The 57,671-nt window shown below is 67.2% G+C and carries 47 protein-coding genes and 2 riboswitches (2 of these 49 cut by a window edge); of the genes, 11 read left to right on the top strand and 36 right to left on the bottom strand.

Going from position 1 to position 57,671, the window contains the following annotated elements:
* Both AC1DKV_RS22715 and AC1DKV_RS22710 read right to left on the bottom strand, forming a co-directional pair.
* On the bottom strand, positions 1-374 hold the beginning of the coding sequence (locus tag AC1DKV_RS22715; RefSeq protein ID WP_441612912.1) for an ATP-binding protein. It extends 805 nt beyond the left edge of the window; the window shows 374 of its 1,179 coding nt (coding positions 1-374); the start codon lies at positions 372-374; its stop codon lies off the left edge, out of view.
* A complete protein-coding gene (locus tag AC1DKV_RS22710; RefSeq protein WP_441612911.1) occupies positions 346-1,086 on the bottom strand; it encodes a response regulator in 741 nt (246 codons plus the stop codon). Before AC1DKV_RS22710 ends, AC1DKV_RS22715 begins: the two co-directional genes overlap by 29 nt.
* A gap of 390 nt (positions 1,087-1,476) precedes the next feature.
* Here AC1DKV_RS22710 and AC1DKV_RS22705 point away from each other — a divergent pair, with 390 nt between their 5' ends.
* Both AC1DKV_RS22705 and AC1DKV_RS22700 read left to right on the top strand, forming a co-directional pair.
* Positions 1,477-2,130 (top strand): hypothetical protein, encoded by a 654-nt coding sequence (locus tag AC1DKV_RS22705; protein WP_441612910.1) that lies wholly within the window; start codon positions 1,477-1,479, stop codon positions 2,128-2,130.
* A complete protein-coding gene (locus tag AC1DKV_RS22700) occupies positions 2,120-2,896 on the top strand; it encodes a peptidase associated/transthyretin-like domain-containing protein (RefSeq protein ID WP_441612909.1) in 777 nt (258 codons plus the stop codon). Before AC1DKV_RS22705 ends, AC1DKV_RS22700 begins: the two co-directional genes overlap by 11 nt.
* A 242-nt stretch (positions 2,897-3,138) precedes the next feature.
* Here the strand turns inward: AC1DKV_RS22700 and AC1DKV_RS22695 are convergent, their stop codons facing one another.
* Positions 3,139-5,235 (bottom strand): UvrD-helicase domain-containing protein, encoded by a 2,097-nt coding sequence (locus AC1DKV_RS22695; RefSeq protein ID WP_441612908.1) that lies wholly within the window; start codon positions 5,233-5,235, stop codon positions 3,139-3,141.
* 209 nt (positions 5,236-5,444) lie between these two features.
* A riboswitch (glycine riboswitch) is annotated at positions 5,445-5,532 on the top strand.
* A 21-nt stretch (positions 5,533-5,553) separates the two neighbouring features.
* Positions 5,554-5,686: riboswitch (glycine riboswitch) on the top strand.
* Positions 5,687-5,787: 101 nt separating this feature from the next.
* On the opposite strand from AC1DKV_RS22695, the gene gcvT reads away from it, so the two are divergent.
* The 7 genes from gcvT to AC1DKV_RS22660 all read left to right on the top strand — a co-directional run bounded on the left by gcvT (position 5,788) and on the right by AC1DKV_RS22660 (position 13,754).
* Positions 5,788-6,915 carry a glycine cleavage system aminomethyltransferase GcvT gene (gcvT, locus tag AC1DKV_RS22690; RefSeq protein WP_441612907.1) on the top strand — a complete coding sequence of 376 codons (1,128 nt, stop codon included), beginning with the start codon at positions 5,788-5,790 and terminating at the stop codon, positions 6,913-6,915.
* Between the two features lie 89 nt (positions 6,916-7,004).
* Entirely contained in the window at positions 7,005-7,385 is a 381-nt protein-coding gene (gene gcvH, locus AC1DKV_RS22685; protein ID WP_441612906.1) for a glycine cleavage system protein GcvH, read from the top strand.
* A 114-nt stretch (positions 7,386-7,499) separates the two neighbouring features.
* Positions 7,500-10,421 carry an aminomethyl-transferring glycine dehydrogenase gene (gene gcvP / locus AC1DKV_RS22680; protein WP_441612905.1) on the top strand — a complete coding sequence of 974 codons (2,922 nt, stop codon included), beginning with the start codon at positions 7,500-7,502 and terminating at the stop codon, positions 10,419-10,421.
* 115 nt (positions 10,422-10,536) lie between these two features.
* The gene (locus AC1DKV_RS22675; RefSeq protein ID WP_441612904.1) at positions 10,537-11,079 is read left to right on the top strand and encodes a DUF421 domain-containing protein; all 543 of its coding nucleotides are present in this window, start codon (positions 10,537-10,539) and stop codon (positions 11,077-11,079) included.
* Between the two features lie 43 nt (positions 11,080-11,122).
* Positions 11,123-12,499 (top strand): L-serine ammonia-lyase, encoded by a 1,377-nt coding sequence (locus AC1DKV_RS22670; RefSeq protein ID WP_441612903.1) that lies wholly within the window; start codon positions 11,123-11,125, stop codon positions 12,497-12,499.
* A gap of 115 nt (positions 12,500-12,614) precedes the next feature.
* Positions 12,615-12,938, top strand: coding sequence for an EthD family reductase (locus AC1DKV_RS22665; protein WP_441612902.1), 324 nt, complete (start codon positions 12,615-12,617; stop codon positions 12,936-12,938).
* 78 nt (positions 12,939-13,016) lie between these two features.
* The gene (locus tag AC1DKV_RS22660) at positions 13,017-13,754 is read left to right on the top strand and encodes an MBL fold metallo-hydrolase (protein ID WP_441613051.1); all 738 of its coding nucleotides are present in this window, start codon (positions 13,017-13,019) and stop codon (positions 13,752-13,754) included.
* Positions 13,755-13,814: 60 nt separating this feature from the next.
* Here AC1DKV_RS22660 and AC1DKV_RS22655 read toward each other — a convergent pair whose 3' ends face one another.
* From AC1DKV_RS22655 to AC1DKV_RS22600, 12 genes are all read right to left on the bottom strand, one after another.
* A complete protein-coding gene (locus AC1DKV_RS22655) occupies positions 13,815-14,930 on the bottom strand; it encodes a YbdK family carboxylate-amine ligase (RefSeq protein WP_441612901.1) in 1,116 nt (371 codons plus the stop codon).
* Positions 14,930-16,144: a cation:proton antiporter gene (locus tag AC1DKV_RS22650; protein ID WP_441612900.1), complete on the bottom strand. Its 1,215-nt coding sequence runs from the start codon at positions 16,142-16,144 to the stop codon at positions 14,930-14,932. The genes AC1DKV_RS22655 and AC1DKV_RS22650 overlap by 1 nt, the downstream gene beginning before the upstream one ends.
* Before the next feature lie 149 nt (positions 16,145-16,293).
* A complete protein-coding gene (locus AC1DKV_RS22645) occupies positions 16,294-18,207 on the bottom strand; it encodes a hypothetical protein (protein WP_441612899.1) in 1,914 nt (637 codons plus the stop codon).
* A 180-nt stretch (positions 18,208-18,387) separates the two neighbouring features.
* The gene (locus tag AC1DKV_RS22640) at positions 18,388-20,256 is read right to left on the bottom strand and encodes a hypothetical protein (protein WP_441612898.1); all 1,869 of its coding nucleotides are present in this window, start codon (positions 20,254-20,256) and stop codon (positions 18,388-18,390) included.
* 48 nt (positions 20,257-20,304) lie between these two features.
* Positions 20,305-22,059, bottom strand: a complete 1,755-nt coding sequence (locus tag AC1DKV_RS22635) for an Hsp70 family protein (protein ID WP_441612897.1) — start codon at positions 22,057-22,059, stop codon at positions 20,305-20,307.
* 185 nt (positions 22,060-22,244) lie between these two features.
* Positions 22,245-23,396 carry a branched-chain amino acid ABC transporter substrate-binding protein gene (locus AC1DKV_RS22630; RefSeq protein ID WP_441612896.1) on the bottom strand — a complete coding sequence of 384 codons (1,152 nt, stop codon included), beginning with the start codon at positions 23,394-23,396 and terminating at the stop codon, positions 22,245-22,247.
* Positions 23,397-23,541: 145 nt separating this feature from the next.
* Positions 23,542-27,540 carry a trifunctional transcriptional regulator/proline dehydrogenase/L-glutamate gamma-semialdehyde dehydrogenase gene (gene putA, locus AC1DKV_RS22625; RefSeq protein ID WP_441612895.1) on the bottom strand — a complete coding sequence of 1,333 codons (3,999 nt, stop codon included), beginning with the start codon at positions 27,538-27,540 and terminating at the stop codon, positions 23,542-23,544.
* A gap of 174 nt (positions 27,541-27,714) precedes the next feature.
* Positions 27,715-30,021 (bottom strand): primosomal protein N', encoded by a 2,307-nt coding sequence (locus tag AC1DKV_RS22620; protein WP_441612894.1) that lies wholly within the window; start codon positions 30,019-30,021, stop codon positions 27,715-27,717.
* 571 nt (positions 30,022-30,592) lie between these two features.
* Positions 30,593-31,690 (bottom strand): uroporphyrinogen decarboxylase, encoded by a 1,098-nt coding sequence (gene hemE, locus AC1DKV_RS22615; protein WP_441612893.1) that lies wholly within the window; start codon positions 31,688-31,690, stop codon positions 30,593-30,595.
* 76 nt (positions 31,691-31,766) lie between these two features.
* Positions 31,767-32,723 carry an alpha/beta hydrolase gene (locus AC1DKV_RS22610; protein WP_441612892.1) on the bottom strand — a complete coding sequence of 319 codons (957 nt, stop codon included), beginning with the start codon at positions 32,721-32,723 and terminating at the stop codon, positions 31,767-31,769.
* 74 nt (positions 32,724-32,797) lie between these two features.
* Positions 32,798-33,220 (bottom strand): CoA-binding protein, encoded by a 423-nt coding sequence (locus AC1DKV_RS22605; RefSeq protein WP_441613050.1) that lies wholly within the window; start codon positions 33,218-33,220, stop codon positions 32,798-32,800.
* Positions 33,221-33,225: 5 nt separating this feature from the next.
* Positions 33,226-34,194, bottom strand: a complete 969-nt coding sequence (locus tag AC1DKV_RS22600; RefSeq protein ID WP_477116283.1) for an RsiV family protein — start codon at positions 34,192-34,194, stop codon at positions 33,226-33,228.
* A gap of 121 nt (positions 34,195-34,315) precedes the next feature.
* Between AC1DKV_RS22600 and AC1DKV_RS22595 the strand changes: the two genes are divergently transcribed.
* Positions 34,316-34,594, top strand: a complete 279-nt coding sequence (locus AC1DKV_RS22595; protein ID WP_441612890.1) for a hypothetical protein — start codon at positions 34,316-34,318, stop codon at positions 34,592-34,594.
* A gap of 385 nt (positions 34,595-34,979) precedes the next feature.
* Here the strand turns inward: AC1DKV_RS22595 and AC1DKV_RS22590 are convergent, their stop codons facing one another.
* The 15 genes from AC1DKV_RS22590 to AC1DKV_RS22520 all read right to left on the bottom strand — a co-directional run bounded on the left by AC1DKV_RS22590 (position 34,980) and on the right by AC1DKV_RS22520 (position 49,381).
* Positions 34,980-35,396 (bottom strand): F0F1 ATP synthase subunit epsilon, encoded by a 417-nt coding sequence (locus tag AC1DKV_RS22590; protein WP_441612889.1) that lies wholly within the window; start codon positions 35,394-35,396, stop codon positions 34,980-34,982.
* Positions 35,397-35,540: 144 nt separating this feature from the next.
* On the bottom strand, positions 35,541-36,944 hold the full coding sequence (gene atpD / locus AC1DKV_RS22585) for a F0F1 ATP synthase subunit beta (protein ID WP_441612888.1): 1,404 nt from the start codon (positions 36,942-36,944) through the stop codon (positions 35,541-35,543).
* 33 nt (positions 36,945-36,977) lie between these two features.
* Positions 36,978-37,853 (bottom strand): F0F1 ATP synthase subunit gamma, encoded by an 876-nt coding sequence (gene atpG / locus AC1DKV_RS22580; RefSeq protein ID WP_441612887.1) that lies wholly within the window; start codon positions 37,851-37,853, stop codon positions 36,978-36,980.
* Positions 37,854-37,927: 74 nt separating this feature from the next.
* Positions 37,928-39,469 (bottom strand): F0F1 ATP synthase subunit alpha, encoded by a 1,542-nt coding sequence (atpA, locus tag AC1DKV_RS22575; RefSeq protein ID WP_441612886.1) that lies wholly within the window; start codon positions 39,467-39,469, stop codon positions 37,928-37,930.
* Positions 39,470-39,519: 50 nt separating this feature from the next.
* The gene (locus tag AC1DKV_RS22570) at positions 39,520-40,059 is read right to left on the bottom strand and encodes a F0F1 ATP synthase subunit delta (protein ID WP_441612885.1); all 540 of its coding nucleotides are present in this window, start codon (positions 40,057-40,059) and stop codon (positions 39,520-39,522) included.
* Between the two features lie 2 nt (positions 40,060-40,061).
* The gene (locus AC1DKV_RS22565; protein WP_441612884.1) at positions 40,062-40,532 is read right to left on the bottom strand and encodes a F0F1 ATP synthase subunit B; all 471 of its coding nucleotides are present in this window, start codon (positions 40,530-40,532) and stop codon (positions 40,062-40,064) included.
* Positions 40,533-40,631: 99 nt separating this feature from the next.
* Complete coding sequence (gene atpE / locus AC1DKV_RS22560) at positions 40,632-40,898, bottom strand: F0F1 ATP synthase subunit C (RefSeq protein WP_006157246.1); 267 nt, start codon at positions 40,896-40,898, stop codon at positions 40,632-40,634.
* A gap of 70 nt (positions 40,899-40,968) precedes the next feature.
* Positions 40,969-41,832, bottom strand: coding sequence for a F0F1 ATP synthase subunit A (gene atpB, locus AC1DKV_RS22555; RefSeq protein ID WP_441612883.1), 864 nt, complete (start codon positions 41,830-41,832; stop codon positions 40,969-40,971).
* 253 nt (positions 41,833-42,085) lie between these two features.
* On the bottom strand, positions 42,086-42,619 hold the full coding sequence (locus AC1DKV_RS22550) for an ATP synthase subunit I (protein ID WP_441613049.1): 534 nt from the start codon (positions 42,617-42,619) through the stop codon (positions 42,086-42,088).
* 332 nt (positions 42,620-42,951) lie between these two features.
* Positions 42,952-43,854, bottom strand: a complete 903-nt coding sequence (locus AC1DKV_RS22545) for a ParB/RepB/Spo0J family partition protein (protein ID WP_441612882.1) — start codon at positions 43,852-43,854, stop codon at positions 42,952-42,954.
* Positions 43,855-43,892: 38 nt separating this feature from the next.
* The gene (locus tag AC1DKV_RS22540) at positions 43,893-44,666 is read right to left on the bottom strand and encodes a ParA family protein (RefSeq protein WP_441612881.1); all 774 of its coding nucleotides are present in this window, start codon (positions 44,664-44,666) and stop codon (positions 43,893-43,895) included.
* Positions 44,667-44,734: 68 nt separating this feature from the next.
* Positions 44,735-45,442, bottom strand: a complete 708-nt coding sequence (gene rsmG / locus AC1DKV_RS22535; RefSeq protein ID WP_441612880.1) for a 16S rRNA (guanine(527)-N(7))-methyltransferase RsmG — start codon at positions 45,440-45,442, stop codon at positions 44,735-44,737.
* Complete coding sequence (mnmG, locus tag AC1DKV_RS22530) at positions 45,443-47,296, bottom strand: tRNA uridine-5-carboxymethylaminomethyl(34) synthesis enzyme MnmG (protein WP_477138043.1); 1,854 nt, start codon at positions 47,294-47,296, stop codon at positions 45,443-45,445.
* Positions 47,297-47,490: 194 nt separating this feature from the next.
* Positions 47,491-48,381, bottom strand: coding sequence for an N-formylglutamate amidohydrolase (locus tag AC1DKV_RS22525; RefSeq protein ID WP_441612878.1), 891 nt, complete (start codon positions 48,379-48,381; stop codon positions 47,491-47,493).
* 4 nt (positions 48,382-48,385) lie between these two features.
* Entirely contained in the window at positions 48,386-49,381 is a 996-nt protein-coding gene (locus tag AC1DKV_RS22520; protein WP_441612877.1) for a tripartite tricarboxylate transporter substrate binding protein BugE, read from the bottom strand.
* 160 nt (positions 49,382-49,541) lie between these two features.
* Here AC1DKV_RS22520 and AC1DKV_RS22515 point away from each other — a divergent pair, with 160 nt between their 5' ends.
* Entirely contained in the window at positions 49,542-50,486 is a 945-nt protein-coding gene (locus AC1DKV_RS22515) for a LysR substrate-binding domain-containing protein (protein WP_441612876.1), read from the top strand.
* Between the two features lie 276 nt (positions 50,487-50,762).
* Here AC1DKV_RS22515 and AC1DKV_RS22510 read toward each other — a convergent pair whose 3' ends face one another.
* The 6 genes from AC1DKV_RS22510 to AC1DKV_RS22485 all read right to left on the bottom strand — a co-directional run.
* Positions 50,763-51,506 (bottom strand): ABC transporter ATP-binding protein, encoded by a 744-nt coding sequence (locus AC1DKV_RS22510; protein ID WP_441612875.1) that lies wholly within the window; start codon positions 51,504-51,506, stop codon positions 50,763-50,765.
* 9 nt (positions 51,507-51,515) lie between these two features.
* Positions 51,516-53,402, bottom strand: a complete 1,887-nt coding sequence (locus AC1DKV_RS22505; RefSeq protein ID WP_441612874.1) for a branched-chain amino acid ABC transporter ATP-binding protein/permease — start codon at positions 53,400-53,402, stop codon at positions 51,516-51,518.
* 10 nt (positions 53,403-53,412) lie between these two features.
* The gene (locus tag AC1DKV_RS22500) at positions 53,413-54,465 is read right to left on the bottom strand and encodes a branched-chain amino acid ABC transporter permease (RefSeq protein ID WP_441612873.1); all 1,053 of its coding nucleotides are present in this window, start codon (positions 54,463-54,465) and stop codon (positions 53,413-53,415) included.
* A 415-nt stretch (positions 54,466-54,880) separates the two neighbouring features.
* Entirely contained in the window at positions 54,881-56,032 is a 1,152-nt protein-coding gene (locus AC1DKV_RS22495) for an ABC transporter substrate-binding protein (RefSeq protein ID WP_441612872.1), read from the bottom strand.
* Positions 56,033-56,412: 380 nt separating this feature from the next.
* Complete coding sequence (locus AC1DKV_RS22490; RefSeq protein ID WP_441612871.1) at positions 56,413-57,171, bottom strand: sulfite exporter TauE/SafE family protein; 759 nt, start codon at positions 57,169-57,171, stop codon at positions 56,413-56,415.
* A 101-nt stretch (positions 57,172-57,272) separates the two neighbouring features.
* Positions 57,273-57,671, bottom strand: the 3' portion of a protein-coding gene (locus tag AC1DKV_RS22485) for a hypothetical protein (RefSeq protein WP_441612870.1). 156 nt of this gene lie beyond the right edge of the window; only the last 399 of its 555 coding nucleotides appear in the window; its start codon lies off the right edge, out of view; its stop codon occupies positions 57,273-57,275.

The following is a 57,671-nucleotide window of genomic DNA, read 5'->3' as shown; positions in this document are numbered from 1 at the left end:
ATGATGGCGGCAAGCTGGAACAGCAGCCCGAGGCGGGGCGGGCCAAAGCCGCGCGGCCCGCGCGGGTGGCGGTGCCGGGGCGGCGCGCTGTTGGCTTCGGGACCGGCGCCGAAATTCCCGCCCGGGCCGCCGGCGCGCGGTCCCGCGCCGGGTTGCCCCTCGTCGCCCGGCGGCGGAGGCGGCGGTTCGTCGCCCGGCACCAGCGTGAAGCCGCTCGCGCCGGGGCGCGGGAATACGCTTTCGATCACGGTGACGCCCAGCAGGTGAACGGCCAGCATGATGGCCGCCATCACCAGGAACAGGCGCACGAACATCGAGTCATGGCGGGCCAGCCAGCCCGCGCGCTCAGCCTTCGACGGTGCCGGTGAAGACATAGCCCTCGCCTCGAACGGTGCGGATCAGCGCCGGGTCGCGCGGATCGTCGCGCAGTTTCTGGCGCAGGCGCGAGACCAGCAGGTCGATGCTGCGGTCGAATACGTCCAGGTCGCGGCCGCGCGCCTGGTTGATCAGCAGCTCGCGGTCCAGCACCCGGTTGGGATGCTCGATAAATGCCAGCAGCAGGCGGAATTCCGCGTTGGAAAGCGGCACCACCGTTTCCTCGCCGTCCACCAGCTGGCGCAGCGTGGTGTTCAGCCGCCAGTTGCCGAAGCGCACTTCGTGGCCGCCCACCGCCGCCGGGCGCTTCGGGCCGGCGCCGCCGCCGCCGCGCGTGCGTCGCAGCACGGTGTGGATGCGCGCCACCAGTTCGCGCATCTCGAAGGGCTTGGTGACGTAGTCGTCCGCGCCCACCTCGAGGCCGACCACGCGGTCCGCCAGTTCGGTGCGCGCGGTCAGCATGATGACCGGCAGGTCGCCGCGCTCGCGGATCTCGCGGCACAGCGCCAGCCCGTTCTCGCCGGGCAGGGAAAGGTCGAGCACCACGAGGTCGTAGTCGCGCGCGGCCAGCGCGGCGCGCATGGCGGTGCCGCCCTCGGCGCCATCGGCTTCGATGCCGAAGGTGGCGAGATATTCGGCCAGCATGGCGCGGATCTGCGGGTCGTCGTCGACGACCAGCAGGTGCAGGGGCGAGGCGGGAGAAAGGTCCATCGGGATATCGGTATGGCAGGTGGCAGCCGTTGGCTGCGTGGTTTGCGGCGCGCCGGACGGCGGCCGACGCGGGATGCGCGCCGAGGCAGGCGGCGCATTGCCTGCGCCAGGCGAACACTCTACCAGCACGGCGGGGCGTCCTGATGGACACGGTGTGGCGGCTTTGTATCAGTTCCGATACGAAACGCCGGGCCCGGCGGCCAGCGTGTACGCCAATGCTTCGCCATGCTGACCAAGCGCTCAAGCAGATGCCGGCGCGTCTTTTTAAGATGACATGTCGGCAACCCGCCGCTTGTTTGGGCCTGCGCACGCTATGCTGGATGACAGCGGCATGAGGCCGGGGCCAGCGCGCCGGGTTGCTCCTTTCCCATGACGACTCTGGAAACTGCCATGAATCAGACACAAGGATCGCTGCCCCGCCCGCTGCCCCGCCCGCGCGCCTTTGTCGCGCTGGCCCTGCTTTGCGGCGCCTGCGCCACGGCGCTGCCTGCCTACGCACTGCCGGCCGGCGCACCCGAGCGGCCGGTGCCGCCTTCGCTGCGCGAAGACTTGGCGCTGACGCCGGCCCAGACTACCCTTTGGCATGCCGCGCGCGCCGCGCAACGCGAGGCCCGGGCGCACGCGCTGGAGCTGCGCGCCCGCTTTATCCGCGAAGGCGGCGAGATCGGCCCGATGGACCCCATGGACCTGATGGACCCGACCGACCCGACGGACCCGATGGACGAGCCAGGCACGGAGACGCCGCTGCGCGAGCGGGCGGCGCGCGAAGACCGCTTGCGCGATGCGCTGGAGCACGACCGGCGCATCGCGCGCGACCGGAGGATTGCGTTCGAAGACAGCCTGGACGCGGCCCAGCGCAGTCGCCTGCGTGCCCTGGCCGGCACGCCACGCTGGGCAGGGCCGCCGCCGGGAGCGCCAATGGGGGCCTTCCCAGGCCACGCGCATGGCCCGGCGCCCATGCCCTGCGCCATTGCCGGGCCCGGTCCGGCAGGCGTACCCGGTGCTGCGGCACCCTATCGACAGGAAGCCAAAGATGCACGATGAAGCACTCATGCCTGACGATGGCCGGCGCCGCTTTCTGGGCGGCGTACTAGGCACCGGCCTGCTTGGGCTGGCCGGCGAGACCGGCGCGGCCCCGGCCGCCCCGCCACTGCTTTGCCTGCTGACGCCCGAACTGATGGAAGGCCCCTTCTATATAGACCAGGCCCTGGTGCGCAGCGATATCCGCGACCACCGGCCCGGGATTCCGATGCGGCTGCGCCTGCTCGTGGTGGACAGCACGCGCAACTGCGCGCGGGTACCGGGCGCGGTGGCCAGCATCTGGCATTGCGATGCCGGCGGCGAGTACAGCGGATACGACCAGGCCAGCCTCCAGCCGCCCGGTGGGCCGCATGATGGCAATGGTCCTCCGCACGGTGGCGCCGCGGCGCCGGCGGAGCCGGGCGGCATGCATGTCGTGCCCGACAACAAGCTGCGTTTCCTGCGCGGCGTGCAGACCACCAGGGCCGACGGCAGCGCCCAGTTCCTCACCATCTACCCAGGCTGGTACGCGCCGCGCGCGGTGCATATCCACCTGAAGATCCATCTTGGCGAACAGCACGTCCTGACCACCCAGATGTTCTTCGACGACCGGGTCAGCCGGCTGGTGCACATGGGCCATCCGGCCTACCGCGCGCGCGGCGCCTCGCCGGTGTCGACGCGGCAGGACCCGATCGCCGGCGCGCATCCCGGCATCGTGCAGGTCCACCGGTCGGGCGATGCGACCCTGTTGCTGGAAGGCGAATTCGTGGTGGGGATCGCGCGGGCCTGATGCCGGCGGGGCAGAAAAGAACGCCCCCTGGCGCGCGAGCGCGGGGGCGTCGAAACAGGGAAGAAGTCGGGCATGCCGCCCGGCCACGCTCACTCCGAAGGGACGAAGCGGCGCGGCACCCGGACCAGTAAGGCAGTCCGGGCAATCGTGATGTTAGAAGGCCGGCCCGCTGCGATCTTGTCCCGCTTGTAGGCCAATGTATCGACTTTGTACAAAGCCGGCGCGCGTGCCGTGCGTGCGGCTCAGGACGCGGCGGTCTTGCCCGGCGTGCCGAGCAGTGCCTTGAGGCCGGCCAGGCGGTCCTTGGGGCTCATGGCGGGCGTGGCGTCCGCCGGCGCGGGCGCTTCCTCGAGCTTCATCTCGCCGATAAAGCGCGAAGGTTCGCAGGAGTAGGTGTCGCGCGCGCGCTTGCGCTTCTTGCACCAGCTGATGTGCAGGCTGCGCTGGGCGCGCGTGATGCCGACGTACATCAGGCGGCGCTCTTCCTCGATCTTCTCGTCGCCGAGGTCTTCGTCCTCGCGGCAATGCGGCAGGATGCCCTCTTCCACGCCGACCAGGAACACGTGCGGGTACTCCAGCCCCTTGGAGGCGTGCAGCGTGGACAGGCGCACCGCGTCGGGATCTTCCTCGCGGCCTTCGAGCATGCTCATCAGCGCCACGGTCTGGGTCAGCTCCAGCAGGTTCTTGCCTTCGTCGCCGAAGCCGTCGGCGGTGTCGAAGCCGGTGGCCTCGCCGCCCTCGGCGGCCTCGGGCTTGGTGCCCTTGCGCTTGAGCCAGTCGAGGAATTCGAGCGTGTTGGTCCAGCGCGACTGGGCCTGGCGCTCGTCGAACGTGTCGTACAGGTAGGCCTCGTAGTGGATGCCTTCCATCATGTCGTCGAGCACTTCGGTGGCGGGATCGCTGGCGGCGCGGCCGGCCAGGCGCACCATGGCTTCGCAGAACACGCGCAGCGGCTCGAGCTGGCGCGGCTGCAGCTTGCCTTCGATGCCGCCCATCATGGCCGCTTCGAACAGCGAGACCTTGGCCTGCCCGGCGAAGGTGCCCAGCACTTCCAGCGTGGCGTTGCCGACGCCGCGGCGCGGCGTGGTGATGGCGCGGATGAAGGCGGGATCATCGTCCGGATTGGCGATCAGGCGCAGGTAGGCGCAGATGTCCTTGATCTCGGCCTTGTCGAAGAAGCTCTGGCCGCCCGACAGCACATAGGGAATGCGCTCGCGCCGCAGGATCTGCTCGAACAGGCGCGCCTGGTGGTTGCCGCGGTAGAGGATGGCGTAGTCACGGAACTGCGCGCGCCGCTCGAACTTGTGCGCCGAGAGCCGGAACACCACCGACTCGGCTTCGTGCTCCTCGTCGTTCATCGGGTTGATGGCGATGGGGTCGCCCATGCCGTGCTCGCTCCACAGCTTCTTGTCGAACAGCTTCGGATTGTTGGAGATGACGGCGTTGGCGGCCTCCAGGATGCGCACGGTGGAGCGGTAGTTCTGCTCCAGCTTGACCACCTTGAGATCGGGGAAGTCGGTCTGCAGCAGGCGCAGGTTGTCCAGCGTGGCGCCGCGCCAGCCGTAGATGGCCTGGTCGTCGTCGCCCACCGCGGTGAAGGCCGGCGCGCGCAGGTGCGAGCCGCCGGCCAGCAGCTTGAGCAGCTGGTACTGGCAGGCGTTGGTGTCCTGGTATTCATCGACCAGGAAGTAGCGCAGGCGGTTCTGCCACTTCATGCGCACCGCTTCGTCGCGCGCGAACAGCTCGGCCGGCAGGCGGATCAGGTCGTCGAAATCCACCGCCTGGTAGGCGTTGAGCGTGGCCACGTAGTTGCGGTAGACCAGCGCGGCCTGGTGGTCGTCGGCGCTCTCGGCGGTGGCGATGGCGGTCTCTGGATCGACCATGCCGTTCTTCCACAGCGAGATGGTGCTCTGCACGCTGCGGATCAGCTTCTTGTCGGTGGTGGCGAGCTGCTCCTGCACCAGGCCGAAGCAGTCGTCCGAGTCCATGATGGAAAAGCGCGGCTTCAGCCCCACGTGCTCGGCCTCGGCGCGCAGGATCTGCACGCCGAGCGAGTGGAAGGTGCTGACCGTCATCTGCTTGAGCGGAATGCGGCGGCCCTCGCGCGTGGTCTTGCCTTCCATCAGCTTGGCGATACGCTCCTGCATCTCCTTGGCGGCCTTGTTGGTGAAGGTCACCGCGGCGATATGCTTGGGCTCGAACCCCTTGTCCTCGATCAGGTGCGCGATCTTCTGCGTGATCACCCGCGTCTTGCCCGAACCGGCGCCGGCCAGCACCAGGCAGGGGCCGTCGAGATAGCGGACGGCTTCGGATTGGGCGGGATTGAGTCCGTGGGTCATGCGTTTGGCGTGGTGGCGGAAGCGGATGGCGAAATGGCTGGCGAAGACGACGCGGCCAGGGCTGCCTGTGAAGACTGCGGCACCGGGGTGATGTCCCCGCAAGCGACAGCAGCCGCAGATGTTAACACGCCGGGTTGCCGGCCCCGGGGTGCCGGTGCCGTGCCGCGCGCCACGCGTTGACAAGCCACCGGGGCTGCCTGTAGAGTCGCGCCATCCGGCCGGGAGAGCGCGCAGATCTTGCGCCGCCGAAGGGGTATCACCCGAAAACTCTCAGGCACCATGGACTGGTCGGATCGGCTTGCAATATGCACACGATGCACGCCGTACTCTGGAGAGCGGCACCCGCCACGCGCGCAAGCGACGGCGAGCGTGCCCACCGAAGGGGCGCGCAGGGCACAGGTCCACCGGACCGCCTTGTAATCTCTCAGGTATCGAGGACAGAGGGGTCATCCGCCGCGGCGGATCTGGCAGCGCCATGGCGCGCCGGGTCTGGCGGCGGATGACCCTTTTTTCGTTTTCGAACCGAGATTTCCGCCTTCCCCCGAGGACTACATGACGCTCCAGGCCACGCCCCTCAATGCCATCCACCGCGCACTCGGCGCCCGCATGGTCGACTTCGGCGGCTGGGACATGCCGGTCAACTACGGCTCCCAGATCGAAGAACACAATGCCGTGCGCACCGACGCCGGCATGTTCGACGTCTCCCACATGTGCGTGGTCGACCTGGCCGGCGCCAATGTGCGCGCCTTCCTGCGCGGCCTGCTGGCCAACAATGTGGACAAGCTGCAGACGCCGGGCAAGGCACTTTATTCCTGCATGCTCGACGAGAGCGGCGGCGTCATCGACGACCTGATCGTCTACTTCTTCGCCGAGGACCGCTTCCGCCTGGTAGTCAATGCCAGCACCGCGACCGGCGATATCGAATGGATCACCGCGCGCAACGCCGCCACCGGCAGCGGCGTCACCATCACCCCGCGCCGCGGCGACAACGCCCCCGCGGGCGCCGCGCCGCTGGCCATCGTCGCCGTGCAGGGCCCGAACGCCCGCGCCAAGGTGTGGAGCGCCTTCCCCTCCACCCAGCCCAGCGAAGCCCTCAAGCCCTTCAACGCCATCGTGGTGCAGGATCCCGCCCTGGGCGAAGTCATGGTGGCGCGCACCGGCTACACCGGCGAGGATGGTTTCGAACTGGTGGTGCCGGCCGCGAACGTGGCCGGCCTGTGGGAGAAGCTGGTCGCTGCCGGCGTGCGCCCGGCCGGCCTCGGCGCGCGCGACACGCTGCGCCTGGAAGCCGGCATGAACCTGTACGGCCAGGACATGGATATCCACACCTCGCCGCTCAACGCCGGCCTGGCCTGGACCGTGGACCTGCAGAGCGAGCGCGACTTCACCGGCAAGGCGGCGCTCGTCGCCGGCGGCCAGACCCAGCAGTTTGTCGGCCTGATCCTGCGTGAAAAAGGCGGCGTGCTGCGGGCGCACCAGAAGGTGATCACCACTGCCGGCGACGGCGAGATCACCAGCGGCACCTTCAGCCCTTCGCTGTCCCTGTCCATCGCATTTGCCCGCCTGCCGCGCGACGTTGCCCTCGGCGCCGAGGTGCAGGTCGAGATCCGCGACCGCAAACTCGCCGCGACTGTGGTTAAACTGCCGTTTGTGCGCAATGGCAAGGCACTCGTGAGCTGAACGCTCGCACCGGTCACAGCGCGCCCGCCGGCGACGGATTGCCTCCGCCCGGCGGGCGCTGAAAAAACAAATTGAATCTGGAGAATCCCATGAATTTCCCCGCCGACCTGAAATACACCGAGTCCCATGAATGGGTGCGCGTCGAAGCCGACGGCACGCTGACCATCGGCATCACCGACCACGCGCAGGACGCGCTGGGCGACATCGTGTTCCTGGAGCTGCCGGAAGTGGGCAAGTCGGTCGGCGCAGGCGACGCGCTGGCGGTGGTGGAATCGGTCAAGGCCGCTTCCGACATCTACGCGCCGGTGGCCGGCGAAGTGATCGCCGTCAACGAAGCCGCCGTCGCCGCGCCGGAAAGCGTCAATGCCGACGCCTTCGATGCGTGGCTGTTCAAGCTCAAGCCGGCCAACAGCGACGACGTCAACGGCCTGATGTCGGTGGACGCCTACAAGGCCAACGTCGGCGCCTGACGCGACACCCTGCCGCTCCCGCGAGGCTTGCCTGCCACGGGAGCGGCGACTGAAGACTGATGCACGGCGGCGCGGCTGACCACCCGCCGCCCTGCGCCCAACGAGGTTCTTGCCATGAACGCCCCCCTGCCCATGAACGCAGCCAAAGGTGCCCGGCCCACGCTGGCCGAACTGGAGGCGCGCGACGCCTTTGCTTCCCGTCATATCGGCCCCGATGCCGCCGAGCAGCAACACATGCTCAAGGTACTCGGCTACGACAGCCGTGCCGCGCTGATCGACGCCGTCATTCCCGCCGCCATCCGCCGCCGCGACGGCATGCCGCTGGGCGAGTTCACCGAGCCGCTCACCGAGGAAGGCGCCCTGGCCAGGCTGCGCGGCCTGGCCAGCAAGAACCTGGTGCTCAAGAGCTTTATCGGCCAGGGCTACTACAACACGCTGACGCCCGGCGTCATCCTGCGCAATATCTTCGAGAACCCGGCCTGGTACACCGCCTACACGCCGTACCAGCCTGAAATCTCGCAAGGCCGCCTGGAAGCCATGCTGAACTTCCAGCAGATGGTCACCGACCTGACCGGCCTGGATATCGCCAACGCCTCGATGCTCGACGAAGGCACCGCCGCGGCCGAGGCCATGACGCTGCTGCAGCGGGTCAACAAGCACGCTTCCAACACCTTCTACGTGGCCGACGACGTGCTGCCGCAGACGCTGGAAGTGGTACGCACGCGCGCGCTGCCGCTGGGCATCGAAGTCAAGGTCGGCCCCGCGGCCGACGCTGCCGGCGCCCATGCCTTTGGCGTGCTGCTGCAGTACCCGGGCGTCAACGGTGACGTGGCCGACTACCGCGCCATCGCCGACGCCGTGCACGCCGCCGGCGGCCTGGTGGTGGCCGCCGCCGACCTGCTGGCGCTGACCCTGATCGCCGCGCCCGGCGAATGGGGCGCCGACGTGGCGGTGGGCAACTCGCAGCGTTTCGGCGTGCCGCTGGGCTTTGGCGGCCCGCACGCCGGCTACATGGCGGTCAAGGACGCGTTCAAGCGCTCCATGCCCGGCCGCCTGGTCGGCGTGACCATCGACGCGCAGGGCAACAAGGCTTATCGCCTGGCCCTGCAGACGCGCGAGCAGCATATCCGGCGCGAGAAGGCCACTTCCAATATCTGCACGGCGCAGGTGCTGCTGGCGGTGATGGCCTCGATGTACGCCGTGTACCACGGCCCGCAGGGCCTCAAGCGCATCGCCCAGCGCGTGCACCGCCTCGCCGCCACGCTGGCCGCAGGCCTGGAGGTGCTCGGCTACACCCGCACCAACGCGACCTTCTTCGACACGCTCACGCTGGTGACCGGCTTCAACACCGAGGCCATCCACGCGGCCGCCACCGCGCGCGGCATCAACCTGCGCCACGCCGGCGCCAACCGCATCGGCATCTCGCTGGACGAGACCACCTCGCGCGAAGACGTGATCGCGCTGTGGGAAATCTTCGCGCACGGCAAGCCGGTGCCCGGGTTCGACGCACTGGAAGCCGCCGCGCAGGACGCCTTCCCCGCGGCGCTTGCGCGCCAGAGCGCCTACCTGACCCACCCGGTCTTCAATACGCACCACGCCGAGCACGAGATGCTGCGCTACCTGCGCATGCTGGCCGACAAGGACCTGGCGCTGGACCGCACCATGATCCCGCTCGGTTCGTGCACGATGAAGCTCAACGCCACCAGCGAGATGATCCCGGTGACGTGGCCCGAGTTCAGCAAGATCCATCCGTTCGCGCCGCTGGACCAGACCGTGGGCTACCGCGAGATGATCGACCAGCTCGAAGCCATGCTGTGCGCGGCCACCGGCTACGCCGCGGTGAGCCTGCAGCCCAACGCCGGCTCGCAGGGCGAGTACGCGGGCCTGCTGATCATCCACGCGTATCACGCCAGCCGCGGCGAAAGCCATCGCGACATCTGCCTGATCCCCTCCTCCGCGCACGGCACCAACCCGGCCTCGGCGCAGATGGCCGGCATGAAGGTGGTGGTGGTGGCCTGCGACGAAGACGGCAACGTCGACCTCGCCGACCTGGCGAAGAAGGCCGAGCAGCACAGCCGCAACCTCGCCGCCATCATGATCACCTACCCGTCCACGCACGGCGTGTTCGAGCAGGGCGTGCAGCAGATCTGCGACATCGTGCACAAGCACGGCGGCCAGGTCTACGTGGACGGCGCCAACATGAACGCCATGGTCGGCACCGCCGCGCCCGGCCAGTTCGGCGGCGACGTCTCGCACCTGAACCTGCACAAGACCTTCTGCATCCCGCACGGCGGCGGCGGACCCGGCGTGGGCCCGGTGGCGGTCGGCGCGCACCTGGCGGACTTCCTGCCCAACCAGGACAGCGTGGGCTACCGCCGCGACGACAACGGCATCGGCGGCGTGTCCGCCGCGCCGTTCGGCTCGGCCAGCATCCTGCCGATCTCGTGGATGTACGTCGCCATGATGGGCTCGGCCGGCCTCACCGCCGCCACCGAGAACGCCATCCTCGCCGCCAACTACGTGGCGCGCCGCCTGTCGCCGCATTTCCCGGTGCTGTACACGGGCCAGCACGGCCTGGTCGCGCACGAGTGCATCCTGGACCTGCGCCCGCTGCAGAAGACCACCGGCATCTCCAACGAGGACGTGGCCAAGCGCCTGATGGACTACGGCTTCCACGCGCCGACCATGAGCTTCCCGGTGCCGGGCACGCTGATGATCGAGCCGACCGAGAGCGAGGCCCTGCACGAACTGGACCGCTTCATCGACGCCATGATCGCCATCCGCGCCGAGATCGCCCGCGTGGAGGACGGCAGCTTCGACCGCGAGGACAACCCGCTGAAGAACGCGCCGCACACTGCCGCCGTGATCACCGCCGACGCCTGGGAGCACAAGTACACGCGCCAGGAAGCCGCCTACCCGGTGGCCGCGCTGCGCACGCAGAAGTACTGGCCGCCGGTGGGCCGCGCCGACAACGTCTACGGCGACCGCAACCTGTTCTGCGCCTGCGTGCCGATGAGCGAGTACGCCGAAGAGTAAGCTGGCGGGAGCCGGGGCCTGTCCGCCGTTGCGGCAGCCCCCGGCGCTTGCGCCAACGCGCTATGCTCGGTGTGGTTGCCCGGCCACCCGGCCGCGCCCGGCAAACGGAGCACGCATGTGGAACCTCAGCGCCCCATGGTGGGAATTCGTCCTGCGCGGACTGATTGTCTACGGCAGCCTGCTGGTGCTGCTGCGGCTCTCCGGCAAGCGCCAGATCGGCCAGCTGACATCGCTCGACCTGGTGCTGCTGCTGGTGCTGTCCAACGCGGTGCAGAATTCGATGAATGCGGGCGACAACTCCGTCACCGCGGGCCTGATCCTTGCCGTGACGCTGGTCGGCGCCAATCTCGTGCTGGCCTGGCTGAGCTGGCGCAGCCGGCGTTTTGAGAATGTCGTGGAAGGCCGCCCGCAGGTCCTGATCCATGAAGGCCAGGTCTTTGCCGACGTGATGAAGCACGCCTACATCACCCGCGACGACCTGCACAAGGCATTGCGCCATGCCGGCTGCGAGCGCGTTGGCGATGTGCATTTCGCGATTCTCGAGAACGACGGCACCATCAGCGTGATGGTGAGGAAGGACGCCCCGCCCACTCCGCGCGACGCAGCCACCTCGCTGTGGCGCGCCCCCCTCAACAACGATAGCGACGCGCCGGTCTGACGCCGGTGGGTTGCAGATAGCCAAGATCCCCAGGAGCCTTGCCATGGCAGTCAGCGTCTTCGATCTGTTCAAGGTGGGCATCGGCCCTTCCAGTTCGCACACCGTCGGCCCGATGCGCGCCGCGCTGATGTTCGCCCAGGGCCTGGCACGTGATGGCCTGATGCCCCAGGTGGCCAGCGTGCGCGTCGAGCTGTACGGCTCGCTCGGCGCCACCGGCCGCGGCCACGGCACCGACAAGGGGGTCATCCTCGGCCTGCTGGGCGAAGCGCCCGACACCATCGACCCGGACACCATCGAGCTGCGCCTGGCCGCGCTGCGCGCCAGCCGCACGCTGTCGCTGCTGGGCGCGCACCCGGTGCCGTTCGTGGAGAAGGAGCACATCGTCTTCTACCGGCGCGAAGCCATGGCCGAGCATCCCAACGGCATGAAGTTCCATGCCTTCGATGCCGCCGGGCAGCCCTTGCGCGAGGGGCGCTACCTGTCGGTGGGCGGCGGCTTCGTCGTCACGGCGGGCGCGGCCAACACGCAGATCCTCGGTGCCGACCAGCAGTTGCCGCACCCGTTCCGCAGCGGACGCGCGATGCTGGAAATGGCGGCGGCCAGCAAGAAGAGCATCGCGCGCCTGATGATGGAAAACGAATGCGTGTGGCACAGCGAAGCCGATGTCAACGCCGGGCTGCTGCGCATCTGGGCCGTGATGCAGGCCTGCGTGGCGCGCGGCTGCCGCACCGACGGCGAGCTGCCGGGCCCGTTCAAGGTCAGGCGGCGTGCGCCCGAGCTGTTCCGCAACCTCACCGAGCATGCCGAGCGCGCGCTGGCCGATCCGCTCTCGGTGATGGACTGGGTCAACCTGTACGCCATCGCCGTGAACGAGGAGAACGCCGCCGGCGGCCGCGTGGTGACGGCGCCCACCAACGGCGCGGCCGGCATCATCCCGGCCGTGCTGCACTACTACGACCGCTTCGTGCCCGGGGCCAACCCGCAGGGCGTGATCGACTTCCTGCTGACGGCCGGCGCGATCGGCATGCTGTACAAGCTCAACGCCTCCATCTCCGGCGCCGAAGTGGGCTGCCAGGGCGAGGTCGGCGTGGCCTGCTCGATGGCCGCGGGCGCGCTTGCCGCCGTGATGGGCGGCACGCCGGAGCAGGTGGAGAACGCCGCCGAGATCGGCATGGAACATAACCTGGGCCTGACCTGCGACCCGGTCGGCGGGCTGGTGCAGATCCCGTGCATCGAGCGCAATGCAATGGCCTCGGTGAAGGCCGTCAACGCGGCGCGCATGGCGCTGCGCGGCGACGGCGCGCACTACGTGTCGCTCGATTCGGTGATCAAGACGATGCGCGAGACCGGCGCGGACATGAAGACGAAGTACAAGGAAACGGCGCGCGGCGGGCTGGCGGTGAATATCGTGGAGTGCTGAGCCGGCGCGCACCGGGGATCTGCCGCCGGGGCGGCAGGCGTGGCGGGCGGCGCGGTGCCGTCTCCAGTGCTTTCTGCTACGCTTGCCCGGCTTACAACCGAAACGGAGACCCGGCATGATCAAGATCAGCATCCTCTACCCGTACAGCAAGGACGGCAAGTTCGATTTCGACTATTACCGCACGCGCCACATGCCGCGCGCTGTCGAGCTGTACAGCGCGCAGCCGGGCTATCGTGGCGTGGCGGTGGAGCGCGGGCTGGGCGGCGGCGCTCCGGGATCCGATCCGGCCTATGCCGCGATGTGCCACTTCCTGTTCGACTCGCTGCCGGACTTCGTGGCCGCCTCCCGGGCCGCGGGAAAGGAACTGCAACAGGACATCCCCAACTACACTAATGCAGTGCCGGTAGTGCAGATCAGCGAAGTGGTGGACATCGCCTGAACCGGCGGACTGGTGCCGCGCGCGCCGCGGCGCTGTTTCTTGCATTCCCGATCCGACCGTGCCGTCGTGCAGACCGTCATGCAGACCTTCTACCAGCTGTTCGACGAGACCTCGTCAACCTTCACCTACCTGCTGATCGACGCCGCCACGCGCGAAGCCTTGCTGATCGACCCGGTCGACCGGCAGCTCGCGCGCGACATGGCTTGCCTGCAGGCCAGCGGCGCCCGGCTGGCGTGGGTGGTGGAAACACACGCGCACGCCGACCACATCACCTCCGCCGGCCATGTTGCGATGCAAACCGGCGCACACAGCGCGGCGCCGTCGGGCTGCGATATCCGTCCCGCGGAGAAACAGCTGATCGACGGCGACACGCTGCCGTTCGGCACGCAGGTGCTGCGCGCCATCCATACGCCCGGCCACACCGCCGGCAGCATGAGCTACCTGTGGGAAGAGGCCACGCCGGCCGGCCCGGTGCGACGCGTCTTCACCGGCGACGCGCTGCTGATCGACGGCTGCGGCCGCACCGATTTCCAGTCGGGCGACGCCGGCACCTTGTACGACAGCCTCACCCGCAAGCTCTTCACCCTGCCGGACGACACGCTGGTCTATCCCGCGCACGACTACAAGGGCCGCACGGCATCCACCATCGGTCACGAACGCCAGCACAACAGCCGCGTAGCCGGCCATACGCGCATCCAGTTCATCGAGATCATGAAGCAGCTCAACCTGCCCAGGCCGAAGCTGATCGACGTGGCAGTGCCGGCCAACCAGCGCCTGGGCCTGCGTGACGGTGACCACGTGCCGCACGGGGTCTAGGTCTAGCGGGCAATTGGGCAATTGGGCAAGCGGCCAACTGGCCGGAGGCAGCTGCGTGCCTCAGCTCGCCCAGCTGTCGCAGGTCTGCCGCACCGTCTCGCGCAGGCTGCGGGTGTCGGCATCGATCTGGCGCACGCGTTCGGCATCGCCGTTGCGGCTTTGCGCCAGCGCGCGGATATTGGCCAGCGCGTCGAGCGAGCCCAGCGCTTCTGCATGCGGCACCAGCGCGTCGCAGATCGTCACGATGTGATCGGCGATGGGCATGCGCGTCAGTTCGTTGGGATGCACGTACTCGCCTTCAAGGCCGAAGCGGCAGGCCTGGAAGCGATTGAAGGTATAGACCAGGTAATCGTCTTCCTGCGGCATGAACGGGCGCGACAGCAGCAGGTAGCGCGCCAGCGCCTGGATATAGGCGGCAATGTCGCACGCGCGCTGCACGGTCAGCGGCGTATCCATCACGCGGACTTCGATGGTGCCGAATTCCGGCTTGGGACGGATATCCCAGTAGAAATCCTTCATGCTCTCGATCACGCCCGTGGCGTGCATCTTCTCGAAGTAGGCGGTGAAGGCGTCCCAGGTGAGCAGGTGCGGTGCGCGCCCGCTCATGGGGAAGGCCGCCACGGAATTCAGCCGCGCCGAGGCGAAACCGGTATCCACGCCCTGCACGAACGGCGACGAAGCCGCCAGCGCGACGAAGTGCGGCACGTAGCGTCCGATCGCGTGCAGCAGGAACAGCGATTCGTCGGCGCTCGGGCAGCCGATATGCACGTGCTGGCCGAACACCGTGAACTGCTTGGCGAGGTAGCCGTACAGCTCGGAAATGTACTGGTAGCGAGGCGAATCCGAGATGGTGCGGTCGGCCCATTGCTGGAACGGGTGCGTGCCGCCGCCGCAGATGCCGAGGTTGAGCGAGCGCGAAGCGTCCACCATCAGGTCGCGCATGGTGCCGAGTTCATCCAGCGCCTGTGCATAACTGTGGCAGATGCCGGTACTGATCTCGATCATCGAGGGGCTGATCTCGGGCTTGATGTCGCCGGCATGCCGGGCGCCTTTCAGCGCACGCAGCAAGTCGGGCGCGAACGGCGCCAGGTCATAGTCATGACGGTTGACCAGCTGCAGCTCCAGCTCCACGCCAAAGGTCAGCGCTTCGGAGTGCTTGAACGGTTCGAGTGACATCAGCGGCCTCCTCCATTGCTTCTGACTTCGCCGGCGTAGCGAAGTGCCCAGGCGGCCAACGCCGGGCCGAGCAGTTGCTCGAGCGCCAGCGAGCACAGGATGATGGCGGCCAGCGGCTCGCCCGTGGACGGATAAAGGCGCGCCACGTCGCTCATCAGCAAGTAGGCCAGGCCCGACATGGGCGCCAGCGCCACCCCGAGCGCCACGCATTGCCTGAGGCTCAGGCCGGAGAACGAGCCCAGCGAGGCCACGCCGGCCAGCTTGGCCAGGTGGCGCAGCAGCACCAGCACCACCGCGGCGCCGCCGCCGATGGCCCAGTCATGTACGGTCAGCGGCAGGCCGAGCGACACCACCATCACGATGATCAGCAGGCTGCCGGCGCTGCCGAAATGGGCGGGCCATACGCGCGGCTGGCTGTCCTGGTGCTTGAACACCACACCGGCCAGCATCAGCGAGAGCGGCATCGACAGCTTGAGCACGCGCGTGAGGGCCAGCGTGAACAGCACCAGTCCCACCAGCACCAGGAAGCTGTAGTGATCGTCCGATGCCATGCGCGCATAGATGGCGTGGCCCAGCTTGCCCACGCCCCAGGCCAGCAGGCACGAGCCCAGCAGCAAATAGAGCGGGTGCAGCAGCGCGGCGCCCAGGTTGCCGTATTCGGAATGCAGCCACCCGGTGGCGAGCTGCACGATGGTCGCGGCGTAGATGCTGTTGAGCGCCGTCATGGCGAGTAGCCGCTCGGTCACCTGGCCCTCGGCACGCAGCTCGTTCTTGAGCTGGAGCACGATGGTGGGCGAGGTACTGACCGCGATGCCGCCGGCGAGGATGGCCACGGCGGGCGTCACGCCCATCCACTGCAGCGCGGCCGCCACCAGGCCCCATGTCAGCAGGCTCTCGAACGCGCTGGTAAACAGCAGCCAGCGGTTGGCCCGCAGCCAGCTCAGCGACAGCCGGTGCCCGAGCTCGAACAGCGCCAGCGCCAGCGCCATGTCGATCAGGATGCGCGTCTGCGCGATCATGTCCTCGTCCACGATGCCGCGGCCGAGCATGCCGGCGAGCAGGCCGGTGGCCGCATAGCCGACGATGCGCGGCAGCCGCAGGTACATGCGGCACACCTCGCCCGCCAGGCCCGCGCCCACCAGGGCAAGTCCGACCCAGAACAGCCCGCCCGGTGCCAGCGGCAGGCTTGGAAATAGTTGGCTCAATCCATTCATGGACTACATGGTAACGGAGCCACATGACATTCCGTGTCAGAGTTTGTCCGACAGCGCACCTAAGTTGCAGGGAACATGATGCGTACAGGCGTAAAAAAACGCCATCTGGTGCGATGGCGTTTTCTCGTGCCGGTCCGGCGGGTGGCTTGCTAGACGCCCCAGAACTTCCAGGCGGGCCGCGTGGCACGCAGGCCGGATTCCATGCGCGCGTACTGCGCGCGCATCCTGCCCTGGTCGGCGCCGGCGGCGCGGGCTTTCTCGAAATACGCCAGCGCGGTCTCGCGCTGCGCCAGCCCGAGCGCGGCCTCGACCGCGCCAAGATAAGCGTCGCCTTCCCAGCGGTCGCGCGCGGCAAAGGCCGCTTCGAAATCGGCCAGCGCCCCGGCGTACTGCTTTTCGCCGTTGCGGATCAGGCCGCGCTGCACGCGCGGCAGGGCCTGGTCCCACGCATCGCCTTCGGTCAGCGCGATGGCCTGCTCGAACAGCGGCAGCGCGCGCTCGGGCGCGCCCAGGTCACGCCAGATCAGGCCGAATTCGTTGCACAGCCAGGCGTCCTCGATCAGCAGCGCACGCCGTTGCAGCGCCTCGATCTCGGCCAGCGCATCGGTGCGGTCGTGCTGGTCCATGCCCGCGATGCCGTTGCGCAGCAGCCCGGCGAAATGCGCGCGCGCGTGCGCGAGTGCGTGGCCGGTCTGGCTGCGCTCCTCCACCGGCAAGGCATCGGCGCGGGCGTCCATGTGCGCAAGCGCATCGCGCGCCGCCGAGGTCACTTCGCTGCCGCCGATGCCCTTCCATGCATTCACCAGCCGGCTGAACACCCAGCCCACATTGGCCGGGTCGCGCTCGAGCGGGTAGCGGTTGAGCACGTCGCCGGCCACCTCGACCGCCTTCGCATGCTGGCCCGCGGCCACCAGGCAGTCGAGCAGGTCGATCCAGTGCTCGATGAATTCGCTGACCGCGATGCCTTTCTCGTGCAGCGCGATCCGTTCGGCGCGCAGGTCCGCGCCGTCCAGGCGCTGCGCCAGGTTGTGGCACAGCATCGAATAGAGATGCGGATCGGCATCGTCGTAGCCGCCCTCGCCGGTGGCGAAGTATTGCTCGAAGCGCGCCAGGCCGAGCCGGTATGCCGCGACCACGTGGGGCGCCAGCGCGGCCTCGGCTGCCGGCACGGCATCGATGAATTCGGCCAGCGCCACGCCGGCGTTGTAGTAGCCGGCCGCGTCGGTCGCGTTCTGCACGAAGGCAAAGCGCTGCCATGGCTGCTCTTCGCCGGCCTGGTGACGCCATTCCAGCTCGCGCACCTGGGCTTTCGGGTCCGGCACCTGGCGCTGATAAGTGGCGAAATCATCCCAGGCGCCCTCGAGGTCGCCGGCGCGGTAGCGCAGCGGCGCGCGGATGCGGCGGGCGTGGGGATGGTCGGGCTGCGCAGCCAGCACGATGCCCGCCTGCTCGGCGGCAAAGGCGTCGCCGGCGGCTTCGTCGAGTTCGAGCAGGTCGGGATTGTCCAGGCCGGCGCGCGCCAGGCAAAGGCGCAGCATCGGCTCGGCCTGCTCGCCGGCGGCGTTCACGTGGGCCAGCGCCTGGGCCAGGATCTCTTGCACGCCCAGGTCCGGCGCGCGGTACAGCAGGTCGTACCAATAGGCGCCGGCGCCGGCGAAATCACCCAGCCGGCAACGCACGAGTCCCGCGTGCAGCCGGGCGCTCCATTCGCCGGAAGACAGGCCGTTGCGCAGCGCCGCCTCGTCCAGCCAGGGCTGCGCCTCCTGGAAGCGCTCCATGCTCGTGAGCAACATGCCGTAGCGGTGCGCGATCACACCGCGCGATGACCAGCGGTGCGCGGGATGCAGGTTCAGTCCGGGCAGCTTGGCCAGCGCCGCATCGAGCACGGCGAAGGCTTGCTGGGCATCGCCGCGGTCGAAGTGCAGGCGCGCCCGCAGGCAATCGAAATCCACCACCTGCGGCTGCGCCTGCGAGAGCTGGTCGAGAATGACCAGCGCCTCGTCGTAGCGCTCGGCATTGGCTAGCTCGATGGCGTGGTCGTAACTGACTTCCTGCACGGACACGGACTGCTCCTTCTGGGGTGAAATGTGCGAGTGCGGGATTATGCGCCATGCGCAGGTTTCTTGGTCCGCAATGGAAGGGGCGCTTTTCCCGGCATTCGCCGGGCTCGCCCCGCAGCCCTACCCCGGGGCGGCGGACCGGGCAAGGCCCCAGGCGAGGCTCTTTGCCCATGCGCGCGCCAGTCAGGCGCGCCGTCCGGGCGGCCCGGCGCGGCGCCTGTCCTCGCGCAGGTCCGACCACTCGAACAGGCAGGCCAGCAGCAGATAGACGCAGGCCACTGCCTCGGCGCGGAACAGCGGCGTGGTTTCGGCATGCACCGGCATGGCGCCGGCCACGCTGCACAGGACCAGCAGCAAGGCCAGCCACCAGCCCTTGAGGCGGCCGTTAAGGATGGGATCGACGCCGAACACGGCGGCGTTCAGCCACAGCCAGCCGGCCACCGCCAGCCACGGCTCGCTCGCCAGATCCCACTGCATCTGCGCCAGCAGCAGCATGGCGCCGACCGCCAGCGCGGCGCACTGCCCTTGCAGCAGGCGGGCGCGGTGGCGCTGGCGCAGCCAGGCGCGCGCCGGCAGCACCAGCGACAGGTTGGCGCCGGCCAGCAGCAGGCCCAGCGCAAACGCCAGCGTATGCGCGAACGGCGCGAACAGCGGCACCGACAAGACCATGTACATGCCGCCGATGGTCAGCGCGCCGGCCACGCCGATGCGCTGCAGCGCGGGCAGGTAGAGCAGCGCGAAAGCGGCCAGCAGGGCATACAGCTCCACGCCGATGAACCATGCGTAGAGCGACGGCAGCGAGCCGGCGAACATGGCAAAGCCGCCGATCACCACGTAGAGGCCGAACCAGCCCCACTGCACGCCTGGCAGCGACCGCCAGCGCGCCAGCCGCACCGTGACGGATTGCTGCCAGACCCGCACGTACCAGGCCCAGGCCAGCATCGGCGCCACCAGGCTGGCGCCGCACACGGCGAGCGCCAGCCACGGCGCCACGGTATCGTGCCCGGCGCGTTCCTCCTGCCGCACCACGATCATCAGCACCACGCTGGCCAGGATGGCGCCGATCCACAGCGCATGGAACAACTGCCCCCACGACAACAGCGGCCGGGATACCGCCTGCTCCCAGGCCGCCAGCACCGCCTCGTCGAAATGGTAGTGGCGTGTCTGCGGCGTCTTCCAGCGCAGTTGTTCGAGCAGGGCCTGCATGTCCTTGACGAAGCCGCCGCGCATCAGCGCTTGCCGGCGGATGCGCGCGGGCGGCGGCGCCAGAAGCGCCTGCGCCGCCGCCGAGCCCTTGGCGTAGGTGCGGAAGTAGCTGAACTGCCGGTCCGCCAGCGCGCGTGCGACCGCCTGCTGGGTCAGGGCGCGGTCGCGCCGCGCCAGGTGATCGGAAGCATCTTCCCAGCCGAAGCCTTCGAACAGCGCGGTGCGCGCCGCGGGACTGGCATCGTCCCGGGCGCAGTAGCGCAGCGCCAGCCACTCGAAGCGGTCGCGCGCTTCGATGCTGACGAAGGCATCGTCCTGCAGGCAGCGCTGCAGCGCCTCGCCGACCGGCAGCGATTGCGCGGCCAGTTCACCGCGGTCGAGCCCGGGGTAGCGGCCGCCGGCCGGCGCGGGCGGAAAGCTGGCGCGCAGCCGCTCCCACATTGCAAGGGCCAGCTCGCCCGCATCGGGCAAGGCCCGGGCCGTCTGCGGGCGCTGCGGGTCCGCCTGCACGGCGGGCGGCAGCACCTGGCCGATTGCCGGCAGCCTGCCGCGCACGGGCGAGGCGGGCGAAGTCAGCGGCGAAGCGATCGCGGCGGGCCCCGGCTCTCCGGCGGGCGGGGCAGGCGGGGCAGGCGGGGCAGCGGCGCCCGGGTCGGGCACGGCGCCGGCATCTTCGTCCTGCGCATGGTGGCGCGCCCACTCGAGCGCGAATTCATAGGCGGCGCGCAGCGCCTGGAACGCCTGCGCGTCCTCGTCGGGGCGCGTGACCTTGAGGCGCGCGGCATAGGCCGAGCGGATGCGGCGCGTATCCGTGGTCGGCGCCAGTTGCAGGACTTGCCAGTGCATTGTTCGGATCGGGCCGGTAGCGAAGCGTGGAGAGGGGACGAGCCGGGATCAGTCCCAGAGTTGCGTGTCGAGTCCGTCGAGCAGGCGCCGGATGGGCGCGCGCAGCGTGCGGATGCGCTCGGTATCCTGCGCGTCCAGCGCGGCCTGGAATTGCGCCAGCGCGCCGCTGATCTGGTCGCGGTCGCGGCCCAGGCACTGCTGGTAGAGCCGGTCGGCGCGCGCCACCAGTTGCGCGTTCTCGGCCTGGTCGCGCGGATGGATCTTGATCTCGGCAAGCGCCGCCAGGCGCTCGCCCACTTCCTCGTCGCTCAGCACGCCGGGGTTTTCCTGGATCACGATGCGGTGCGTGGCGGCGGTGGCGAGCACGGTGGCCTGCACTTCGAGGATGCCGTTGACGTCATAGGTGAAGCGCACGTCCACGCCCGACTCGGCCGCGCTGATGCGCGGCAGCGGCACGGCGATCTCGCCGAGGAAGACGTTCTCCGCCACCATCCGCCCCTCGCCCTGGAAGACGCGCAGCGCCAGCATCTCCTGCTTGTCGGCCAGCGGATGGATGCGTTCCACGCGGCTGACCGGCACCACCGAGTTGCGGTCGATCACGGGCTGGTAGTGCCCGTGGGAAAACGCCTCCGGGCCGACCCGCTGGCTGGTTTCGATGCCCAGCGAATAGGGTGCGACATCGGTCATGACCACTTCGTCCAGCGCCGCGTCGCGCGCCTTCAGGCCGGCCTGGACGGCCGCGCCGAGCGCCACCACCTCGTCGGGATTCAGCTCGGTCACGGGAAAGCGGCCGAACATGCGGCTCACCAGCCTGCGCACCATCGGCATGCGGGTGGCGCCGCCGGCCAGCACCACGCTGTCCAGCTCGGCCGGCCGGATGCGTGCGTCGCGCATGGCCTGCTCGATGGGCTTGCGCAGCCGCTCCAGCAACGGCGTGCTCAGTTCGGCAAAGACTTCCTGGGTCAGCGACATGGTGAAGGTGCGGTCCTCCCAGGTCACGGCCATGTCCGCGCCGGCGGCGTCGCTGAGCGCGCGCTTGGCACCTTCGGCGGCGTGGCGTACCCGCTCGCGCAACTGCGCCGGCCAGCGCTCGGGCTGCGCCTCGCCTTCCTGCACGCCGCCGGCGCTCAGTCGCGCATCGAGCCCGCTGTCGCGGCTGAAGCGGCGCATCAGCGCCGCGACGAAGTCCTCGCCGCCGAGGAAGTTGTCCCCGGCCGAGGCGCGTACTTCCATCACGTTCTCGAACAGTTCCAGCACAGAGACGTCGAAGGTCCCTCCGCCCAGGTCGAACACCAGGAAGCGGCTTTCCCCGTTCTGCTGCAAGCCGTAGGCCAGCGCGGCGGCGGTCGGCTCGTTGAGCAGGCGCTCCACGCGCAGCCCCGCCAGCTCGCCCGCCACACGCGTGGCGCGGCGCTGGGCGTCGCTGAAATAAGCCGGCACGGTGATCACCGCTTCGCTGACCGGCGCGCCGAGCCAGGCTTCGGCATCGGCCTTCAACGCGCGCAGCAAGAAGGACGAGAGTTCTTCCGGGCGATAGCGCCGCTCGCCCAGCGGGGTCGCGCGGGCGGTGCCCATGTAGCGCTTGAACAGTGCCGCGCTGTGCGCGGGATGGGTCAGCAGGCGGTCGCGCGCGGCCTCCCCGACGACGACCGCGCCGTCGTCCAGCACGCTCACGCACGAGGGCGTCAGGCGCTTGCCGAGAGAGTTGGGAATGATCTGCGCCCGTCCATCGCGCCAGACCGCGACCAGGCTGTTGGTGGTGCCGAGATCGATGCCGATGATGGTGTGCTTGTCGTGGTCCATGTTTCGTTCTGGCTGGTGGCGACGCATCCTTTGCGCAGCAAGCGCAACATTAATCGGCAACGGGGAAAGAATGGGAACGGCGCCGCTTCCTTGTTGCGCCCGCGAGACATCGGCTGCCCCGCTGGCGTGCCGCCAAAAGAAAACGCCACCCGAAGGTGGCGTTTCCGCATGGCGCTGGCGAAGGCTTACTTGCCGCCGACCGTCTCCAGCACGGTCCACTTGCCGCCGACCACCTTGTAGACGGTGATGCCGCCGTCCTTCAGGTCGCCGCGCGCGTCGTAGGCCAGGGCCTTGGTGGTGACGCCCTGCATATTGGTGGCGGCCAGCACCGGCAGGTAGCGCGCCGGATCGGCCGAGCCGGCCTTGACCATGGCGCTCATCATCGCGGTGGCGCCGTCATAGGCGTACGGCGAGTACGTCTGCACCTTGCCGCCGAAGCGCTTCTCGTACTTCTTCTCGTAGGTGGCGCCACCGGGCATCTGCTCCAGCGGCAGGCCGGCCAGCGACACCACGGTGCCATCGGCAGCGGTGCCGGCCAGCTTCAGGAAGTTGTCGGTCTTGGACATTTCGCCCGACACCAGCGGCGACTTCATGCCGAGTTCCTTGACCTGCTTGGCCATCGGCGCGGATTGCGTCTCGGCGCCGCCGTAGAAGATCACGTCCGGGTTGCTGCGCTTGATGTTGGTCAGCACGGCCTTGAAGTCCACCGCCTTGTCGTTGGTGTATTCGCGGCGCACGATCTTGCCGCCGGCGGCGCGGGCGGCCTTCTCGAACTCGTCGGCCAGGCCCTGGCCGTAGGCCGTGCGGTCGTCGACGATGGCGATGTTCTTGGCGCCAAGCTTCTTCACCACGAAGGCGCCGATCACCGAACCCTGCTGGGTGTCGGAGGTCATCATGCGGAAGGTGGTCTTGAAGCCTTGCTTGGTGTATTCCGGCGCGGTCGCCATGGCGATCTGCGGAATGCCGGCGCGGTTGTAGACCATCGAAGCCGGGATGCTGGTGCCGGAGTTGAAGTGGCCGAGCATGCCCTGGATGCCGCCGTCCACCAGCTTCTGCGCCACCACCGAGCCAGTCTTGGGATCGGCCTGGTCATCTTCGGAAAGCAATACGAACTTGACGTCCTTGCCGCCGATCTTGGGCTTGGTGGCGTTCATTTCCTCGATGGCGAGGATCACGCCGTTCTGCATGTCCTTGCCGTATTGCGCCTGGCCGCCGGTCATGGGCGCGGCGAAGCCGAGCTTGATTTCCTGGGCCTGGGCAAAGGCGGCCGAGCTGGCGCACACGCCGGCGATCGACAGGGCAACGGTCAGTGCCGTCTTGTGGAAAGTCGAGTTCATCAGTTCTCCTTGGTGGCTTTTCGATAGCCTTCTTGCTGCGTTTTTGGACGCGTCCGGGTGCGGCGCGAAACGCTTCCCGATTTCACATACGCAAGGCGCGCGGGATCGCCGCTGCCTCGCGTCTCTTCGATCAACGCCCGGCCGGTCAGCCGATCGTCATCAAACTGGCATTGCCGCCCGCCGCCGCCGTATTGACGGAGAGCGAACGCTCGATCAACAAACGCTCGATGGCCACATTCGGTTCACCGTGCGCCAGGCCCTGGACCGAAATGATCGGGCCGGCGCGCGTGGCCAGTTGCTCGCTCACGGCGCGCAGCTGGTCGGAATCCCCGTGGTGCAGCACGGCATCGAATTCGGTGTCGCCCGCGGCCCAGTCGGGCACCAGGCGGACGCGCGATTGTACTGCCTTCGGCAGGCGCGCCGACAGCGTGCGCGCCATCGGGCTGTCCGGCCAGACCGCGCGGCTGCCGGCAGCCAGCACGGCCGCCAGCTGCATGGCCAGGTCGGCCTCCTGCTGGGCCAGGCACAGCACGGCCGCGCGCGGCAGCAGCGTGTACGTGTTGCGCTCGCCGGTGGGGCCGGGCAGCGTCACCGACAGGCCGGCCGGCGAGGCGGCGGCGAAGCGGTCGCACGCCGCGCCCAGCCCGGGCAGCGCGGCGCTCTCGCGCGCGGCCCATTCCTTGAGCATGCCCAGGGCATCGGTCATCGCCGCGCGCACCGGGCCGGGCTCGCCGGCGCCGTTCAGCACGTCCGAGGCGCGCACGGCGCGGGCCACGGCGTCCTGCGGGCAGACCGACAGCAGGCGGTGCAGGTAGAGCGGGCCGCCGGCCTTGGGGCCGGTGCCGGACAATCCTTCGCCGCCGAACGGCTGCACGCCGACCACCGCGCCGACCACATTGCGGTTGACGTAGAGGTTGCCCACTTCGGCGCGCTCGACGATATGCGCGATGGTCTCGTCGATGCGCGTATGGATGCCCATGGTGAGGCCGTAGCCGGTGCCGTTGATCTGGCCGAGCAGCGCGTCCAGGCCGGCGCGCTGGTAGCGCACCACGTGCAGCACCGGGCCGAATACCTCGCGCTGCAGCTCTTCGATGCTGTCGAGCTCGATCAGGGTGGGCGGCACGAAGGTGCCGTGGCGGGTGGCGGCATCCGCGGCTTCGCTGCGCTCGGCCTGGTGGATGCGGCGACCCTTGGCGCGCATGGCTTCGATATGGCGCAGGATGTTGTCGCGCGCTTCTTCGTCGATCACCGGGCCGACGTCGGTGGACAGGCGGTCGGGGTTGCCGATGGCGAGTTCGTTCATGGCGCCCTTGAGCATGGCCAGCACGCGGTCGGCCACTTCCTCCTGCAGGCACAGCACGCGCAGCGCCGAGCAGCGCTGGCCGGCCGAATCGAAGGCGGAGTTGACCACGTCGCCCACCACCTGCTCGGCCAGCGCCGAGGAGTCGACGATCATCGCGTTCTGCCCGCCGGTTTCCGCGATCAGCGGCACCGGGCGGCCGGCGGCGTCCAGGCGCCCGGCCACGCTGCGTTGCAGCAGGCGCGCCACTTCGGTGGAGCCGGTGAACATCACGCCCTTGACGCGTGCGTCGCCCACCAGCGCGGCGCCGACGGTCTCGCCGCGGCCCGGCAGCAGTTGCACGGCGCCGGCCGGCACGCCCGCTTCGCGCAGCAGGCGCACGGCCTGCGCGGCGATCAGCGGGGTCTGCTCGGCGGGCTTGGCCAGCACGGTATTGCCGGCGGCCAGCGCGGCCGCGACCTGGCCGGTGAAGATGGCCAGCGGGAAATTCCACGGGCTGATGCAGACCACGGGGCCGAGCGGGCGGTGCGTGTCGCTGGAGAAGGTCTCGCGCACCTGCGCCGCGTAGTAGCGCAGGAAGTCCACGGCCTCGCGCACTTCGGCGATGGCGTTGGAGAAGGTCTTGCCGGCCTCGCGCATGATGACGCCCATCAGGGACTGCATCTGCGCTTCCATCAGTTCGGCGGCCCGCTCCAGCGCCGCGGCGCGCACGTCGGCCGGCGTGGCCTGCCAGATCGGCGCAGCCTTGACCGCGGCCTGCAGCGCGGCTTCCACTTCGGCCATGCTGGCTTCGGTGACATGCCCGACGACGTCGCGCAGGTCGGCCGGGTTGCGCACCGGCACCGGCTGGTTCGCTTCCGAGCCGGGCGCGGCTTCGCCGCCGAGCAGCGGCGCCGCGGCAACCGCCTCGCTGGTCCCGGCCAGCAGCGCCGACGACAGCGAAGCCAGGCGATGCTCGTTGGACAAATCGATGCCGGCGGAATTGGCGCGCGACTGGCCATACAGCTCGCGCGGCTGCGGGATGCGCGGGTGCGGCAGGCCGAGGCCGCCCTCCTCGGCATGCATGCGCTCGACCACGGTGACCGGATCGGCCACCAGTTCATCCAGCGAAATGGTTTCGTCGGCGATGCGGTTGACGAAGGAGGTATTGGCGCCGTTCTCCAGCAGGCGGCGCACCAGGTAGGCCAGCAGCGTCTCGTGCGTGCCCACCGGGGCGTAGATGCGGCACGGGCGGTTGAACTTGCCGTCGGCCAGCGGCCCGACCACCTGGTCGTACAGCGGCTCGCCCATGCCGTGCAGGCACTGGAACTCGTACTGGCCGGGGTAGTAGTTGTGGCCGGCGATCTGGTAGATCGCCGCCAGCGTATGCGCATTGTGGGTGGCGAATTGGGGGTAGATCACGTCCGGCACCGACAGCAGCTTGCGCGCGCATGCCACGTAGGACACGTCGGTGTAGACCTTGCGCGTGTAGACCGGATAGCCCTCCAGGCCGTCCACCTGGGCGCGCTTGATCTCGCTATCCCAGTAGGCGCCCTTGACCAGGCGGATCATCAGGCGGTGGCGGCTGCGGCGGGCCAGGTCGATCAGGTAGTCGATGACGAACGGGCAGCGCTTCTGGTAGCCCTGCACGACGAAGCCGATGCCGTTCCAGCCGGCCAGCTCGGGCTCGAAGCACAGCCGCTCGAGCAGGTCCAGCGAGATCTCCAGGCGGTCGGCTTCCTCGGCGTCGATATTGATGCCGATGTCGTACTGGCGGGCCAGCAGCGTGAGCGACTTGAGGCGGCCGTACAACTCGCTGACCACGCGCTCGTGCTGGGCACGGCTGTAGCGCGGGTGCAGCGCGGAGAGCTTGATCGAGATGCCGGGGCCTTCGTAGATGCCGCGCCCGCGCGAGGCCTGGCCGATGGCATGGATGGCCTGTTCGTAGGACGCCAGGTAGCGCAGCGCGTCTTCCTCGGTCATGGCGGCTTCGCCGAGCATGTCGTAGGAGTAGCGGAAGCCTTCGGCCTCGTACTTGCGCGCGTTGGCGAGCGCCTCGGAAATGGTCTCGCCGGTGACGAACTGCTCGCCCATGAGGCGCATCGCCATGTCCACGCCCTTGCGGATCAGCGGCTCGCCGCCCTTGCCGATGATGCGGGTCAGGGCCTTGGACAGGCCGGCTTCGGTGTGGGTGGCAACCAGGCGGCCGGTCAGCAGCAGGCCCCAGGTGGCCGCGTTGACGAACAGCGACGGGCTCTGGCCCAGGTGCGACTGCCAGTTGGCGCCGCTGATCTTGTCGCGGATCAGCGCGTCGCGCGTGGCCTTGTCCGGGATGCGCAGCAGCGCCTCGGCCAGGCACATCAGCGCCACGCCTTCCTGGGACGAGAGCGAGAATTCCTGGATCAGGCCCTGCACCAGTCCTTCGCGGCCGGTGCCGACCTTGCGCTCGCGCAGGCGGGTGGCCAGCGTGCGGGCCATCGCGAGCGCGGCCTCGGCCTGCTGCTGCGGCAGCCGGGCCTGCTCGAGCAGCACGGGCACGCACTCGGTCTCGGGGCGGCGGTAGCCGGCAGTGATCGCAGCGCGCAGCACCGACTGCGGCTGCACGCTCTGGGCGAACTCGAGGAATGGCTGGGGCGCGCCCTCGCCCGCCGCGTCGAAGCCATCCGCGCCGTCCGCCGCGCCATCCGCCGGCGTGCCGGACGCGCCGGCCTCGGCCGGCACATGGCCGCGCTCGACCTGCTCCAGGTACGTGAAGATAGCCTGCTTGATCAGCCAGTGGGGCGTGCGGTCGATCGACTGGGCAACGCGCTTGAGGCGCTCGCGGGATGCGTCGTCCAGCTTGACGCCGAGGGTGGTGGTGGCCATGCGCTTGATTCTCCGAAGGATGCGGATGCAAGGCGCCCGATCTCCCGGATACGCCTGCCGATGGGCGCGATCATACTCCGCGGGAAACCGAAGGTGCAACTAGGTACAACCACTCATTCTGAATCCGGATGCGGGTTGCACCCAACCCGTCGCCGCGCCGGCCGTCAACGGTGCTCAAATACGAAGCGGGTCGATCTCCAGTTGCCACCGCACGCCCTTCGCATCGGCCAGCGCGTCACCGAAAGTTTGCACCCACTCGTCCACAAACCGCTGCAATGCGGCCCTTGAGGTACTTTCCACCAGCATCTGCGCACGCTCGCGGTTGGCCACGCGCACCATCGACATCGGCACCGGGTCGTGGAGTTGCACCTCAGGCGCCAGGCGGCAGGAGTCGGCACGATTGCGGGCGCTCTGCAGGAAGGCCAGCGCGCGCTCCAGCTGGCCGTGCTCGGCCGTGACGAGCACCTGGTACGCGAACGGGGGCAACCCGGCCTGGCGCCGCTCGCGCAACTGCGCGGCAGCGAATCCATCATAGTCATGGCGAACCAGTGCCTGCAATGCCGATGCATCCGGATAGCGGGTCTGGATCAGCACCTCGCCGGCCAGCCCGGCGCGGCCGGCACGGCCGGCCACCTGCATCAGCGAGGCGAACAGGTGCTCGGCCGCGCGGAAGTCGTGGCTGAACATGGCGGCGTCCGGGTGCACGATGCCGACCAGCGTCACACGCTGGAAGTCGTGCCCCTTGGCGACCATCTGCGTACCCACCAGGATGTCCACCTCGCCGGCATGGACCTCGTCGAACATTGCCTGGGCGCTGCCTTTGCGGCGCGTGGAGTCCGCGTCGATGCGCGCGATGCGGGCCTGTGGAAAACGTGCCGCCAAGGCTTCCTCGATCCGCTGCGTGCCGCGCCCGAGCGGCGCAATATCCACATCACCGCAGTCCGGACAATGATGGGGCACGGGCGATTCCAGCCCGCAGTGGTGGCAGCGCAGCCGGCGCTCGGGCCGGTGCAGCACCAGGTAGGCGGAACAACGCGGGCAACCCGACAGCCAGCCGCAACTGCCGCAGGCGAGCACGGGCGCGTAGCCGCGCCGGTTGAGGAACAGCAGGCTCTGCTCGCCACGCGCCAGGCGGGCCTCGATGGCGCTCAGCAGCGGCACCGAGAGCCCTTCGAAGAGCGCGCGCTGGCGCTGGCGCTCCTGGTTCAGGTCGACCAGCCGCACTACCGGCAGCGCCGCGTCGGCCTGGGCGCGCTCGCGCAGCACCAGCTTGCGGTAGGCGCCCTGCTCTGCGCGCCACCAGGTTTCCATCGACGGCGTGGCCGAGCCCAGCACGACGGCGATGCCGAGCTGCTTGGCACGCCAGATGGCCAGGTCCCGCGCGGAGTAGCGCAGGCCCTCCTGCTGCTTGTAGGAGGTGTCGTGCTCCTCGTCCACCACGATCAGGGCGAGATGCGGCAGCGAGGCCATCACCGCCATGCGGGTGCCGAGCACGATGCGGGCCTCGCCCCGGTGCGCGGCCAGCCATTGCAGCGTGCGCTCCTGGTCAGCCAGGCCGCTGTGCAGCACCGCCAGCGGCAACTGCGGGAAGCGCGCGGCGATGCGGCCCTGCAATTGCGGCGTGAGGTTGATTTCGGGCACCAGCATCAGTACCTGCGCCTGCGGGTCGCGCGCCAGGGCTTCGGCCATGGCGTGCAGGTAGACCTCGGTCTTGCCGCTGCCGGTCACGCCGTGCAGCAGGAAGGGCGCGAAGCCCTGCGCCTGGCTGATCGCCTCCACGGCCGCGCGCTGCTCGTCGTGCAACGGTGGCGCGACCGAAGGTTCGCTGTCGGCTGCAATGTCCAGCAGCGGCTGGTCGGCGTGGCTGGCGCTGACCCAGCCGGCCGCCGTCCATTCGGCCAGGCGGGCCGGGGCGGCGCTGCACAAGGCACGCGCCTCGGCCGCGGAAAGTGCCGCACCCGCCCCGGCGGCGGCCACCAGGGCCTGCGCCAGGGCCAGCACGGTGCGGGCACGCGCCGGCACGGCTGCCAGCAGGGCCGGCTCGTGGCCCGGTATCAAGCGGTAATGCTCGCAGCGGGCCCGTAGCGCCAGCCGCGGCCAGCTCTCGGCCTCGCGCAGCCCCGGGGGCAGCGCCGGGAGCATGACCTCGCCGAGACAGCGGTGATAGTAGAGCGAGGAGAACCGGGCCAGCGCGATCCAGTGCGCGCCCAGCGGCGGCAGCCAGTCGAGGCGCTGGGCGACAGGCCGCAGCCGATCGGGCGGCACTTCGGAATGGGCCGAACGGGCCACTGCCACGCCGACCATCAGGCGGCGCCCGAAGGGCACGGTCACCAGGTCGCCAGGCTGGATCTCCGGCGGGGCGAGATAATCGAAGACATCGTCGGCCGGCGTATCGAGCGCCACCCGCACGATGGCAAGCGGCGCGTCATCGGCGGCAGATGACGCTTCCGGGCCGGAGGCGGGGAGTGTCGGGGCGTTCACGCCCTGGCTCCGGCGCGCAGCACTGGGTACGGCCCAGATTGGGGCAAGGCGGCGGGCAAGCTGGCCCAATGCGGGTGCAAGGCAGCGCTGGGCCGCTTTCCAGACAAATTAAGTGTGCGGCGCAGCATCAACTTAAAGTAACGCTTCAAATGTGCCCCTAAGTCGATGATAGATGGCCGCTTTTCCCGCTGGCGCGCAGTGCCTGTGGATAACTTTGTTGAAAACTCGTCCGGCGTTCCCGCCAAGCCCCGTAAATCAAGGCTCCCACTGGCATTCCGGCGTCAGCCTGATCAGATGCAATTCCTTTTAAATCAAGGACTTGCGAGCCTCCCTCAGATGAGTTAAGGACTAACCCGCTCTTGCACTGCGGAAAACCCATTGATGTGCATAAGTCAAGCCTTGACAAGCGCGAACCGGCACCGAAAGAGCGAAAAATTGCAAAATAGTTTACTTGACAGCGCTTCGTGCCAGCCTCCCGCGCCACCCGGCTTCGGGAACGCGCCGCAGGCGTCACGCTCGCTGCGCCGCACAGCCGCCGCCGCCCGGCCGGCGGCGGGGCGTGCACCACGTATCACCCCGCGCTGGCCCGCAGCTGGCGGCTGTAGCGATGCACCTCGTCCACCAGCACCGTGACATTCTCAGGCGGCGTGAACTGGGAGATGCCATGGCCGAGGTTGAACACATGGCCGTCGCTGCCGCCGCCGGCGGCGTAGCTGTCGAGCACGCCGCGCACCTGCGTGCGGATGGCGGATTCCGGCGCGAACAGCACATTGGGGTCGATATTCCCCTGCAGGGCGACCTGGCCGCCGGTACGGCGGCGCGCCTGCTGCAGGTTGACCGTCCAGTCGAGTCCGAGCGCGTCGGCCCCGATGCCGGCCAGTTCTTCCAGCCACAGGCCGCCGCCCTTGGTGAAGACGATCACCGGCACTTGCTGGCCGTCTTGCTCGCGCTTGAGCCCGGCCACCACCTGGCGCATATAGGCCAGCGAGAACGCCTGGTACATGCCGTCGGCCAGCGTGCCGCCCCAGGTATCGAACAGCATCACGGCCTGCGCGCCGGCCTCGATCTGTGCGTTCAGGTAGGCGGATACGGCGCGCGCGTTGATCTCCAGGATGCGGTGCATCAGGTCCGGGCGGCTGTACATCATGCTCTTGACGGTGCGGAAATCCGAAGAGCCGGCGCCTTCGACCATATAGCAGGCCAGCGTCCAGGGGCTGCCCGAAAAGCCGATCAGCGGCACGCGCTGGCGGCCGTCCTGCACGAGCGCACGCCGGATCTCGCTGACCGCGTCGAACACATAGCGCAGCGAGGCCATGTCGGGCACCGCCAGCTTCATCACGTCGGCTTCGGTGCGCAACGGACGGGCAAAGCGCGGCCCCTCGCCCTGCGCGAACGACAGGCCCAGGCCCATGGCGTCAGGCACGGTGAGGATGTCGGAGAAGAGGATGGCCGCGTCGAGCGGGTAGCGCTCGAGCGGCTGCAGCGTCACCTCGGTGGCATAGGCCGGGTCCTTGGCCAGCCCGAGAAAGCTGCCGGCGCGCGCGCGCGTGGCGTTGTACTCGGGCAGGTAGCGGCCGGCCTGTCGCATCAGCCACAGCGGGGTGTACTCGGTAGGCTGCCGGCGCAGTGCGCGCAGGAAGGTATCGTTCTGCAGTGCGGTCATGGTCATCCTCGTAAGACCGCCATTCTACGGGATGCCCGCGCCGCGTTCCTCCCCGCCGTGCGGCGGCGTCGGCGCATTTGCGTCAAATGTCGTCCGCCAGTTCCTTGAAGGCCTGCGCGGCGCGGCGCATCCATTCGCGCGCGCGCGGCACATCGGGCTGCAGGCGGGCGAAACCATGCGTCATGCCACTGGCTTCCAGCGTGATCACGGCTGCGCCGTAGCGCACCAGGTAGTCGGCGTAGGCCAGGCCGTCGTCGCGCAGCACGTCATTGGCCGCCACCACCACCACGCTGGCGGGCGGCAGGTGCCTTGGCGCCGCGCCCATGAGGTGGATGCGCGTGTCTTCGATGGCGGCGCCCGCGGCGAGTTGCTCCGCGCCGATGAACTGGGTCCAGAACCAGGCCATTTCGTCACGCGTGAGGCCAGGGCCGTCGGCAAAGGCGCGATAGCTCTCGGTGGCAAGGGCCGGCGCCGTCACCGGATAGATCAGCAGTTGGGCGTTGACCAGCCCGGGATGTCCGTGCGCGTTCGCCCAGCGCGCCGCCTGCGCCGCCAGGTGGCCACCGGCGCTGTCGCCGGCCACGGCCAGGAAGCGGGTATCGAGGCGCAGCCGCGCGCGTTGCTCGGCGAACCAGAGCAACGACTGCAGCGCGTCGTCGCACGGCGCGGGAAACGGATGCTCCGGGGCGAGCCGGTAGTCGATGCTGGCGACGGCGCAGCCGGTATCGGCAGCCAGCAGCGCCGCCACGGTGTGATGCGTCTCGTGCGAGCCGACCACCCACCCGCCGCCATGGAAGTAGACCATGAGGCGCGGCTCCGTCACGCCCTCCGGGCGGTACAGGCGTGCCGCCAGCGTACGGCCGGGCAGCGCGATCTCCAGATCCGTGACGACGAGGCCTTCGGGGTCCGGCACCAGCGAAGTCGCTGCGATTTCGGCGAAGCGGGCGCGACGGCCCGCGGCATCGGCCGGCGCGGGTTGGCCGGCATAGCGCTCGGCAAGCCGGCGGTAATAGTCGAGGAGCTGGGGATCGATGGCCATGGCTGGGTCGGACGGGTTGATGGGGTCGCGGCGCAAGGCGCCTGCAACCCCGCAGTGTAGCGGCGTTCGCGCCTTCAGGCGTCCGCGTGCATCAGCTCGATCTTGGCGCAACGGTCCTGCACCGCGAGCAGCCCGGCGGCTCGGGCGCGGGCGAAGGCCTCGTCGTTGACGATGCCGAGTTGCAGCCAGACGCCGCGCGCACCGATGGCGATGGCGTCGTCCACCACCGGCGGCACGTCGTCGGCGCGGCGGAAGATGTCCACCCAGTCGATGCGCTGCCCTTCGGCGGCCAGTGCCCGCGCCGCGTCGGCCAGGCTGGCATGGCAGGTCTGCCCCAGGATACGCGCGCCGGCATGGTTGGGATTGACCGGCACGATGCGATAGCCGCGTGCCTGCATGAAGGCGGCCACTTCGTGGCTGGCGCGGGCCGGGTTGTCGGACAGGCCCGCCACGGCGACGGTCTTCATCGCCAGCATGTCCCGGATGGCTGTCTGCATCTCGCTCACGTCTGCGTTTCCTTCGGTTCGGGTTGGGGGGATTCTTCGCGGCTTGTGCCGGGCGGGCGGGCGCAGCCGCCCAGCCGAGCAAACGGCACCGCCACCTGGTAGGCGCCCTGTGCGAACGGTCCCACCGCATAGGGTGCATAGTGCAGCACCAGCCCGCCGCGGTACAGCGTATAGGGAGTGCGGTCATCGCGCAGCGCCTGGTCGTCGAGTGCGCCGCGCTCCGGGTGGGCCGCGCCCTGCTGCGTCAGCGACGCTTGCAGCTCCGCGTTGAGCTTGCGCACGCAGCCTTTGCCTCCCAACAGGTCGGCGAGCCGGATTGGCGCATAGGCGGGCCGGCCGTCCCTGCCGGCATCGTTGCGCCACGTTGCGCCGGCGTAGTCCAGGCTGCCGTGCGCACCGCCGCTGTAGCGCCAGGTGGTACGCAACAGGCTGACCGCATCGGCATCAAGCCTGACGAGTTCCACCGCGCTACGGCATTCCAGCTCGCCCTCGCCGCAGCCGCTGGTACGCAGGGAGGCGATCAGCGCGTCGATGTCCTGCCGACCGGTTTCGGGATAGCGTTCTGCAAGGCGCGCCCCCGCCACCTCCGCCTTGTTCTCGCGATAGACTGCCTTGCGCGTCAGCACGAGCTGGCGCGCGCTGCCATCGGGACTTGTCCACAGCCCGTTGGCGGTGTGCCTGTCGGCAGAGAGCGTGCCCTCGAAACGGGCGCCATCGCTTGCTTCGGCGGAGTCGAGGGAGGGGGGGAAAGCCGCCTGCTCGCGCAGGCTCAGGGCGCCGCCCGATGTCAATTGGCCATCCAGCTGGCGAGGGATGGCCGAGAGCATTGAATCGTAACGAACGGTTCCGTCGACTATATCGGTCCCGGCGCGTGGAAATATCGTCAGCGATACCTGCTCGCCACCGCCGAGATCGCCCTGCCAGAAGGAACCGGCGAGCGTGTGCGGGCTGTCCGCGCGCGCCACGCCGCTTGCCGCCGGCGCGCCAGCGACAAGCCCCGCGAGGCCAAGCTGCACAAGGGCATTTCGTACCTGGGCGCGGGGGCGGCGGGAAACGGGAAAGACAGGAAAGGCGGAAAAGGACGGCATGGCAATCGGCGGCCAGACCGCGAGGCGGATGGCTGGGTCAGCGAAAGCAATGGGACTGGCGTGGTCCGGCGATGTTCCCGCTGCGATGCAGCAAAACGGCCGATATGAGATTAAAGAGGCTTATTTGGCTGACATTTCGGTTACGGCGTTTTCAACTTCTTGCAAACCGATACATTTTGTTACTGCCATCCCCAAAAGTTTCCCCCACAATGCTTTAACACAATCAGTTTTTTGTGAAGGCGTTCCCTCCCCCAAACAGAAAGGGAGGGCGTCGTGAAGAAAGCCTTTAGGAAGCATTCCCACCCAGATTGACCGGATCGCAGGCGACGCCTGCGGTCGGTGTACCAGGTTGAGATTGTTGGCGCGCTCCGTTTCCGGCTGGTTGGATCGTCTGATTGCGATCGGTACCGCCTGACCGGATGCCTGACCACCTTGCCGTATGGAAAGTGGCTGGCGCCTGTTGGATGACCTGGACCTTACCCGTTCCTTCGAATTGACCCCTCGAAGGGATTTTCCCGTCCGCGCGGAGCCTCCCCGGCCCGCGCGCTTTTTTTTGGTCTGAGCCGACAGAATAGTCGCAGGCTCATGAAAAAGGCAGCCTTGCGGCTGCCTTTTTTCTCGCCACTGCCAAAAAACAACAGGCGGGGCGAGACTGCCTTTTCTCAGCGCTTGCGACGCAGGCGCGCGATGGCTGCCAGTTGCGCAGTAGCCACAGCCAGCTCGCCCTGCGCACGTGCCAGGTCGAGATCGCTGCTCTGGTTCTGCATCAGCTCCTCGGCGGCGCGCTTGGCTTCCTGCGCCTTGGCTTCGTCGAGGTCGCCACCGCGGATCGCGGTGTCCGCCAGCACGGTGACGTGCTTGGGTTGCACTTCGAGGATGCCGCCGGCCACGAACACGAACTCTTCGCTACCGTCTTCCTTCTCGATGCGCACTGCGCCCGGCTGGATACGCGTGATCAGCGGCGTATGGCCCGGCAGGATACCCAGCTCGCCCGACTCGCCCGGCAGTGCCACGAACCTCGCCTGACCGGAGAAGATCGACGATTCGGCGCTGACGACGTCTACAAGAATGGTTGCCATGTGAATTCCTTTGTCCCTGAAAGCTTCGGCTTCCCGTTGCCAGGAAGCAAGTATTCCGCCCTTGGGGCCGAGCGTGACCCGCCTCGGACATTGTGCTGTCCGGGGCGGGCCGCCGCTACGACGCCCGCAGGCGAAAGACGCCGCTTACTGGAGCTTCTTGGCCTTCTCGAAGGCTTCGTCGATCGAACCGACCATGTAGAACGCTTGCTCCGGCAGGTGATCGCACTCGCCGTCCACCAGCATCTTGAAGCCACGGATGGTTTCCTTCAGCGGCACGTACTTGCCCGGCGAACCCGTGAACACTTCCGCGACGTGGAAGGGCTGCGACAGGAAACGCTGGATCTTACGAGCGCGCGACACGGCCTGCTTGTCTTCCGGCGACAGTTCGTCCATGCCCAGAATCGCGATGATGTCGCGCAGTTCCTTGTAGCGCTGCAGCGTTTGCTGCACGCGACGGGCCACGTCGTAGTGCTCCTGACCCACCACTTGCGGGTCGAGCTGACGCGAGGTCGAATCGAGCGGATCGACGGCCGGGTAGATACCCAGCGCGGCGATGTCACGCGACAGCACGACGGTCGAGTCCAGGTGCAGGAAGGTGGTGGCAGGCGACGGGTCGGTCAAGTCATCCGCAGGCACGTACACGGCCTGGATCGACGTGATCGAGCCGGTCTTGGTCGAGGTGATGCGCTCTTGCAGCTTGCCCATTTCCTCGGCCAGCGTCGGCTGGTAACCCACTGCGGAAGGCATACGGCCCAGCAGTGCCGACACTTCGGTACCGGCCAGCGTGTAGCGGTAGATGTTGTCGACGAAGAACAGGATGTCACGGCCTTCGTCGCGGAACTTCTCGGCCATGGTCAGGCCGGACAGTGCCACGCGCAGACGGTTGCCCGGCGGCTCGTTCATCTGGCCGAACACCATGGCCACCTTGTCGAGAACGTTCGAGTCCTTCATTTCGTGGTAGAAGTCGTTCCCTTCACGGGTACGCTCGCCCACGCCGGCGAACACCGACAAACCGCTGTGCTGCTTGGCGATGTTGTTGATGAGCTCCATCATGTTCACGGTCTTGCCGACACCGGCGCCGCCGAACAGACCCACCTTGCCACCCTTTGCGAACGGGCACACCAGGTCGATCACCTTGATGCCGGTTTCCAGCAGGTCCACGGAAGGCGACAGTTCGTCGAACTTCGGGGCCTTCTGGTGGATCGCGCGCAGTTCTTCCGAAGCGATCGGGCCGGCGTCGTCGATCGGACGACCCAGCACGTCCATGATGCGGCCCAGGGTGCCCTGGCCAACCGGCACCGAGATCGGCGCGCCGGTGCTCTTCACTGCCATGCCGCGGCGCAGGCCGTCCGACGAACCCAGGGCAATGGTACGCACCACGCCGTCACCCAGCTGTTGCTGCACTTCGAAGGTCAGGCCCTTCTCGGCGAACGAGGCTTCGTTGCTCTCTTCCAGCACGAGCGCGTCGTACACCTTCGGCAGCGCGTCGCGGGGGAACTCGATGTCCACCACGGCGCCAATACACTGCACAATATTTCCGATACTCATTTCGTATCTCCGATAGCTTGAATACTTGACGCCTTAGACGGCTGCGGCACCGCTGACGATTTCCGACAGTTCCTTGGTGATCGCTGCCTGACGGGTCTTGTTGTAGACCAGTTGCAGTTCGCCGATCACGTTCTTGGCGTTGTCGGATGCCGCCTTCATGGCCACCATGCGCGCCGATTGCTCGGACGCCATGTTCTCGGCCACGGCCTGGTACACCAGCGCTTCGACGTAGCGGACCAACAGTTCTTCCACCACGGTCTGGGCGTCGGGCTCGTAGATGTAATCCCACGAGTAGGCGCGCTTTTCATCTTCGGTCTGGGCAAACTTGTCGGCGGGGAGCGGCAGCAGCTGCTCCACCATCGGCTCCTGTTTCATCGTATTGATGAACTTGGTGTAAGCCAGGTACACGGCATCGACCTCACCATTGGTGAAAGCGTCGAGCTGGACCTTGATCGCGCCGATCAGTTTTTCCAGATGCGGGGTGTCACCGAGCTGCACCACGTGCGAAACCACCTTGGCGCCGACGCGGCCCAGGAACTGCATGCCCTTGGAACCGATGGCGGTGCTTTGCACCTGCACGCCGCGGTTCTGCAGCTCACGCAGCTCATTGGTGACCGCGCGCAGCACGTTCGTGTTCATGCCACCGCACAGACCCTTGTCGGTCGTCACCACGATCATGCCGGCGCGCTTGACTTCGCGTGCCACCATGAAGGGGTGCTTGAACTCGGGGTTGGCCGAAGCCAGGTGCGCCGCGATATTGCGCACTTTCTCGGCATAGGGACGGGCGTTGCGCATCCGTTCCTGCGCCTTGCGCATCTTGGACGCGGCGACCATCTCCATCGCCTTGGTGATCTTGCGCGTGTTTTGCACGCTCTTGATCTTGGTTCGAATTTCTTTCGTTCCGGCCATATCTTCCTCTCCATTCGTGCCGCGCCGGCACCGTCATGGCAACGGTGCCGGCGCAGTTTCGTGGAATTGCGCGGTTAGAACGCGGCGGACTTCTTGAAATCCTCGATCGCTGCACGCAGCGCGGCTTCATCTTCCTTCGACAGATCCTTGGTATCTTCGATGCGGTTGATGAGGTCGGCGTACTTGGTCTTCAGATGGTCGTGCAGGCCCTTCTCGAACGGGAGAATGTCCTTCACTTCCACGTTGTCGAGGAAGCCGTTGTTGGCTGCGTACAGCGACGCGGCCAGCTGCCACACCTGCAGGGGCAGGTACTGCGCCTGCTTGAGCAGTTCGGTCACGCGGCGGCCGCGCTCCAGCTGCTTGCGGGTGGCATCGTCCAGGTCGGAAGCGAACTGCGCGAACGCAGCCAGCTCACGGTACTGGGCCAGGTCGGTACGGATACCGCCGGACAGCTTCTTGACGACCTTGGTCTGGGCGGCACCACCAACGCGCGACACCGAGATACCGGCGTTGATTGCGGGGCGGATACCAGCGTTGAACAGGTCGGTTTCCAGGAAGATCTGGCCGTCGGTGATCGAGATCACGTTGGTCGGCACGAAGGCGGACACGTCGCCAGCCTGCGTTTCGATCACGGGCAGCGCGGTCAGCGAGCCGGTCTTGCCGGTCACGGCACCCTTGGTGAACTTCTCGACGTAGTCGGCGTTCACGCGGGCTGCGCGCTCGAGCAGACGCGAGTGCAGGTAGAACACGTCGCCGGGGTAAGCTTCGCGGCCCGGCGGGCGGCGCAGCAGCAGCGACACCTGGCGGTAGGCCCAGGCTTGCTTGGTCAGGTCGTCATAGACGATCAGCGCGTCTTCGCCGCGGTCGCGGAAGTACTCGCCCATCGTGCAGCCGGCGTAGGCAGCCAGATACTGCATGGCGGCGGAGTCCGAAGCCGTTGCGGCGATGACGATGGTGTATTCCATCGCGCCGAGTTCTTCGAGCTTGCGCACCACGTTGTTCACGGTCGAAGCCTTCTGACCGATTGCCACGTACACGCAGAAGACGCCCTTGCCCTTCTGGTTGATGATGGCGTCGACAGCCACGGCGGTCTTGCCGGTCTGGCGGTCGCCAATGATCAGCTCGCGCTGGCCACGGCCGATAGGCACCATCGCGTCGATCGACTTCAGGCCGGTCTGCACCGGCTGGCTAACCGACTGACGTGCGATCACGCCAGGGGCAACCTTTTCGATAACGTCGAATTCCTTGGCGTTGATCGGGCCCTTGCCGTCGATCGGCTGGCCCAGCGTGTTGACCACGCGGCCGAGCAATTCGCGGCCGACCGGCACTTCCAGAATGCGGCCGGTGCACTTGACCGGGTCGCCTTCCGAAATGTGTTCGTAGTCGCCCAGCACCACGGCGCCGACAGAGTCGCGCTCGAGGTTCAGCGCGAGGCCGAAGGTGTTGCCGGGGAATTCCAGCATCTCGCCCTGCATCACGCCGGACAGGCCGTGCACGCGGCAGATACCATCGGTCACGGAGATAACCGTGCCGGTGTTGCGCACTTCAGCGTCGGCGCCAAGACCCGAGATGCGGGACTTGATCAGCTCGCTGATTTCTGAGGGGTTCAGTTGCATAACAATGCTCCTAATTCTTCAATCCGTCGGCCGGTGAGCGCTTGCGCGCATCAGGCGGTCAGCGCGACTTGCATCGCAGCCAGGCGCGCACGCACGGAGGTGTCGAGGACTTCGTCGCCAACCTTGACGCGCACACCGCCGATCAGCGACGGGTCTACCGCAACCGAGGGCTGCAGCTTGCGGCCGAACTTGCGTTCGAGCGCGGCGACGAGGTCGGTCAGGGTTGCGCCTTCGATGGGGAAGGCACTCGTGATCTCGACATCGGCCGACCCTTCACGGGCGTTCTTGAGCGCATGGAACTGCTCGGCGATTTCCGGCAACACGGCCAGGCGGTGGTTGTCCACCAGCAGGCCGACAAAGCGCTTGGCTTCGTCATTGACCGGAGATTTCAGGGCCGACAGGAACAGTGCAGCCAGCTTGTCGCCGTGCACGTTCGGATCGCCAGCCACCGCCTTCATGTCGGGATTGGCGGCGACTTGCCCCATTTCCGACACCAGCTCGGACCATGCATCCAGATTGCCGCTCGATTCGGTCGCGACGCGGAACAGCGCCTCGGCGTAGGGACGGGCAATGGTTGCGGTTTCAGCCATGATTAGAGCTCAGCCTTGAGTTGATTGAGCAGGTCGGAGTGGACCTGCGCGTTCACTTCGCGCTTGAGGATCTGCTCGGCACCCTTGACGGCCAGCACGGCAACCTGGTCGCGCAGCTGTTCGCGCGCGCGGGTGACTTGCTGGTCCGCTTCGGCCTTGGCCTGGGCAATGATGCGTGCGGCTTCCGCCTGGGCGTTATGCTTGATCTCGTCTGCCGTCAGCTGGGCGCGCTTCTCGGCGTCGGCGACGCGTTGAGCACCTTCGGTGCGGGCTTCGGCCAGGGCCTGGTCCACACGCTTGTTGGCGAGTTCGAGCTCAGCCTTGCCCTTTTCGGCAGCGGCGAGGCCATCGGCGATCTTCTTTGCGCGTTCGTCGAGCGCCTTCACCAGCGGCGGCCAAATGAATTTGGCAACTACCCACCACAGGATGAAGAACACGACCATCTGCGCAAGAAACGTTGCGTTCAGATTCATGGTGTGTTCCTTTCGGTAATCAAACTACAGATAAATGCGCAAGGGCGGCCAGGCTAAGTGGCCCGCGCCGCCCGTCAGCATCATGCAGACCGAAAAGAATTACTTGATGACAGCCAGCAGCGGGTTGGCGAATGCGAACAGCATTGCAACGCCCACGCCGATCAGGAATGCTGCGTCGATCAGGCCAGCCAGCAGGAACATCTTGGTTTGCAGCGGGTTCATCAGCTCGGGCTGACGTGCGCACGCTTCGATGTACTTGCCACCCATCAGGGCGATACCCAGGCAGGCGCCGATTGCGCCCAGACCGATGATGATGCCGATACCAATAGCGGTCAGACCCTGGATGTTGGCGAGATATGCTTGCATGACGACTCCTTTAATTTAGAGAGACTTGGAACTTGAAAAACTGAAAACCAAAAAACCAAAAACCGGAAAATCAGTGGTGATCATGTGCCTGGCCGATGTACACCAGCGTCAGCATCATGAAAATGAAGGCCTGGAGCAGGACGATCAGGATGTGGAAGATCGCCCATACGGTACCGGCCAGCACGTGACCGACGAAGCCCAGCGCGGACAGGTCCGCACCGAACGTCCAGATGGAACCCAGCAGCGCGATCAGCAGGAACACCAGTTCGCCGGCGTACATGTTGCCGAACAACCGCATGCCCAGCGAAACCGCCTTGGCGAGGAATTCGATGAGATTCAGGACCAGGTTGAACGGGGCCAGGTACCACTTGGCGCCGAACGGGGCCGAGAACAGCTCGTGCATGAAGCCGCCGGCGCCCTTGATCTTGAAGCTGTAGTAAATCATCAGCACCAGCACCGAGCACGACATGCCCAGCGTACCGTTCAGGTCGGCCGTGGCAACCGCGCGGTGGTGCGGCAGGTGGATGTGGAAGATGCCCAGCAGGCCGTTCAGGCCGGTGACCCAGTCGACCGGGATCAAGTCGATGGCGTTCATCACGGTGATCCAGCAGAACACCATCAGCGCCAGCGGGGCGATAAAGGAACGGTCGCCATGGATGATGCCCTTGGCCTGGTCGTCGACCATTTCGACGATCATCTCGACGAAGGCCTGGAAGCGGCCCGGCACGCCGGCCGTGGCGCGGCGCGCGGCGGCGTACAGGAAGATCACGGCGATCGCCCCGCACAGGACCGACCAGAACACCGTGTCGTAGTTGAGGACGCTGAAATCGACCACGGAGGCTTGCTTGCCGCCAACCGTGTTCAGGTTCTGCAAGTGTTCGGCGATATAGCCGGAGGGGGTGAGCGCCTGTTCGGCGCCTTGAGCAGCTGACATGTCGAAACGAACCGTAATATTGCGAAACCAGTGGCCGGCATTCTGCCGGTACGCTTCTTGCACCGCCTTCAGCATGAGTCGCTGGTCACCGCGGGCAAGGACGTCTTAACCTTATCTGCGCCGCGCTTCACCGTTGTGACGCGCCACGCCAAAAAACTCTTGATATTCCGTTTTCGTGCCCCAACTCGATGGGATGCACTGTATTCGAACCACCGCGGCCGCCTTGTCTGTGGACAAGTCCGCAGCGACGCGTTCAGCGAATCGCCAGCGCCACCCAGTAGGTCTTCAGCGCCAGCAAAAACGTGACCAGCATCGGCACCCAGCGCAACTCGCGGTACAGCACCACCACCAGCACAAACAGGGCGACGGTGGCAAACACCTTGATGGCCTCGCCGACGACCAGGCCGCCGACCGAGGTACGCTCGCGCGACAGCCACAGGCGCAACGCGAAAAAACCGCTCGGCACGAAACATACGACGCCGCCAAACAGCGCGGACCAGCCAGCCGCCGCGGCATCGCCGCTGGCGAACACTCGCCACGCAATGGCCGACAGAACCGTCACCGCCACCTGCGCCAGCACGACCCTGCCGGGCGTCATGCGCGAAGGGCGCAGCGCACGCGCACCGAGCAGCGTTTCCGCTTCCGCGCGCGACAGCGGCTCGACCGCCTCTTCCTCGCGCTCTGCCTCGTCCTCCCAGGCATCGCGCGCCTGCCAGTCCTTGTCCTGACGGGCATCTCGACGATCAGAAACCACCTGCGTATTGCCTCTGCTGGTTGTTAACTCCATGCTCGGAACTTTCTTGGACCGGCTGGAATTCAAACCGCACGATTTTACGAGGAATGCACCATCAGAGTCAATCTGCTTACAGTCTCCTTGCAACGGTGCGCAATCTCCTTTCGCCCACGAGGCCATACTGCGCGCGAAGCGACGGCGCGCCAATAACGCGGCAGGTAATTGAGACTTTCGGCCCGCGTGGCGCAACATCATCGTTTATTGGCCTTGCGTAAACCTGACAAAGCCTGACAAAGTCCGTCGCGCAGGCGCAACCGCGGCGCCCGCTTCGCGAGCGCCGTGCGTTAATCGCGCACTATTTTAGGAAAATAAAGCTGAGCCTGTCGTCAGGCCGGGGACTGGCTTTCGCCCTGCTCGCGCAGACGCGTGAGCACACCGTCGAGCGCATCGTTGCTGGTGAAGTGAATGGTGAGCTGGCCCTTGCCGCGCACGCCCAGCTTGATCTGCACCGGCAGGCCAAGCACGTCGGACAACTCCTCCTCGAGACGCGCGACATCGCGTGCCGGCGCCACGCCATTCTGCCGCATCGAGCGCAGATCGAGCGGCCTGAGCGTGGATGCGACCAGCTTCTCGGTTTCACGTACCGAGAGGCGTTTGTTGACGATCTGGTTGGCGAGCGTGATCTGGTTGGCGCCGTCCACGGCGAGCAGCGCGCGCGCGTGTCCCATGTCGAGATCGCCCGCCATCAGCATGGTCTGCACCGGCTGGGCCAGGTTGAGCAGGCGCAGCAGATTGGACACCGCGCTGCGCGAGCGCCCCACCGACTCGGCCGCCTGCTCGTGCGTGAAATCGAATTCGCGCACCAGCCGCATGATGCCTTGCGCCTCTTCCAGCGGATTGAGGTCCTCGCGCTGGATGTTCTCGATCAGCGCCATTGCGGCGGCGGCGTCGTCGGCCACATCCTTCACGAGCACCGGCACTTGTTCAAGCCCGGCGATGCGCGACGCGCGGAAGCGGCGCTCGCCGGCGATGATCTCGTAGCGGTCCGGCTCCGCCACCCGGCGCACCAGGATCGGCTGCATCAGGCCCTGCGCGCGGATGCTCGCGGCCAGCTCCTGCAGCGCGCCTTCGTCCATGCGCGTGCGCGGCTGGTACTTGCCGGGCTGCAGCTGATCCAGGCGCAGCACGGAGGGCGCGCCCTCCTGCTTCACGGCATCGACGATTTCGGCGGGGCCGCCAAGCAAGGCTTCCAGTCCGCGGCCCAGGCCCTTTTTCTTTGCAGTGCTCATCTCGTTATCCCGCTTGCTATCTTCTGTACGAAGCCCGCTCAGTCGAGCAACCTGACCCGAGCAATCATCTCTGCGCCAAAGTCCAGGTAGGCCTTCGCGCCCTTGGAGGACGGATCGAAGGCCACGCCCGGCACGCCGTAGGACGGCGCTTCCGCCAGCCGCACATTGCGCGGGATGACGGTCTTGAACACCTTCTCGCCGAAATGCGATTCCAGCTGGGCGGACACTTGCTGCTGCAAGGTCACACGTGGATCAAACATCACACGCAACAAACCGATCACCTTGAGGTCGCGGTTGAGATTGGCGTGTACCTGCTTGATGGTATTGACGAGATCGGACAGCCCTTCGAGCGCGAAGTACTCGCACTGCATCGGCACGATCACGCCGTTGGCGGCGCACAGGCCGTTGAGCGTCAGCAGCGACAGCGACGGCGGGCAGTCGATCAGCACGAAGTCGTACTCGGCATCGACTTCGGCGATGGCATTTTTCAGGCGGCGCTCGCGCTGGTCCAGTTCGACCAGTTCCACTTCGGCACCGGCCAGTTCGCGATTGGCGGGCAGCACGTCGTACTTGCCCGACTCGGAATACTGGCGCGCCTGCGCGATCGACGAAAGGCCCACCAGGACCTGGTAGACGCTATGTTCAAGCGATTGCTTGTCGATGCCCGAGCCCATCGAGGCATTGCCCTGCGGATCGAGGTCGACCAGCAGCACGCGCTGCTGCTGGGCCGCCAGTCCGGCGGCAAGATTCACCGTGGTGGTGGTCTTGCCGACGCCGCCCTTCTGGTTTGCGATCACGAATACCTTGGCCATAAGCTCTTAGCTGCTCCTGCTTGATTTCAACCTGCCGGGGTGGACGCCGGCGACAACCACCGGCCGGGTCAGCGGCGCGACAGCACCACCAGGTGACGTTCTGCATCCAGTTCCGGCACGGTCAGGCGCGGCACCGCCTCGACCTGCCACTCCTCCATCATCCCCGCCGCTTCCATGCGGTCGATTTCGGGCTGCGGATAAACGCCCTTCATCGCGATCAGCTTGCCTTGCGGCGCGAGCAGGTGGCCGGCGAGCGAGACGAAGTCGCTCAGCTCGGCAAACGCACGCGAGGTGATGACGGCGTAGCCCCTGGCATCGTCCAGCTTCTCCACTGGTCCCCAGTGGGCGGCGGCATTCGACAGGCCAAGCTGCGCCCGGCACTGCGTCAGGAATGCCGTCTTCTTCTGCACGATGTCGACCATCAGCACGGACAGGTCCGGGCAGGTAATGGCCAGCGGCAGGCCGGGCATGCCGCCGCCGGAACCGACGTCGAGCACGCGGGCGCGCGCGCCCTCCTCCACCGCAACGCTGCGCGCGGCCTCCGCCAGCGCCGGGACGGCGGCCAGCGAGTCGAGCATATGGTGCGTCAGCATCTCGTCGGGATGGCGGATGGCGGTCAGGTTGTAGATTGCATTCCACTTGCGCAGCAGCGCCAGGTACGCGAAGAGCTGGTCGATCTGTGCCGCGCCAGGTGCAAGCCCGATGGCGGACAGCCCGGCTTCCAGGCGGCGGCGCTGGTCGGCGTCATCCACGGCGGGGTAGCGTTGGCCCCGCACTCAGGCTGCCTCTTGGCCGGAGCCGGACTTGGTACGGCCCATGCCCCGCTTCTTCAGGTGAACCAACAGCAGCGAGATCGCGGCCGGCGTCACACCCGAGATACGCGAAGCCTGGCCGAGCGTCTCGGGTCGGTGCTGGTTCAGTTTCTGGCTGACCTCGAAACCGAGGCCGCGCACTTCGGTGTAGTCGAAGCCGTCCGGCAGGCGCGTGGTTTCATTCGCCTCCAGCTTGACGACCTCGGCGGCCTGGCGTGCGATATAGCCGTGGTACTTGATGCCGATCTCGATCTGCTCGCGGATCTGTCCGGTCAGCAAGGGATCGGCGTCGAGCGGCTGCTTGGGTGCGTACTTCCCATCCTGCAACGCCATCAACGCGTCGTACGCCACGGCGGGGCGGCGCAGCAAGTCGGCGAGGTTGTACTCGCGCTCGATGGCCTTGCCGAGCAAGGGCACGGCATCGGCCTCCGGCAGCAGGGCCGGATTGACCCAGGTGGTCTTCAAACGCTCTGTTTCACGTGAAACGGCGTCGCGTTTACGGTTGAATGCATCCCAGCGCACATCGTCGACCACGCCGAGCTCCCGACCAGCCTCTGTCAGACGCATATCGGCATTATCTTCCCGCAGGCTCAAACGGAATTCTGCGCGGCTGGTGAACATCCGGTACGGTTCCGACACCCCGCGGGTGATCAGGTCATCGACCAGAACCCCAAGATAGGCCTGGTCCCGGCGCGGCGTCCAGGCTGCGCGCTCGCGTACGAAGCATCCCGCGTTGATGCCGGCCAGCAGGCCCTGGGCGGCGGCTTCTTCGTAGCCGGTGGTGCCGTTGATCTGCCCTGCGAAGAACAGGCCCTGGATTGCCTTCGATTCCAGCGACGCCTTCAGCGCACGCGGATCGAAGTAGTCGTACTCGATGGCATAGCCAGGGCGCAGGATATGCGCGTTCTCCATGCCGCGGATCGAATGCACCAGTTCGAGCTGCACATCGAACGGCAGGCTGGTGGAGATGCCGTTGGGATAGAACTCGTTGGTGGTCAGCCCTTCGGGTTCGAGGAAGATCTGGTGGCTGTCCTTGCTGGCAAAGCGATGGATCTTGTCCTCGATGCTCGGGCAGTAGCGCGGCCCCACCCCTTCGATCACGCCCGTGTACATCGGCGAGCGGTCGAGGCCGCCGCGAATGATGTCGTGGGTGCGGGTGTTGGTATGGGTGATCCAGCAAGGCAGTTGCTGCGGATGCTGCTCGGCGCGCCCCAGGAAGGAGAACACCGGCACCGGGTCGAGATCGCCGGGCTGCTCCTCCATCACCGAGAAATCGATGGTCCGGCCATCGATACGCGGCGGCGTGCCCGTCTTGAGGCGGCCCTGCGGCAGCTTCAGTTCTTTCAGGCGCGCGGACAAGGAAACCGATGCCGGATCGCCAGCGCGTCCACCGGTGTAGTTGTCCAGGCCCACGTGGATCTTGCCATCCAGGAAGGTACCGGCGGTCAGCACCACCGCGCGGGCGCGAAAGGCGATACCGACCTGGGTCACGGCCCCGACTACGCGATCCCCTTCCACCATCAGGTCGTCCACTGCCTGCTGGAACAGCATCAGGTTGGGCTGGTTCTCCAGCCGTGTCCGGATTGCCTTGCGGTACAGCACGCGGTCCGCCTGGGCGCGCGTGGCACGCACAGCCGGGCCCTTGCTGGAGTTGAGGATACGGAACTGGATGCCCGACTCATTCATCTGGCCGAGCGTTTCGATGTTATGGCTCAGCAGCAGCGTCTGGCAGCCCATACGTGCAGCGGCGAGCGCGGCTTCGGTGCCGGCGTGGCCACCACCGACGACAATGACATCGAATTCTTTTGGGTAAAGCATGGACGGGACCTCCTCCGGGAGGCTGACGGGAATCATTCGGGATGCCGAATTATAGCGGCAATCGCTGCTGCTTTTTTGCGCAGCAACACGTTTCACGTGAAACATGCCGCATAGAAGACTCGAGTGTGTTCCACGTGAAACAAAAAAGCCGGGCACCAGGCCCGGCCTTCCGTCACGCCACGATTGCGGTGGCGCTATGCGCCGCCCTGCTCCCGGACATAGGCGGCAATGCGTTCTACCAGCCTGCCCAGGTCGGCTTGCACCCGGGCAAATCCGGCATTGCGCTCGCGCGTCGCCTCATCCATATACAGCGGCCGCCGGATCTCGATCTGCAGGCTGTTGCGCCGCTCCGCCGGGCGACCGATCTGCGCAATCAGCTGCACCCCTTTGTACGGATCATTGCAGGCCACCGTATAGCCCATCGCCCGCAACTCGGAAGCTACCAGCCCGACGAAGGCCGGCTCGCAGGTACTGCCATCCCGGTCGCCGAGCACGAAGTCGGCCAATGCATGCGCGCTCTGTATCTTGAGCCGCTCATAAGCATTGTTCGGCATCGAGTGCAGGTTCAGGTGCCAGAGCGCGCCGAAGCGGCCGTAGGCCTCCTCCACCGCCGCGGACAGCGCCTGGTGATACGGCAGGTAGTAGCGGTCTATCCGGTTGCGTACCTCTTGCAGCGAGAGCTTGCGGTCGTAGATCGGCGTGGACGCATCCAGGTTGCGCCAGATCAGGCCATAGCCCAGGCGTGTCTTCTCGCCTGGCGCCAGTGGCTCGGGCCAGGTACCGTCGAGCAGGCCCGGATCCAGGTCGTCGAGGGTACGGTTGGGATCGATATAGACGCGCGGGAAATTCGCCGCGATCAGCGTCCCGCCATGCCGCGGCACCGCTTCCCACAGGGCCTCGACATGGGTATCCTCGCCGCCGCGCAGCGGCTGTCCGGAGATGGCGGCGCCAAAATCCCGTGGATACCGCGTGCCGCTATGCGGTGAATCACACACCAGCGGCAACGGCTGGCCCTGCGGCGCGAAGTAGGCGAACGGCGCGAATTCGGCGGCGGACTGCGCCAGGTTCTCAGGCTTGCAGCTCATGCGATCAGTCCAGCTTGATGTTGGCTGCCTTGGCCACGCGTGCGTAGCGTGCCATGGCTTGCTGGATCTGCACCTTGAATCCGTCCGGCGTGGTCGGCACCAGGGTGCCACCCGACTCCTCCACCTTGCGCTTGAACTCCGGATTCAGCATGGCCTTGTGGACAGCGCGGTTGAGCTTGTCGACGATCGCCGGCGGCGTTCCTGCCGGCGCCACGATGCCGAACCAGCCGCCATCGCCCATCTCCTTGTAGCCCAGTTCGGCGTAGGTCGGCACATCGGGCAGCTGCGGCGAGCGGGTCGCGCCCAGCACGGCCAGCGCGCGCAGGCGCCCCGATTTCACGTGGGGAAGCGTGGATGAGAGGTTGTCCGTGATGGCGTTCACCTGCCCTGCCACCGCATCGTTGAGCGCCAGCCCCGCGCCCTTGTAAGGCACGTGCAGCAGATCGATCTTGGCCAGCATCATGAAGTTCTCGATATTGGCGTGACCGAGCGAGCCGGCCCCCGGGGAAGCAAAGCTGTACTTGCCCGGGTTGGCACGCGCCAGCGCGATGAACTCCTGCATGGTCCTGGCAGGTACGCTGGGATGCACGGCAAAGACGCTCGGGATCGCCACGACATTGGTCACCGGCGCGAAATCCTTGAGCGGATCGTAGTTCAGCTTGGCGAACACCGCCGGATTGGAGCCGTGCGTGCTGACCGTCGCCATGCCGATGGTGTAGCCGTCCGGGGCCGCGCGCGCGACCTGCTCCATGCCCAGCGAACCGCCCGCGCCTCCCTTGTTCTCCACCACGATAGACTGGCCCAGTTCACGGCCGCCGAACTCCGCTACCAGGCGTGCCGACAGGTCGGTCGAGCCACCGGCGGCGAACGGCACGATCAGGCGGATCGGGCGATTGGGATAGGCGGCCTGTGCCAGCGCACCGCCGGCACCGGCTGCGCCAATGGTGGCTGCCAGGCACGACAGGACTAGGCGCCTGCGCGACTGCTGGGCTCGGTTCATGAAGACGTTCTCCTTGGCTTTATCTGAGCAAGTCTGAGTAAGTCGCCAAGTGTCGGGCAGTTTACCGGTGACGCACAAACGACTATATTGCACGATTGCATTACCAAAGCTCATCGTCAGTTCACCTCCCACTGGTCTGCTCCCGGACCCGCCCTCCCCCATGCGGCTGCGCTCACCGTCGATGTCCGAACTGCATGCCTTTGCCGCGGCCGCCCGGCTGGGGAGCTTCACGCGGGCGGCAGAGGATCTGTGTGTGACGCAGGGTGCCATCAGCCGCGCCATTGCCCGGCTCGAGGCGCATTTCGGCATTTCCCTGCTCCAGCGCAACGCCCACCGCCTGACCCTGACGGACGCTGGCCGGCAGCTGCTGGAGTCGGTGGCCGGTCCGCTGGCGGCGATCGAAAGCGCCAGCGCAGCCCTGCTCTCGCGCGACCGCCGGCATCACCTCACCCTTTCCGCCGTACCCACCCTGGCCAGCGTCTGGCTGGTACCGCGGCTGCCGGCGTTCCACCGCCGCCATCCCGACATCCGCCTCGATTTCGTGCCCTACCGTCGCGACGAGGACTTCTCCGGGCCGGCCCCCGACGCCGCCATCCTGCCCGGCACCGCTGACCACTGGCCAGGCCTGCAATGCGACTACGTGATCGGCAGCGAGGTCGTGCCCATCTGCCATCCCGACCGCGCCCGCGCGCGCCGCGAAGCCGGGCGCTGGTCCAGCCCCGCCGCACTGCTGGACGAACCCCTGCTGTTCCACACCACCGCACCGGCCAACTGGCAGCACTGGCTGGAGGCTGCGGGCGTACCCAGTGCTGCGCCCGCGCTCGCCACGGGCTTCGACCAGGTCTCGATCCTGGTGCAGGCGGTCAAGGCGGATATGGGCGTGGCAGTGCTGCAGCGCTGCCTGGTGCGCGAGGAGATCGAATCCGGGCGCGTGGTAGCGCCGTTCGACCTGCCGATCCGGCTGACGCGCGGCTACTTCCTGTGCACGCCGCGCGAGCGGCATTCGTACCCGGCGCTGGCGTGCTTCAGGGAGTGGTTGCTCGAGACGGCAGCCCAGGACCCCGATGTGAAGGGTGTCCAGGCTCAATATTCGCCGGATAGATGATTATCTTTTAATTTTGATGTCTCAAAGTCGTACTGCGAATGAAATCGGTATCGTCAACACTTCGTTGTCATTGCGACGAATTTCAATGCAGCAATTCTGAGCAAGTACATTCATCCAGTGAATATTTAGCGTACCAATCGCTGCGCTCTCGCCGGGGCCGAGCCCTTCCGCCCAATGCCACCGACCTTCCCGGAGTCGAATCCGCCGCACAAATAAATAACGACGAGCTTGGCCCGCCGTTATTCATCCCGGGAATTTTAGACGCCGATTGAAGGCTCAGGCCGCCTTTTTCGCCAGTCCCAGGTACGTCTCGATCACCTTCGGATTCGCTGCCAGTTCCTCCGCCGGTCCTTCCATGGCCATGTCCCCGGTTTCGATGACATAGCCGTAGTCGGCCACCTGCAGCGCTGCCCGCGCGTTCTGCTCGATCAGCAGCGTCGCCACGCCGGTTCTGCGCAGATCGTTGATGATGTGGAAAATCTCCTTCACGATCAGCGGCGCCAGCCCGAGGCTGGGCTCGTCCAGCATCAACAGCTGCGGCTTGGCCATCAGCGCGCGGCCCACCGCCAGCATCTGGCGCTCGCCGCCGGAGAGCGTGCCCGCATCCTGCCGGGCGCGCTCCTTCAGCCGTGGGAACAGGCCATAGACGACCTCCATCTGATCGAGGAAGTTCTTCTCGCCGGCACGCTTGCGGCGGTATGCGCCAAGCACCAGGTTGTCTGCCACGCTCATCGAGGCAAACAGCTCGCGCTTCTCCGGGACCAGGCACATGCCGCGCGCGACCCGCCCTTCCACGGGCAGGCCGGCCATGTCGTGGCCGAGGTAGCTGACCGTGCCGGACGACGAGCCGCTGACCGGCAGCGCGCCCATGATGGCGTTGAGCATGGTGGACTTGCCCGCGCCGTTGGGACCGATCACCGTGACAATCTGGCCGGCCTCCACCTTGAGGCCGGCGCCGTGCACGGCCTCCACCTTGCCATAGCGCACATGGAGGTCTTTCACTTCGAGGATCAGGCTCATCTCTTTTCCTTACTCCACGCCACCGAGATAGGCTTCGAGAACCGCGGGGTTCTTCTGCACGTCCTCGGGCACGCCTTCCGCGATGCGCGTACCAAATTCCATCACCACCAGGCGGTCGGTGAGGTTCATGACGAAGTCCATGTCGTGCTCGACCAGCAGCACGCTCATGCCTTCGCCCTTGAGCTTCTTCAGCAACTCGGCCAGTGCCTGCTTTTCCTTGTAGCGCAGGCCCGCGGCGGGCTCGTCGAGCAGCAGCAGCGCGGGATCGCAACACAGCGCGCGGGCGATCTCGAGGATGCGCTGCTGGCCCAGTGCCAGGCTGCCGGCTTCCATGTACATGCAGTCGGCCAGGCCCACGCGCTCGAGCTGCCGCGCGGCTTCATGCAGCAGCTTGTCTTCCTCGCCGCGGTTCATGCGCAGGATGGCAGCCGTGACGCCGCCCTGCGCAGCGAAGTCGCCGCGCAGGTGCGCGCCGATTGCCACGTTCTCGAGCACCGTCATGGTCGGCAGCAGATGCACGTGCTGGAAGGTGCGGCCGATGCCGCGCTTGACGATTTCGCGCGACGGCAGCCCGGAGATCGCCTCGCCGCGGTAGCGCACTTCGCCGCGCGTCACGGGCAGCACGCCGGTGACGAGATTGAAGGTAGTGGACTTGCCCGCGCCATTGGGGCCGATCAGCCCTACGATCTCGCCGGCGCGCACCTGGAAGCTGACATCGTTGACCGCCACCAGCCCGCCGAACTCCTTGCGCGCGGCCTGCAAGTCGAGGATCAGCTCGCCTGCCTGCGGCTTCGCGCGCAGCGGCAGCGGCTCCGCCTGCGCGGGCGCCAGCACCGGCGGCCCGCCGGGCACCAGCTTGCGGATAAAAGGCCAGATGCCATCGCGTGCGTACTGCAGCAGCAGCACCATCAGCACGCCGAACACGATCGTCTCGAAGTTGCCGTTGGCGCCGAGCAGCTTGGGCAGCACGCCTTGCAGGACGTCCTTCAGGATGGTGAGGATGCCGGCGCCGAGCACCGCGCCCCACACATGCCCCACGCCGCCCACCACGGCCATGAACAGGTACTCGATGCCGTAGTTCAGGCCGAACGGCGTCGGGTTCACCGCGCGCTGCAGGTGCGCGTAGAGGAAGCCCGAGATGCAGGCCAGCACGGCGGCCACCACGAAGATCACTACCTTCATCCACGCCGTGTTCACGCCCATTGCCTCGGCCATGGTGCCGCCGCCCTTGAGCGCGCGGATGGCGCGGCCCGGACGCGAGTTGAGCAGGTTCTGCATGGCGATCACCGCCAGCAGCACCACGGCCCAGATCAGGTAGAACATCGAGCGGCCCGAAGCCAGCTCGATGCCAAGCACGTGCAGCACGGGGATGCCGTTCAGACCATCGTACTTGCCGAGGAACTCCAGGTTGCCGAACAGGAAGAACAGCGACAAGCCCCATGCGATGGTGGCCAGCGGCAGATAGTGCCCGGACATGCGCATGGTGATCAGCCCGATCACATAGGCCGACCCCATCGTGATCGCCAGTCCCACCAGCAGGCCAAGCCACGGAGACAGCCCGAACTGCGTGGTGAGGTACGCCGTGCTGTACGCGCCGAGGCCGACGAACGCAGCCTGCCCGAACGACGTCATGCCGCCCACGCCGGTGAGCAGCACCAGCCCGATGGCGACGATGCTGTACAGGCCGATGTAGTTGCCCAGCGTGATCCAGAATTCAGGCGTGGGCAGCACCGGCAGCAGCGCCAGCACCACCGCGAAGGCCAGCAGGAAAAGCCGGTTGCGTCCGGCGGAGTTTGTCCGGCGGGTCCTGTTGCCGGTCGCGCCCGCGCTGCCCGCCGCGCCGGTGCCGGCCACGGCGCTCTTGCCATTCGCATTCTTGGCGTTTGCATTACTCATGGCCTGCTCCTTATTCTTCGTCTTCCACATGCTTGCTGTTCAGCGAGCGCCACAGCAGCACGGGCAGGATCAGGGTGAACACGATGACCTCCTTGAAGGCACTGGCCCAGAAGGAGGAATAGGATTCGAGCAGGCCCACGAGAATGGCACCCGCGGCAGCCACGGGATAGCTCACCAGGCCGCCCACGATGGCGCCGACGAAGCCCTTCAGGCCGATCAGGAAGCCGGATTCGTAGTAGACCGTGGTCAGCGGTGCGATCAGGATCCCGCACAGCGCGCCCATCGCCGCGGCCAGCGTGAACGACAGGCGCCCGGCCTGCGTGGTGCCGATGCCGACCAGGCGCGCGCCGAGCCGGTTGACCGCGGTGGCGCGCAGCGCCTTGCCCGCGATGGTGCGCTCGAAGTAGAAATACAGTGCGGCGATCAGCAAGCCGGAGACGCCCACCACCCACAGGCTCTGTCCCGATACCGTCAGGCTGCCCACGTCGAAGCGCATCTCCGAGAACGCCGTGGTGCGCGAGCCCTCGGCCCCGAACATCACCAGGCCGAGGCCCACCAGCGCGAAGTGCACGCCCACCGAGACGATCAACAGGACCAGCGTGCTGGCCTCGGCCAGCGGCTGGTAGGCCAGGCGGTACAGCATTGGCCCCAGCGGCACCACGATCAGCAAGGTCAGTGCAATCTGCGCTGCCATCGGCATCGGTTGCGCGGCATATTGTTGTGCCAGCACATGCACCGCGAGCGGGAACACCAGGTACTTGCCCGCCAGCACCGCGAACCGTGTGCCCGCGGTTCGGCGCAGTTCGGCGCTGCGCAGCACGGTGACGGCCTCGTAGAGAAAGGTGAGCACGCCCATGGCAAGCAGCAGCCAGCTGCTCTGCGGCGCATGGCCGGCCTGGATCGCCGCCAGCGTGAGCGCGCCATAGGCGACGAATTCACCCTGCGGAATGAAGATGACGCGGGTCACCGAGAACACCAGCACCAGGGCCAGCGCCAGCAGCGCGTAGATGGCGCCCGAGGTGATCCCGTCCTGCGCCAGGATGGCGGCGATCGAGAGGTCCATTGTCTCCCCGTATTTTGTTGGTGCGTCCGGCCGGCGAGGAATGCCGGCTGGCGCGAATCACGGATTACGAAATAGTAAACAAATTACGCATAGCACAAATCCCGACCAACCCTAGCTTGCGCGGTGCGGCAAGCCCAGGGTCGGCTCCGAGCGCCGATCCGCATACACGGTTCGGGCAGCGTATTCGCAGCGCAGCACGGCCGCCATGCACCTTTGCGGCTTTGCGGCTTTGCGGCTTTGCGGTTTCCCGGCGTGGCGCAGCAATTCATTAACACGTTAAAGATCGTGCATGACGGAAACGGTGTCAAGTACGGGATTGCCTGTAGACCGCGCCACGCGTCCCGCGCTCGCGGCACAAACAAAAAGGGCGCATGGCTGAGCATGCGCCCTTTTTGCGGCTACCCCCGAAGCCAACCTACTTGGTCTGCAGCTTCCACTTGCCGTCCGTGATCAGCACCATCACGCGCGAGCGCTGGTCCAGCCCGAGGTGGTCGGTCGGCGTCATGTTCATGATGCCGTGGGAGATCGGCAGTTCCTTGGTCTGCTCCATGGCATCGCGCAGCGCCTTGCGGAATTCCTTGGTGCCAGGCTGGCCCTTCTTCAGTGCCTCGGGAATGGCCCGCTGCAGCAGCAACCCCGCGTCCCAGGCGTGGCCGCCGAAGGTGGAAACCTGGCCGCCAAAGGCCTTCTCGTAGGCCGTCTTGTAGGCCATGGCGGGCTTCTTCACCGGGTTGCTGTCCGGCAGCTGCTCGGCCACCAGCAGCGGGCCGGCAGGCAGGAAGGTGCCTTCGCAATCCTTGCCGCAGACACGCAGGAAGTCCGCATTGGCAACACCGTGGGTCTGGTAGATCTTGCCCTTCCAGCCGCGCTCCTTGAGCGCCTTGGCCGGCAGTGCGGCGGGCGTACCCGAACCAGCGATCAGCACCGCGTCGGGATTGGCGGCCATCATCTTCAGTACCTGGCCGGTGACCGATGTATCGGTGCGCGCAAAGCGTTCGTTGGCCACCACCTTGATCTTGCGCATCTCGCCGACCTTGGCGAATTCCTGCGCCCAGCTGTCGCCATAGGCATCCGCGAAGCCGATGAAGGCCACCGTCTTCACGTTGTTGTTGGTCATGTGCTCGGCAATGGCGGTCGCCATGTGCGAGTCGTTCTGCGGCGTCTTGAAGACCCAGGCGCGCTTGGCGTCCATCGGCTCGATGATGCGCGCCGAGGCGGCCAGCGTGATCATCGGCGTCTCGTTCTCGGCCACCACGTCCACCATCGCCAGCGAATTCGGCGTCACGGTCGAACCCACCACCACATCGACCTTGTCCTCGCTGATCAGCTTGCGCGTGTTCTTGACGGCGGTAGTGGTATCGGAGGCATCGTCGAGCACGATGTACTCGATCTTCTTGCCGGCGATTTCCTTCGGCAGCAGCGAGATCGTGTTCTTTTCCGGGATGCCCAGCGAAGCCGCCGGTCCCGTGGCCGAAACCGTCACCCCCACCTTGACCTGAGCGTTGGCGGTGCCCGCGCACAAGGCGGCGGCGGCGAGAGCCAACAGGCTGGCGCGCTTGAATGTCATCGTGTCTCCTTCCATAGCGGCAAACGGAAAAGGCATCCGTGCCGGCTTCCGGCCGGTCGGATGCCTCAATCTGGTCTTCTTGTCTTTGTATGCTTGCGGTGTCCTTGCGGACCCGTGTCCAGGCGCAACGCCGGCGCCTGCCTGCTGCCCGGTGCGCGCGGAACCAGTCCGCACCACACCGCGATCTCCCGTCCTGCGCGTTTCCCCGGCGGCGCGCTGCGCCACCCGGTGCCGCTCATTCACCGACCGCACGGTCGAAAATGCGTAGCGAGTCTAACAATAGCGATATGGGCCGGAAAGCCGGATTAACCCGGAGCGCCGCCAGGGTGCGGCACGCCACGCGACACGCCACGAGAATCCGGCGGCCGCGCCCTGCCCGCTCAGTGCCCGAAGGCATCCCATGCGGTCTTCACGATCAGCGCCGCCACCACCACGATGAAGACGCGGCGCACGAAGCCGCTGCCATGCTTGAGCGCGAGGCGGCTGCCCAGCTGGCTGCCGGCGACGTTCGCCACCGCCATCACCAGGCCGAGCTGCCACCATACGTGGCCCTTGGCCGCCAGCAGCAGCAAGGCCGCCAGGTTGGTGGCAAGGTTGACCACCTTGGTCGATGCCGACGCATGCAGGAAGTCATAGCCGAACACCCGTACGAACACGATCATCAGGAAGCTGCCAGTGCCGGGTCCGAACACGCCATCGTAGAAGCCGATTGCCGCCCCCGCGAGCAGCGCTGCCGCGCGCTCCTTGCTGCCCGAAAGCGTGGGCGCATGCTCGGTGCCCAGGTTCTTCTTGGCCACCGTGTACACCAGCAGGATCACCAGCACGAACGGCAGCGACTTGCGCAGCGGCCCGGCGGGAATCAGCGTCAGCGCGTAGGCACCGGCCATCGAAAAGACAAAGGCCGACAGCATCGCCGGCATGGTCGCGCCCCAGTAGATGCGCACGCTGCGCCCGTAGCGCACCGCGGCGTTGGCCGTGCCCGCCAGCGAAGCCACCTTGTTGGTACCGATCAGGGTGGCCGGCGACATATCGGGATAGGCGGAGAACAGGGCGGGGATCTGCACCAGGCCGCCGCCACCGGCGACGGCATCGATCATGCCGGCCAGAAAAGCCGCGACCGCGAGAAACACGAAATCCATGGAACGCTCGGAAGACCAGGGAGGAGAAGAAGGGAAGGAAGGAGAGGCAACGCAGGAAGGCGACACGCCGGGACTGGCCTGCGGCAAGCCCCCGCCGCGTGTCAGCCGAGGTCTTTGTGCGCCGGTGCCAGATTGCAGTGCCACAAGCCGGCACACGGCACGAAGCCCGCTGCCTCGGCCTGCCGCACCGTCAGCAAGGCAGGCGACAGCAGCAAGTGCCGTACACCATGCGCGCGGCACCAGTCGGCCAGCAGGTCGCAGCACCCCTGGAAAAGCGCCGCATTCGCCACAGCCGCCGTACCCGTCTCTGCAACTGGCCGGGCCCACCATTCCGCCACGAACGCCGCGAGCCCGGCGAGCCCGAGATGCGGCACCAGCGTGACGGGCAAGCAGCCCAGCACTTGCTGCCCCGCTGCTTCCGCCACCACGCAAGCCCCGCGCTCCGGCCTGGCCAGCAGGCTCTCCACCAGCGCGCTCCGCGCGCGCGCGGCAGCCACCGG

This window comes from Cupriavidus sp. 05T41 (assembly GCF_056396525.1).
This window is presented reverse-complemented; position numbering and strand designations above follow the sequence as displayed.

Bases quoted from the DNA above. Each gene is read 5' to 3' on its own strand.
- hemE (WP_441612893.1), bottom strand. From the start codon at position 31,690: ATGACCATGACCGCACTGCAGAACGATACCTTCCTGCGCGCACTGCGC.
- AC1DKV_RS22630 (WP_441612896.1), bottom strand. From the start codon at position 23,396: ATGAACTCGACTTTCCACAAGACGGCACTGACCGTTGCCCTGTCGATC.
- AC1DKV_RS22525 (WP_441612878.1), bottom strand. From the start codon at position 48,381: ATGAGCTGCAAGCCTGAGAACCTGGCGCAGTCCGCCGCCGAATTCGCG.
- AC1DKV_RS22545 (WP_441612882.1), bottom strand. From the start codon at position 43,854: ATGAGCACTGCAAAGAAAAAGGGCCTGGGCCGCGGACTGGAAGCCTTG.
- AC1DKV_RS22700 (WP_441612909.1), top strand. From the start codon at position 2,120: ATGCACGATGAAGCACTCATGCCTGACGATGGCCGGCGCCGCTTTCTG.
- AC1DKV_RS22650 (WP_441612900.1), bottom strand. From the start codon at position 16,144: ATGAATGGATTGAGCCAACTATTTCCAAGCCTGCCGCTGGCACCGGGC.
- AC1DKV_RS22640 (WP_441612898.1), bottom strand. From the start codon at position 20,256: ATGCACTGGCAAGTCCTGCAACTGGCGCCGACCACGGATACGCGCCGC.
- AC1DKV_RS22570 (WP_441612885.1), bottom strand. From the start codon at position 40,059: ATGGCTGAAACCGCAACCATTGCCCGTCCCTACGCCGAGGCGCTGTTC.
- AC1DKV_RS22675 (WP_441612904.1), top strand. From the start codon at position 10,537: ATGTGGAACCTCAGCGCCCCATGGTGGGAATTCGTCCTGCGCGGACTG.
- AC1DKV_RS22540 (WP_441612881.1), bottom strand. From the start codon at position 44,666: ATGGCCAAGGTATTCGTGATCGCAAACCAGAAGGGCGGCGTCGGCAAG.
- AC1DKV_RS22565 (WP_441612884.1), bottom strand. From the start codon at position 40,532: ATGAATCTGAACGCAACGTTTCTTGCGCAGATGGTCGTGTTCTTCATC.
- AC1DKV_RS22660 (WP_441613051.1), top strand. From the start codon at position 13,017: ATGCAGACCTTCTACCAGCTGTTCGACGAGACCTCGTCAACCTTCACC.
- AC1DKV_RS22655 (WP_441612901.1), bottom strand. From the start codon at position 14,930: ATGTCACTCGAACCGTTCAAGCACTCCGAAGCGCTGACCTTTGGCGTG.
- AC1DKV_RS22520 (WP_441612877.1), bottom strand. From the start codon at position 49,381: ATGAACCGAGCCCAGCAGTCGCGCAGGCGCCTAGTCCTGTCGTGCCTG.
- gcvH (WP_441612906.1), top strand. From the start codon at position 7,005: ATGAATTTCCCCGCCGACCTGAAATACACCGAGTCCCATGAATGGGTG.
- gcvP (WP_441612905.1), top strand. From the start codon at position 7,500: ATGAACGCCCCCCTGCCCATGAACGCAGCCAAAGGTGCCCGGCCCACG.
- AC1DKV_RS22590 (WP_441612889.1), bottom strand. From the start codon at position 35,396: ATGGCAACCATTCTTGTAGACGTCGTCAGCGCCGAATCGTCGATCTTC.
- AC1DKV_RS22670 (WP_441612903.1), top strand. From the start codon at position 11,123: ATGGCAGTCAGCGTCTTCGATCTGTTCAAGGTGGGCATCGGCCCTTCC.
- AC1DKV_RS22505 (WP_441612874.1), bottom strand. From the start codon at position 53,402: ATGAGTAATGCAAACGCCAAGAATGCGAATGGCAAGAGCGCCGTGGCC.
- AC1DKV_RS22695 (WP_441612908.1), bottom strand. From the start codon at position 5,235: ATGACCCACGGACTCAATCCCGCCCAATCCGAAGCCGTCCGCTATCTC.
- gcvT (WP_441612907.1), top strand. From the start codon at position 5,788: ATGACGCTCCAGGCCACGCCCCTCAATGCCATCCACCGCGCACTCGGC.
- atpE (WP_006157246.1), bottom strand. From the start codon at position 40,898: ATGCAAGCATATCTCGCCAACATCCAGGGTCTGACCGCTATTGGTATC.
- atpB (WP_441612883.1), bottom strand. From the start codon at position 41,832: ATGTCAGCTGCTCAAGGCGCCGAACAGGCGCTCACCCCCTCCGGCTAT.
- AC1DKV_RS22705 (WP_441612910.1), top strand. From the start codon at position 1,477: ATGAATCAGACACAAGGATCGCTGCCCCGCCCGCTGCCCCGCCCGCGC.
- putA (WP_441612895.1), bottom strand. From the start codon at position 27,540: ATGGCCACCACCACCCTCGGCGTCAAGCTGGACGACGCATCCCGCGAG.
- AC1DKV_RS22635 (WP_441612897.1), bottom strand. From the start codon at position 22,059: ATGGACCACGACAAGCACACCATCATCGGCATCGATCTCGGCACCACC.
- AC1DKV_RS22595 (WP_441612890.1), top strand. From the start codon at position 34,316: ATGGCAATCGGCGGCCAGACCGCGAGGCGGATGGCTGGGTCAGCGAAA.
- atpD (WP_441612888.1), bottom strand. From the start codon at position 36,944: ATGAGTATCGGAAATATTGTGCAGTGTATTGGCGCCGTGGTGGACATC.
- AC1DKV_RS22710 (WP_441612911.1), bottom strand. From the start codon at position 1,086: ATGGACCTTTCTCCCGCCTCGCCCCTGCACCTGCTGGTCGTCGACGAC.
- AC1DKV_RS22610 (WP_441612892.1), bottom strand. From the start codon at position 32,723: ATGGCCATCGATCCCCAGCTCCTCGACTATTACCGCCGGCTTGCCGAG.
- AC1DKV_RS22495 (WP_441612872.1), bottom strand. From the start codon at position 56,032: ATGACATTCAAGCGCGCCAGCCTGTTGGCTCTCGCCGCCGCCGCCTTG.
- AC1DKV_RS22550 (WP_441613049.1), bottom strand. From the start codon at position 42,619: ATGGAGTTAACAACCAGCAGAGGCAATACGCAGGTGGTTTCTGATCGT.
- AC1DKV_RS22510 (WP_441612875.1), bottom strand. From the start codon at position 51,506: ATGAGCCTGATCCTCGAAGTGAAAGACCTCCATGTGCGCTATGGCAAG.
- AC1DKV_RS22490 (WP_441612871.1), bottom strand. From the start codon at position 57,171: ATGGATTTCGTGTTTCTCGCGGTCGCGGCTTTTCTGGCCGGCATGATC.
- atpG (WP_441612887.1), bottom strand. From the start codon at position 37,853: ATGGCCGGAACGAAAGAAATTCGAACCAAGATCAAGAGCGTGCAAAAC.
- AC1DKV_RS22665 (WP_441612902.1), top strand. From the start codon at position 12,615: ATGATCAAGATCAGCATCCTCTACCCGTACAGCAAGGACGGCAAGTTC.
- AC1DKV_RS22515 (WP_441612876.1), top strand. From the start codon at position 49,542: ATGCGGCTGCGCTCACCGTCGATGTCCGAACTGCATGCCTTTGCCGCG.
- AC1DKV_RS22500 (WP_441612873.1), bottom strand. From the start codon at position 54,465: ATGGACCTCTCGATCGCCGCCATCCTGGCGCAGGACGGGATCACCTCG.
- AC1DKV_RS22605 (WP_441613050.1), bottom strand. From the start codon at position 33,220: ATGCAGACAGCCATCCGGGACATGCTGGCGATGAAGACCGTCGCCGTG.
- mnmG (WP_477138043.1), bottom strand. From the start codon at position 47,296: ATGCTTTACCCAAAAGAATTCGATGTCATTGTCGTCGGTGGTGGCCAC.
- atpA (WP_441612886.1), bottom strand. From the start codon at position 39,469: ATGCAACTGAACCCCTCAGAAATCAGCGAGCTGATCAAGTCCCGCATC.